The sequence below is a fragment of the Aeromonas sp. s13 genome, assembly GCF_040907905.1.
GTDB classification, from domain to species: Bacteria; Pseudomonadota; Gammaproteobacteria; order Enterobacterales; family Aeromonadaceae; genus Aeromonas; species Aeromonas veronii.
The window spans coordinates 56847-114154 of sequence record NZ_JBFOCS010000082.1 but is presented as its reverse complement, the minus strand read 5'-3'; the positions used below and the strand labels follow the sequence as shown (position 1 = coordinate 114154).

The following is a 57308-nucleotide window of genomic DNA, read 5'->3' as shown; positions in this document are numbered from 1 at the left end:
AGTTTGCCGAATTCAAACGGGTCGAGATGAAGGTGGGCAAGGTGCTGGAGGTGGTGCGTCACCCCGGGGCCGACAAACTCTACATCGTCCAGATCGACGTGGGTGGCGAGCGGCCGCTGCAGACCGTCACCAGTCTGGTGCCTTACTACAGCGAAGAGGAGCTGATGGGCAGTGAGGTGGTGGTGCTGACCAACCTCAAGCCCACCAAGATGCGCGGCGAGCGATCCGAGTGCATGTTGCTCTGCGCCGAGACCCCGGACGAGAGCCAGAGCGTGCTGCTGCAGCCGCGGGTGCCGATGGCGCCGGGCACTCCGATCGTCTGACTGGTATGGCGAGCCGGTGCGGGAGACGGCACCGGTTCACCAACGAGGCCGTCCACGCGGCCCGCTCATAACAAGAGAGTAAAGTGCGGGGCCGACAGACCCTTGCCGAACACATCACAGAGTCACAGCGTTACCCGCAGGGAGCGCAAGTCCACTGGAGGACACCATGTCTGAATCCGTACGCGGCACCATAGGCAAGTTTGCCTTGTTGTCGATGACCTTTGCCGCCGTGTTCAACGTGCGAAACATCGTCAACAACAACATCGAGCTGGGGCTCAGCTCCGCCCCCATCTTCCTGCTGGCGACCATCGTCTACTTCATCCCGTTTGTTTTCATCATCGCCGAGTTCGTCTCGGCCAATAAAAACTCCGAGTCGGGGATGTACGACTGGCTTAAAAAACCGCTCGGCACCCGGATGGCCTATCTGGGTTCGTTTCTCTACTGGTTCGTGAACCTGTTCTGGTTCGTCTCTCTGCTACCCAACGTCATCGCCTACGCCTCCTACGCCATGCTGGGCTATGAGTACAGCTTCTCGCCCATGGTCACTTCGATCATCTCCATCGTGCTGTTTGCGGCGGCGACCCATATCTCCACCAAGGGGGCGAGCTGGCTTGGCAAGATTGCCGAAATAGTGGCCTACGGTGTGTTTGCCCTGTTCGCCATCTATGTGCTGGGTGCCCTGATGGCTTTGAGTGGCGATCATGTGCCGGCCCAGCCCATCACCCTGGAGGCGATGACTCCCACCGTCAACTGGGCGACCCTCGGCATCATGTGCTGGATCTTCCAGGCGGCGGGCGGTGCCGAGACGGCGGCGGCCTACCTCAATGACGTGAAGGGCGGCCAGAAGTCCTTCATCAAGGTGATCATTAGTGCGGGTATCGTCATCGGCGCCATGTATGCGGTCGGTTCCCTGCTGGTGAACGTGTTCGTGCCGCGCGAGAGCCTCACCTATGCCGGCGGCATGGTGGAGATCTTCACCGGCATGGCGCAGTATTTCGGGCTTTCCGAGGCGCTGGTGGGCCGCTTCGTCGGCGTGGTGCTGTTTATCGCCATGTTTGGCTCCATGATGATGTGGACCTCGGCGCCGGTGAAGATCCACTTCTCCGAGATCCCGCAGGGGGTTTACGGCGAGAAGACCACCCAGCTCAACGAGCACGGCGTGCCGGTGCGCGCCGCCTGGTGGCAGTTTGTCTTCGTGTTCGCGATGCTGGTGGTCAACGGCTTCGGCTCCGAGTCGGTGCAGCAGATGATGAACACCGCCATCAACCTCACCGCCGGCACCGCCATGCTGCCGCCGATCTTCATCATGGTGGCCTACTTCGTGTTCCGCTGGAAACATGACGACACCCCGCGCGACTTCCGCATGGGGTCGCGCACCTTCGGGATGGGCGTGGTGTCTGTATTGATCGCTATCTTCGTGGTGAGCATGAGCGCCTCCGCCTTCCCGGCCGGGGTTGATCTGGTGCGCGCCTTCTTCATCAACGTCTTTATGACCGCGGTATTCTCGGCGCTGGCCTACTGGTGGATCTCCCGCTTCGAGAAGCGGCAGGCCCGCAAGCTCGCCAGCAATGAGAAGAAAAGCGGCAACGGCAAGCTGGCCAGCCAGCGCTGATCGGCAGAACGAAAAAGCGAGACGGGCGGCCTTGGTCGCCTGTTTTTTTATCCATTTCGCGCCGGTTTGGCGCTATCTGGCCGCGGCTCATCAACTTCCGCTATTCGACAAAGCAAAGGCGTTAAGCATTGATGAACAATTAACCGCTGCACAACGTTGCGCCTCTCCGTTATCGGGGTAAGCTGGAGGTTCGTTTTAGCGGGAGGTGCCAGACATCTCCCGCTCTGTTTCTTGTCCTCCCCAATCCTGACTGCCGTCACGGCAGCAGGATGCCCTTCTGATGGAGACCTTTCGTGCGTCTGGATCCCTTTACTGTTGTGCTGATTGCGGTGGTCACCCTGGCCTCCCTCTTTCCCTGCGAGGGGCAGGCAGCCGTCTGGTTCGGTCTGCTGACCAAGCTGGCGGTGGCGCTTCTGTTCTTCATGCATGGCGCCAAGCTGTCGCGCCAGAACCTGTTGGCGGGCCTCGGTCACTGGCGGCTTCATCTGGTGGTGATGCTCAGCACCTTCGTGCTGTTTCCGCTGCTCGGGCTGCTGCTCACCCCGCTGGTGCCCAGCTGGCTGAGTCCGGCCATCTACCTCGGCTTCCTCTATCTCTGCGCTTTGCCAGCCACCGTGCAGTCGGCAATCGCCTTTACCTCGATGGCGGGGGGCAATGTGTCGGCGGCGGTGTGCAGCGCCTCGGCCTCCAGCATCCTCGGCATCTTCCTCTCGCCGGTGCTGGTGGGGATGATGATCCACGTGCAGGGGGAGGGGATCGACACCTGGCACTCCATCCAGTCCATCATGATGCAGCTGATGCTGCCGTTTGTGGTGGGCCACCTGTCGCGCCCGCTGATCGGTCGCTGGGTCGATAGCCATCGGCCGCTCATCGGCAAGCTGGATCAGAGCTCCATCCTGCTGGTGGTCTATGTGGCCTTCAGCGAGGCGGTGGTGCAGGGGATTTGGCGTCAAGTAAGTTGGTACGATCTGGCCAGTATCGTGTTGCTGAGCTGCATCTTGCTGGCGCTGGTGCTCTGCTGGAACGTCTGGATCAGCCGTCGCCTCGGGTTCGACAAGGCGGACGAGATCACCATCGTCTTTTGCGGTTCGAAGAAGAGTCTCGCCAACGGGGTGCCGATGGCCAACGTCATGTTCCCGGCCGCCAGCGTCGGGGTGATGGTGCTGCCGCTGATGATCTTCCACCAGATCCAGCTGATGGTCTGCGCCGTGCTGGCGCGCCGCTATCACGAGCAGGGAGAGTGATACTCGCGCCGTTTTTATTGCCATAACAAGAGGGAGGCTCGTTGGCCTCCCTCTTCTCATCTGCATGTCGACCGGCGTGCTAGCGTTTGCGCCAGACGGTGAGCTGCGCCACCGTGTGCTGGTATTTGCGGGCGGTCTCGCGGATGACGAAGGGCACATCCCGCGGCGGGCAGTGCTCCTCGAATTCGGCCGCAAGCAGCCGTTGCAGCGCCTGATAGGTGGTGAGCGCCTCGCCGTTTTCGCGAATGCCGCCGAGCCAGTTGGCGGGCGGGGTATATTCCGCCAGCCAGGTATAGGGGCTGGTGAGCACCAGCAGGCCACCGCTGCGCAGCCGGGGGGCAATATCCCGCAGGAAGCGAGCGGGCTCCCGCAACCGATCGATCAGGTTGGAGGCGAGCACCAGATCGTAGTGGTCATATTTGGGCTTGAGGTTGCAGGCATCCCCCTGACTGAAGTGGATGCGCTCAGCCTGACTCGCCCCCAGCCCGTGGCTCGACAGGCGCGCCTCGCAATACTCCACCAGTTCACCCTCCAGCGGAATGGCGTAGCGGAAACTGTCCTGACTGGCGAGGGCCAGCGCCACATCGATGAAGCGGGCCGAGTAGTCCACCCCGTCCACATGCTGGAAGTAGCGAGCCAGTTCGAAACTGGCGCGGCCGGTGGCACAGCCGATATCCAGCGCCCGCTGGTGGTTGCTGCAGAGCTCGCCAGCAAGATCAGCAAGCGTCTTGGCGTAGTTGGCTACCCCGAAGTGGCTCGGGCCGTACTGGAAGTCGAGGTACTGAGCGACCAGCGTGTCGGTTTCATAGGGATTCACGATAACGGGTTCCTGATAACGGGAGACCAGATAGCGGAAACCCGCATGCTGGAAGAAGTGACGCCGGAAGGCGTAACGGGATGATTTGAGCGCTTCGTTACCCGTGCTGATCCAGCTGCCGCCCTTGATCAGGGTGTGCTTGCCATCAAAGGTGGGGGTGGAGAAGTCGTCGTAGAGCGGGTGGATTTTAAAGCCGTCGAAACCGTCGATGGCGGTGCTGGTCCACTGCCAGACATTGCCCACCAGATCGAAGAACTCCCCTTGCGGGCAGGCATCCACCGGGCAGGAGGAGGCGAAACGGGCCAGATTGATATTGCCGGGGGCTTCCGTCCAGTTCGGCTGATCGCCGGGTAGCTGCTCGCGCAGCAGCATCCATTCCGCCTCGCTCGGCAGCTGGATGGGGAGTCCGGTCTGTGCCGCCTTCCAGCGGCAGAAGGCGGCCGCCTCCAGCTGGTTGACCTCGACCGGCCAGTCCCATGGCATGGCGACCTGCTCGGTCATCAGCCGCAGTTGCAATTGTTCGGGCTCGGTGGGATCACCCACCCAGAAGGTAGGCATCTGCGCCCTGGCGTACTGGCACCAGCCCCACCCCTCCTCATCCCACCACTGTTGTTGGCCGTAGCCGCCCACCTGGACGAAGGCGAGGTACTCGGCATTGCTCACCAGCATGCGGCTGGCCTGAAACGGGGCCAGCTCGATATGGCGCTCGCCATATTCGTTGTCCCAGCCGTAGGTAGCGTCCTGCTTGCCCAGGCGCACCTTGCCGCCAGCCACCGGCAGCAGGCTGTTGGCGGGCACCTGGTCAATGCGGTGGAGGGCTTCGGTGCAGGCGGGCCAATAAGGCTGCGGCCGCACCCAGGCGAGCGGCAACTGGCGGATCAGCACGCTGGAGGTCTCGAGGTGGATGCGCTCGTGCTCTATCCCCATCAGGATCACCCAGGCCGGGCTCTGCCAGTCGATGGGCAGGGTGAGCGGCATCTGGCGGATGAAGTCGCACACCAGCGAACGGACTTTGGCCCGATAGCTGCGCAGCTCGGTGACCTTGGGCCAGTCGTAGTGGGTTTCGTCCAGATCGTCCCAGCTCATCTCGTCCACCCCGATGGCGACCATGGCCTCGATGCGGGCATCCAGCCGCTGGTCGATCAGGCGTGCCGCCAGCAGCTTGTTGATAAAGAAGGCGGCGGTGTGGCCGTAGTAGAAGATGAGCGGGTGGCGCAGCGGGATCGCCTTGTTGAACCAGGCCCGCTCATCGGCCAGACAGTCGAACAGCGAGTCGTAGAGATCGAAGGTCTGGCAGAAGTAGGTGAGCAGCTCGCGCCGTTTCTGCTCGGGATCGCTGCCGGTCAGCAGCGGGGTGCGAGTCGGTTCCGGCAGACCGGTGGCGGTGGCATAGAGAGGGCTTGCTTGGGTCACGCTCTGGCTCCTTGTTGGCAGTGAAGACTGACAAGACAGTGGTAATGACATTACCGCAATGGAGAGCTTGGTACGCACGAAGTACCACTATTGGCTCAACAGACCGGCAGGGCAATTAAAAACTTCCACGGGCTGTCAGCATAGTGACCGGCAGGACGACCCGCCAATCAGCCACAATCATATCCGTTCGAGAATGGTTATTTTCACCAAAATATGGTCTAAATGGCTCTCTGAATTCTTCGGTTTGTTCTGGGTGAAATAGTTATTTCCTTTTGAATCATTATGTTAATTTTTGGCTCACGCTTTGCAGAGCATGAAAACCAATTGGCCCTGGATGGCCAACACATAAGGAGGAGAGTAGCGATGAAATGGATGATGGTTGTCATGTTGATGGCGGGGCTCAGTGGTTGTCACTGGCTGGATCAGACCAGAGTGACCGGAACGGGGGCTGTGGTCGAGCGCCAGCAGGTGCTCGGTGACGGGGTGACCCGGGTGCTGGCGGGGGTGCCTGCCACCCTCCATCTGGTAGCGGGGGAGCCGCGCGGTATCCTGATCAAGGGGCAGGAGAACCTGCTGCCCTATCTGGAGCTGACCGAGAGCGGCGACAAGCTGGAGATCGAGGTGAAGGAGGGTTACCGGCTCGATCCTACCGAGCCGCTGGAGCTGACCATCACCTTGCCGGTGTTGAACGAACTGGCATTGGCCGGGACCGGCAACGGCGATCTGAGCGGCTTCAAGGGCGATGAGCTGGTGCTGTCGGTGGCCGGTACCGGTGACATCGTCGCCAGTCAGCTGGAGCTGAAACGGCTGGAAGGGAATATCGCTGGCACCGGCAGTCTGGAGCTGGGCAGCGGTTCGGCGCAGGCCATCGAGCTGAACATTGCCGGATCTGGCGACGTGCTCGGGAGCGAGATGCGCGGCAACGAGGTAGAGGTCAATATCGCCGGTAGTGGTGATGTGGCGGTACGGGCGCAGGAGACGCTGAAAGTCGGCATCGCCGGCTCAGGCAACATCGCCTACTGGGGCGATCCCAAGGTGGAGCAGCAGATCGCAGGCTCCGGCGGGGTGACCCGAGCGGGCAGCTGATATCAACCGATCACCACAACTGGAACAGGCCCGCAACGGGCCTGTTTTGATCAGAGGTGGCGGGCGTGAAAGCGCAGGTGCGCCTCGATAAAGCTCGCCACGAAGTAGTAGCTGTGGTCATAGCCCTCGTGGCGGTTGAGCTCCAGCGGCCACTCCTTGCTGGCGGCCACTTCGGCCAGCGAATCGATATGCAGCTGCTCGGCGAGGAAGGGATCATCCAGCCCCACATCCACCAAGGTTGGCAGCGGTGTGACCGGCTGGTGGCGCAGCAGCTGGCAGGCATCCCACTCCTGCCACAACAGCGGATTGCTGCCGAGGTAGGCGCCGAGCGCCTTCTGGCCCCAGGGGCAGCGGCTCGGGTGGCAGATCGGGCTGAACGCCGAGACCGAGCGGTAGCGACCCGGCTCCCGCAGCGCGGCGATCAGCGCCCCGTGACCCCCCATGGAGTGGCCGCTGATGGCGCGGCGGGTCGAGACCGGGAAGTGGGTCTCTATCACATCGGGCAGCTCGCGGGTGACGTAGTCATACATCTGGTAGTGCGCCTGCCAGGGGCTCTGGCTGGCATTGACGTAAAAGCCTGCCCCCATGCCGAGGTCATAACCGGGATCGTCTGCCACGCCGTCGCCGCGGGGGCTGGTATCCGGCGCCACCAGGGCTATGCCGAGCTCGGCGGCGATGCGGTGTGCCCCCGCCTTCTGCATGAAGTTCTCATCGGTGCAGGTGAGGCCGCTGAGCCAGTAGAGCACCGGTACCTTCTGGCCGGTGAGGGCCTGAGGCGGCAGATAGATGGCAAAATTCATCTCGCAGCCGAGCACGCTGGCGTGGTGGCGATAGCGCTTGTGCCAGCCGCCGAAGCTCTTGTTGCTGCTGATAATCTCCAGATTCATCGAAGGACTCCTGCACCCCGCCCACGAAGGCGGGCGGGGCGATCATGCTCAGTAGTGGATGACGGTGCGGATGCTCTTGCCTTGGTGCATCAACTCGAACGCCTCGTTGATCTGTTCCAGCGGCATGGTGTGGGTGATGAAGTCATCGAGGCGGAACTCACCCTGCATATAGCGCTGCACATAGCTCGGTAGCTCGCTGCGACCACGTACCCCGCCGAAGGCGCTGCCGCGCCAGACCCGACCGGTCACCAGCTGGAACGGACGGGTACTGATCTCCTGACCCGCTCCGGCGACGCCGATGATGACCGACTCGCCCCACCCCTTGTGGCAGCACTCCAGCGCCGCACGCATCACCTTGACGTTGCCGATGCACTCGAAGGAGAAGTCGACGCCGCCGTCGGTCAGCTCGACGATCACCTCCTGAATCGGTTTGTCGTAATCGTTCGGGTTGATGCAGTCGGTGGCGCCCAGCTTGCGGGCCAGCTCGAACTTGCTCTCGTTGATGTCGATGGCGATGATGCGACCGGCCTTGGCCAGGCGTGCCCCGATCACCGCCGAGAGGCCGATGCCGCCCAGCCCGAAGATGGCGACGCTCTCACCCTCTTTCACCTTGGCGGTGTTCATCACGGCGCCGATGCCGGTGGTGACGCCGCAGCCGAGCAGGCAGACCTCTTCCAGCGGGGCGGCCGGGTCTACCTTGGCGATGGAGATCTCGGGCAGCACCGTGTATTCGCTGAAGGTGGAGGTGCCCATGTAGTGATAGATGGGCTGGCCATCTTTCGAGAAGCGGGTGGTACCGTCCGGCATCAGCCCCTTGCCCTGAGTGGCGCGGATCTTCTGGCAGAGGTTGGTCTTGCCGGATTTGCAGAACTTGCACTCGCCGCACTCGGGGGTGTAGAGCGGGATCACGTGATCCCCCACCTTGACGCTGGTGACCCCTTCGCCGACGGATTCGACGATGCCGCCCCCCTCGTGACCGAGGATGCAGGGGAAGACCCCTTCCGGATCTTCACCGGAGAGGGTGAAGGCATCGGTGTGGCAGACGCCGGTGGCGACGATGCGCACCCGCACCTCGCCCGCTTGCGGCGGCATGACTTCCACTTCTTCGATGGAGAGGGGCTGACCCGGGCCCCAGGCGATGGCGGCCTTACACTTGATGCTTTGAACCTGTGCCATGAATGACATCCTTCTTGTTGAGCAGGGTGAACAGAGATGAGTTCGGGCATTCAGTGTAGTTTCCCGCCGATTTGGTGATAATGAGGGCAAATCTCAAATCACTTTTACACACAGGTAATAATGTTCGGCTGGGAAGGGATCTGTGAATTTGTCAGCGTGGCAGAGCAGGGGGGCTTTACCCCGGCGGCGCGCAAGCTGGGAGTGTCGGTGGCGCAAGTGAGCCGTCAGGTGGCACAGCTGGAGGATCGGCTGCAGGCCAAGCTGCTGCTGCGCACCACCCGTCAGGTGCGGCTCACCGAGCTTGGTGAGATCTACTATCGCCACTGCCGTCAGCTGCTGGACAACCTCTACGAGGCGGAGCTGGCGGTGGGGCGCCATCAGGCGGTGCCGCAAGGCACCCTGCGCATCACGGCCCCCGTCTCCTACGGCGAGAGCCGCATCGCCCCGCTGGTGAATGACTTCATGGTGCGCTTCCCCCAGCTGGAGGTGACCCTCAACCTCACCAATCAGCTGCTGGATCTGGTGCACGAGGGCTACGATCTGGCGCTGCGGCTCGGCCACCTCAAGGATTCGACGCTGGTGGCGCGCAAGCTGGCGCAGCGGGTGCCCTATGTCTGCGCCTCACCGGCCTACACCGCTCGCCACGGCATGCCCAACAGCCTCTCCGAGCTGACCCGCCACACCTGTCTGGTGGGCAACAGCGACGAGTGGCACTTCACTCTGGATGGCCGCCCCCACAGCGTGCGGGTGCGCGGCTTGCTGCAGTGCAACAGTGGCCACGCCCTGCTGGATGCGGCGCTCAAGGGGATCGGCATCATCCAGCTGCCGGACTACTACGTGAGCGACCATCTGGCCCGTGGCGAACTGATCGAACTGCTGCCCGAACTGCGGGCCCCGGCCGAGGGGATCTGGGCCCTCTATCCCCACAATCGCCACCTCTCCCCCAAGGTGCGACTGCTGGTGGACTACCTCGCCGAGCGGCTGAGCGACCCTCACCAACCGGCGCTGGTGATGCCGATAGGCTAGGGCTTCTCTCGCTCGTTGGCTCACTGGTGGAAATCTCATGGCCTGAAAATAAAAGAGCCCTTGAGGAATCAAGGGCTCTTTTGCAGGCAACAACCGGATAGTCAGCGACCCATCATTCGATATTTTGAATTTGCTCGCGCATCTGCTCGATAAGGACCTTCAGCTCGACGGCAGACTGGGTCACTTCGGCGTTGATGGACTTGGAGCCAAGCGTGTTCGACTCGCGGTTGAACTCCTGCATCATGAAGTCGAGACGGCGACCGCAGGCGCCACCCTTCTTCATGATCTTGTTGGTCTCGCTGATGTGCATCTCCAGACGATCCAGCTCTTCGGCCACGTCGATCTTCTGGGCCAGCAGCACGATCTCCTGCTCGATGCGGGCCGGATCCAGCTCGACTTTGGCTTCGGCCAGACGGTCGGTGAGCTTCTGGCGCTGCCACTCGATGATCTGCGGCAGGTGGACGCGCACCTTCTTCACTTCCACCTGAATACCGGCCAGACGCTGCTCGATCAGGGCCTTGAGGTTGGCCCCTTCGCTGGCGCGGGAGGCGAGGAAATCTTCCATGGTCTGGTCAAAACCGCCGAGCAGCTCGGTGGCGACCGCGTCCATGTCCTGTTCGGCGGCGGCCATGACACCCGGCCAGCGCAGCACGTCGACCGGGTTGAGCTGGCCCTGGCCCGCCTCTTTCATTACCCAGCTGGCGCTGTCAATGATGAGCTTGGCCAGCTCTTCATTGATATGGAGTTGGCTGGCGGCGGCCTGAGCGGCTTCAAAACGCAGGTTGCACTCCACCTTGCCGCGCTGCAGCTTGGCGCGGAAACGCTCACGCAGAACCGGCTCCAGGCTGCGCAGTTGCTCCGGCAGGCGAATGTAGGTTTCCAGATAGCGCTGGTTGACCGAACGAATTTCCCAAACGGCTGTGCCCCAGTCGCCCTTGAATTCCTTGCGGGCGTAGGCGGTCATGCTGTGAATCATTGATTGTTCCGGGCTTGATGAAGTGTGCGGCCAGTATACTCAGCCCGGCCCTGCTCGTCAGCCGATGCCGTGGTTTTAGCGGCTGATATTTGGGGCGGGATCACTTATAATCCCCCGCCAATTTGAGCCAGCCCAGAGGTCCGTTCCATGTCACGTCCAAGCGATCGCAGTGCCGCGCAACTTCGCCCGGTTACCATTACCCGCAATTTCACCAAACATGCAGAAGGCTCAGTGCTGGTGGAGTTCGGTAACACTCGCGTGCTCTGCACCGCCAGCGTCGACACCAGCGTGCCTCGCTTCCTGAAAGGGAAGAACCAGGGCTGGGTGACTGCAGAATACGGCATGCTGCCGCGCTCCACCCACTCCCGGATGAACCGCGAAGCGGCCTCCGGCAAGCAGAGTGGCCGCACTCTGGAGATCTCCCGGCTGATCGCCCGCTCCCTGCGCGCAGCGGTAGACCTGACTGCGCTGGGCGAGCACTCCATCACAGTTGACTGTGACGTGCTGCAAGCCGATGGCGGCACCCGCACCGCCTCCATTACCGGTGCCTGCGTGGCGCTGGTGGATGCGCTGAACTGGATGGTCGAGAAGGGCATGATCAAGCAGAGCCCGCTCAAGCAGATGATCGCCGCCGTCTCCGTCGGCATGTATCAGGGAGAAGCCATCTGCGATCTGGAGTACATCGAAGACTCCGCCGCCGAGACCGACATGAACGTGGTGATGACCGAAGATGGTCGCATCATCGAAGTGCAGGGCACTGCGGAGGCCGAGCCCTTCACCCATGAAGAGCTGCTGGAGATGCTGGCGCTCGCCAAGGGCGGCATCGCCGACATCATTGCGCTGCAGAAGCAGTCGCTCTCCTGATTTTAAAAACGCGGCATTGACCGCGTTTTTTTATACCCCCACACAAGACAACGACAAGCCAAGCAAGGAGCCAGAATGAAAGCCTACCAGCGTCAATTTATCGAGTTCGCCCTGGAGAAACAGGTCCTCAAATTCGGTGAATTTACCCTGAAATCCGGTCGTAAAAGCCCCTACTTCTTCAACGCCGGTCTGTTCAACAGCGGCCGCGATCTGGCCCGTCTCGGCCGCTTCTATGCCGCCGCCCTGATGGATGCCGGTATCGAGTTCGATGTGCTGTTTGGCCCGGCCTACAAGGGGATCCCCATCGCCTCCGCCACCGCCGTGCAGCTGGTGGAGCAGCACGATGTGGACGTGCCCTGGTGCTTCAACCGCAAGGAGGCCAAGGATCACGGCGAGGGCGGCAATCTGGTGGGCAGCCCGCTCAAGGGTCGCATCATGCTGGTGGACGACGTCATCACCGCCGGCACCGCCATCCGCGAATCCATGGATCTGATCCAGGCCAACGGCGCCTCGCTGGCGGGCGTGCTGATCGCGCTGGATCGTCAGGAGAAGGGCAAGGGCGAGCTCTCCGCCATTCAGGAAGTGGAGCGTGACTACGGCGCCCACATCATCGCCATCATCCAGATGAGCGACCTGATCGCTTATTTGGAAGAAAAGCTGGAAGAGAAGCAGGCCGAACAGCCGGAGCTGGCAGCGCAACTGGCGGCCATGAAGGCTTACCGCGCCCAGTACGGTATCTGAGCTCCGCTCACACCGCGCAATAGCTGAATGCGGCGCCCGTTTGTTCTCTGGCAGCAAACGGCGCCGTTTTTTTCATCTGCAAAAAGTGGATCATGTGGCTTGAGCTTGCCCTTGCAGTAAAGGTTAGGGTTTGCCAGTCGGCGTTTTGTGGTGCCGACGGGTTCCGGGGAGGAACAACATGACCACTCATCTTCAATCACCCATTCATCTGCAGTTGCCGCTCAGCGGCATGAGCTGCGCCAACTGCGCAGGCCGCATCACGACCGCCCTCAACAAGCTTGAAGGGGTCGATGCCACCGTCAACTTCACGCTGGAGCAGGCGGCCATCGAGCTGGCCAGCCCCGATCGCCTGCCTGCGGTGCTCGACAGCATCAAGAGTCAGGGTTACGACTACGGTAGCGAGACCTTTTTGTTTCAAATTACCGGCATGACCTGTGCCGGTTGTTCAGCTCGGTTGAACAAGGTGCTGGCCGCGCTGCCCGGCGTTATCTCGGCCGAGGTCAACTTTTCCATCGAACAGGCCCGGATCGTGCTGGTCCCCGGGATGCAGACGCCCGCCTCTTTGCGCGAGCAGATCGAGGCGCTCGGCTTTGGCGCCCAGCTGGCACAAGGCTCGGCCAGCGGCCGTCGCCAGCAGTTGCTGGAGCGGGAAGCGCAGGAGGCCGCCACAGCCCGTCAGGCTCAAACCCGGGTCATCATCTCGGCTTTGCTCACCCTACCGCTGCTGGTGGGGATGCTGGCCATGGCCGGACTGTTCCCCTGGCATCTACCCGCCTGGCTGGAGCTGGTGCTCGCCACCCCGGTGCAGTTCTGGATCGGCGCCCGCTTCTATCGCGGTGCCTGGCTCGCCATCAAGAACCGCGCAGCCAATATGGATGTGCTGGTAGCAACCGGCACCAGCGCCGCCTACTTCTACAGCCTCTATCTGTTGTTGACGCTGGGGATGGCTGCCAGCGGCAAGCTCTATTTCGAGGCGAGCGCCATCATCATTACCCTGATCTCCCTCGGCAAGTTGCTGGAGGCAAGGGCCAGACGCAGCACCCAGTCCGCCATTCGCGAACTGATGGCGCTGCGGCCGGAAACCGCCACCGTCTGGCGTGGCGAGAGCTGGCAGAGCGTCGCCATCGACGAGGTGCTGCGCGGTGATCGGCTGCGGGTGCTGGTGGGTGAGCGGGTGCCGGTGGATGGCAAAATCGTGAGCGGCGCCAGCGAACTGGACGAGTCGATCCTCACCGGCGAGAGCCTGCCGGTGCCGCGCAGTGTGGGCGGCAAGGTGCTGGGCGGCGCCATCAACCGCTCCGGTGTGCTGGAGATCGAAGCCACTACCGTGGGGGAGGACTCCAGCCTCAACAAGATCATCGCGCTGGTGGAGAGCGCCCAGATGGGCAAGGCGCCGCTGCAACAGCTGGTGGACAAGGTCTCTGCCGTGTTCGTGCCGGTGGTGATGGCCATCGCCCTGTTCACCCTGCTGGTGTGGTACGCCATCAGTAACGACTTCGCTCAGGCGCTGCTGGCCGCGGTGGCGGTGCTGGTGATCGCCTGCCCTTGTGCGCTGGGGCTGGCAACGCCGGCGGCCATCGTCACCGGTACCGGAGTCGCGGCGCGCCACGGCATTCTGATCAAGGATGTGGATACCCTGCAGAAGGCCCACGCCATCAAGGCGCTCATCTTCGACAAAACCGGCACACTCACTCAAGGCAAGCCGGTGTTGGCGAGCTGGAGCGGCAACGATAAGCAGCTGCGCCTCGCCGCCGCCCTGCAGCAGGCGAGCGAACACCCGCTGGCGCTGGCGATGCGCGAGGCTGTCGGCACAGAAGTGGCGCTGCCCCAGCCGGAGGCGGTGGAAGTGCGGGTCGGTGCCGGCATAGTCGGTCAGGTGGCGGGCCACAGTGTCGCCATCGGCAATGGTTCCCTGCTGGCCCAGCTCGGCATTGAACCGCCGCAACAGGATGAACAAGCCGCCGATGGGGCGACCCGGGTTTGGGTTGCCATCGACGGTGCTGTGGTTGGTATCGCTGCTTTGGCCGATACCCTGCGCCCCGAGAGTCCGGAAGCCATCGCCACCCTGCGCCAGCGCGGCATCGCCAGCTGGCTGGTGAGCGGCGATGCACCGGCGCCGGTGGCCCATATTGCCGCCAAGCTGGGGCTGGACGGGGCCTTCGACTCCGTGCTGCCAGCGGGCAAGGTGGAGAAAGTGGAGGCGCTGCGGGCGCAAACCCGCGGGCTGGTGGCTATGGTGGGGGACGGGGTGAACGATGCCCCGGCACTGGCCGCGGCGGACGTCGGCATCGCCATGGGCTCCGGCTCCGATGTGGCGATGGAGACAGCTTCCATCACCCTGATGCGCTCCGACCCGCGGCTGGTGGCTGATGCCATCGATATCTCGGCGGCGACCTGGCGCACCATACAGCAGAATCTGTTCTGGGCCTTCGTGTTCAACATCATCGGCATTCCGCTGGCGGCGCTGGGCTACCTGAGCCCCGAGCTGGCGGGGGCGGCCATGGCCCTGAGCAGCATCACCGTTTTGAGCAATTCCCTGTTATTGAAACGCTGGCAGCCCAGGGCGGCGCACGGGCCAGCATCCAACCCGATCAGTAAGGAGGCATAAATGAACATCAGCAAGGTTGCCAAGGCCACTGGGCTGACCGCCAAGACCATCCGTTATTACGAGAGCATTGGCCTCATCACAGCCCCGGTACGCAGTGACAACGGCTATCGCAGTTACACCGAGGGGGCGTTGCGCGAGTTGCGTTTCGTCAAGCGGGCGCGGGAGACCGGCTTCAATCTGGAGGAGTGTCAGGAGCTGCTGGCACTCTACCGTGACGAGCACAGAACCAGCGCCCAGGTGAAGAAGCTGGCGCAGGAGAAGATCGTCGATCTGCGGGCCCGCATCGCTGGACTTCAGGCGATGCTTACCTCCCTGGAAGGGTTGGTCTGCTGCTGCCATGGGGATGAAAATCCCGAGTGCCCGATCCTCGACGAATTGGAGAAGGGGTGAGCAAGGACTCACCTGCCAGCGCAGAAGAAATCGTTATTGATTGATTAACTTCTTAATAAGCGGCGCTTTATTGTTGCGGGTCAGGGGGTAATGGTAGACTGCTCGGCTCTTGTACAGGAGTACTCAGTTGACCCAGAGTGTGACACGCCAGGTTAAGCAGGCCATTATGGCCCAGCTCTATACCCATGCATCGTTCAGTCTCCCCTGTTTGGGCGTGTTGGCATTTGGCTGGAGTCTGCTGTTTCACGACTATCTACCCGCCATCGAAGCGCTCGGTTGGCTGGCAGGCACTTTCCTGTGGCTGCTGGGTCGGGGCTGGCACCTGCGCTGGCGTCGAGCCCGCCTGCACCAGACTCCGCTGCCGGTGTTGGAGCGGGAGCTCTTTATCGGAGCCACCATCACCTCCATCATCTGGGCCCTCGGGGTACTGCTCTACATGGACAAGCTGCCCGATACCTACCGGGCCGCCATGATGATGCTCTCCAGCCTCATTCTTACCGGCAGCGCCATCATGCTGTTTGGCAGCCGCCGTACCCTCTATGGTTCCGCCCTGCCGCTGGGCATGGCGATGCTGTTCGAGCTGGGCAATGGCAACGAGCAGGAGCGGATCGTCTCCTGCATGCTGGCGGGCTATCTGTTTGTCTTTCTGCCGACCCTGCTGCGCCGGATGCGGCGGGATCAGATCGCCTCGCTCCACCACCGTTTCTCCAACGCCGAGCTGGTTGCCGAACTGAAGGCTGTCTCCGAGCATTTGCGCCTCACCTCCCGCCTCGACGGACTGACCGGCATCGCCAACCGCGCCCATCTCGACGACTCTCTGGAGCGGGCCTGGCGGCGCTGTCACCGCGCCCGGGCGCCGTTGTCGCTGGTGCTGGTGGATGTGGATTACTTCAAGCAGTTCAACGATCTCTACGGCCATCAGCTGGGGGATGACTGCCTGCAACAGGTGGCGGGGCTGCTGGCCGAGGTGGAGCGGCGCGAGGACGATCTGGCGGCCCGTTACGGTGGCGAAGAGTTTGCATTGCTGCTGCCCTGCACCGGCATGCAGGGGGCACTGCAGGTGGCGGACAATGTGCGGCAGGCGCTCAAGGAGCTGGCCATCCCGCACCAGAAGTCACTGGTCTCCGGTCGGGTCACATGTAGTTTTGGTGTTGCGACACTGATACCGGACAACAGCATGAAAATCGCCGATTTGATCCAAAAAGCGGATGCGGCACTCTATCAGGCCAAGCATAATGGGCGGGATCGAATCGAAGTAGCCTTGATGGGTAAGGTTGCCTGAATTTAACGTGACAGATTAAAGAGGTTGTCTATGCAATGTCATCGTATCGAAGAGCTGCTGGAGTTGTTGCAGCCTGCCTGGATCAAGGAACAGGATCTCAGCCTGGTGCAGTTTGTTGCCAAACTGGCCCAAGAAGCGGGATTTGAAGGGCCTCTGTCCGAGCTGACCGACGACATGCTGATCTATCACCTCAAGATGCGGGAATCCGACAAGCAGGCGATGATCCCCGGTCTGGCCAAGGATCACGTGCCCGATTTCAAAGAGGCACTGCTCAAGGCCCGCGGAATCAAGTGAATCTTTAGCGGAAGCGCATCACCCCGGGGTGATGCGCTTTTTTGTTGCAGAAAATTGCGATCCAACCCCAATATTAGATACATCTAATCCACACAATTAGCATGCTGTTTAAGATATAATCCGCTCCATAACAAATAAGGGAGCGATGTCTTGCAATGGCCGACCACGATAAAATCGATATCAAGGACGTCACCGACAAGGGCGTAACCGGGACCTTCAACCCCAATACGTTCAAAGCCAGCGACGACAGATTCAACCCGGGTAACCGCATCTATGTGCGTGCCCAGAAAGGGTATTGGCAGCGGATGCGCAAGGCCATGGGCTGGTTCTTTGTGGCGCTGTTCGTGCTGCTGCCCTGGCTGCGTTACGACGGGCGACAGGCGGTGCTGTTCGACCTCGGTCACCAGCAGTTCCATATCTTTGGCGCCACCATCTGGCCGCAGGATCTGACCCTGCTCGCCTGGCTCTTCATGATCGCCGCCTTCGGACTCTTCTTTATTACCACCTTCCTCGGTCGGGTCTGGTGTGGCTATCTCTGCCCGCAGACAGTCTGGACCTTCATGTTCATCTGGTTTGAAGAGAAGCTGGAAGGGCCCGCCAACAAGCGGCGCAAGCTGGACGAGGCGCCCTGGAGCGGCGAGAAGCTGGCCCGCAAGGGGGCCAAGCATCTGGCCTGGCTGGCGATCTCGCTGGTGACCGGCCTGACCTTCGTCGCCTACTTCCAGGATGTAACTGAACTGGTGCCGGACCTCTTCACTCTGCAGGCCAGCGGATGGGTGCTGTTCTGGGTGCTCTTCTTCACCATCATTACCTACGGCAACGCTGGCTGGATGCGTGCCATCATGTGTATCCACATGTGCCCCTATGCCCGCTTCCAGTCCGCCATGTTCGACAAGGACACCTTCATCGTCGGCTATGACACCAAGCGTGGCGAGACCCGTGGCGCCCGTTCTCGCAAGGCGGATCCCAAGGCGATGGGGCTGGGTGACTGTATCGACTGCGATCTTTGCGTGCAGGTCTGCCCGACCGGTATCGATATCCGCGACGGCCTGCAGTACGAGTGCATCAACTGCGGCGCCTGCGTCGATGCCTGCGACCAGACCATGGAGCGGATGGGCTACCCGAAAGGGCTCATCAGCTACACCACAGAGCACAAGCTGGCCAACGACTCCACCCATGTGGCTCGGCCCAAGCTGATTGGTTACGGGCTGGTGATGGCGGTGATGCTGGGGGTATTTGTCTACAACGCCATGTCCATCATGCCGATGGGGCTCGATATCCTGCGGGATCGCAACCAGCTGTTCCGCGAAAACAGCGAGGGGCTGATTGAGAACACCTACACCCTCAAGATCCTCAACAAGACCCTGCAGTCCCAGACCTACCAGCTGGATGTGGAGGGCTTGCCCGAGTATCAGTGGTTCGGCCCCCGTGAAGTGACCCTGAAGGCGGGCGAGATCTACACCCTGCCGGTCAGTCTGGCGGTCGATCCCTACAACCTGAAACGACCGGCGCTGGATATCCAGTTCGTGCTGAAACGGGAGGGAGCGGCGCCCGATGACCGCAAGGGCAACCTGCGCCAGGGCAGCAAGTTTATCAGCCGGTTGTAACTGCGTGTGGCTGCGGGCCGGGCGTGACACCAGTCCGGTCACCAGCGAGCACGGCAATGCCGGTCAGTAGTGATAGAATGGGGCGCAACGGCGCCCCTTTCTTATGGTGGATGACATGCGTTTCAACTATTCCGACCTCAATCCCGACCTCATCATGGATGCGCTCGATCTCAGTGGCCTGCGGCTCGACTCCGGCCTTATCGAGCTCAACAGCTACGAAAACCGGGTCTACCAGTTTCAGGATGAGGATCGTCGCCGCTATGTGGTGAAGTTCTACCGTCCCGGCCGCTGGAGCCGGGCCCAGATCCTCGAGGAGCACGAGTTTGCCACCCGTCTCGCGGAGGCTGAGATCCCGGTCGCCGCGCCGCTCGCCTTCGCGGGCGAGACCCTGCTGGAGCACGAGGGTTACCCCTTTGCCATCTGGCAGAGCGTCGGTGGCCGCCAGTTCGAGGTGGATAATCTCGACCAGCTTGAGTGGGTGGGGCGTTTCCTCGGTCGCATTCATCAGATCGGCGCCAGCAAGCCGTTTCACCATCGGGTGCGGCTCGATGTGGAGAGCATGCTGCATGAACCGCGTCAGCTGCTGGCGTCTGGCGAGTGGCTGCCAAGCGGGCTAGCGAAGCAATTCTTCGGGGTACTCGACGAGCTGATCAAGCATGTCAGCGACGCCATGACCCTGGATGTGGCGCAGATCTCCCTGCATGGCGATTGCCACCCGGGCAACATCCTGTGGCGCGATGGCCCCATGTTTGTCGACCTCGATGATTGCCGCACCGGCCCCGCGATTCAGGATCTCTGGATGATGCTCAGCGGCGAGCGCCACGAGCAGCAGATCCAGCTCGATACCCTGCTGGCGGGCTACGAGGAGTTTATGGAGTTCGACTCGCGGGAGCTGGCGCTGATCGAGCCGCTGCGGGCGATGCGCATCGTTCATTACATGGCCTGGCTGGCACGGCGCTGGGAAGATCCCGCCTTCCCCCGTCACTTCCCCTGGTTCAATACCGATCACTACTGGCGTCAACAGATTGCGACCCTGCACGATCAGCTGGAAACGCTGAAGGCACCGCCGTTGAGTCTGATGCCAAACTGGTGAAATAGAAGGGATCTTGTGCGGCAAGGGGGACTCGATCTCCGGCCCTGGCCATTGACGTCAGCATGGCGAAACAATAGGCTTGGCACTGCTTCGGTTCGCCGGGCGTGCCTCACAGTGATCCCTTAACAGGAAACATCATGAAAAAAGTTCTATTTTTCCTTGCTGCCATGCTGATGATCCCCATGGTTCACGCCGCCCCCGAGTTCAAGGAAGGCGTCAACTACGATGTGGTCAAACAGACTGGCAGTGCCCAGCCGGAAGTGATGGAGTTTTTCTCCTACTACTGCCCGCACTGCGCTACCTTCGAACCGATCGTTGAACAGTTGAAGGCCGGGTTGCCAGAGGGTGTGCCCCTCAAGAAGAACCCGGTTGCCTTCCTCGGCCGCGAGATGGGCCCCGAGATGCAGCGTGCCTATGCCGTTGCCAGCCTGCTCAACGCCGAAGCCAAGCTGACCCCGGCCATCTTCACCAAGATCCACACCCAGCGTCAGCCGCCGATGAGCCGTGACGACGTGAAGAAGATCTTCGTGGACAACGGCGTACCGGCTGAAGAGTTCGACGGTGCCGTCGACAGTTTCGCCGTCTCCGGCATGGTCTCCCAGTTCGATCGCAACACCGAGAGCTACAACATTCGCGGTGTACCGGCCTTCCTGGTGAACGGCAAGTACATGGTGAAGATTGAATCCATCACCTCTCAAGAGCAGTTCAACAAGCTGGTGCAGTTCCTGCTGGCCAAGAAAGACTGATACTTTTTGAGTTGATTAAAAAAGCCCGCCGGTGTGAACCGGCGGGCTTTTTGTTTTCTGGTTGTCGGGAAGATCAGACCCCGACGTGGAACGCCTGTTTGAGGTTGCGGATAAACTCCGCATCCCGACAGAGGGTCTTGCCCGGGCTGTCGGAGATCTTGGCTACCGGGCCTCCATTGCACTCGATCAGCTTGAAGACGATGTTCATCGGGCTGACACCGGGCAGATCGCAGGTGAGCTTGGTGCCGATGCCGAAGCTGGTGTTGATGCGGCCGCGGAAGTGGCGGAACAGCTGCACCGCTTTGTCGAGGTTGAGCCCGTCGGAGAAGACCAGGGTCTTGTCGGTAGGGTCGATGCCGAGGCGCTGATAGTGGCTGATCGCCTTCTCGCCCCACACCACCGGATCGCCGGAGTCGTGGCGCAAGCCCTGATAGCTGCTGGCCAGCTCGAAGTCGAAGTCACGCAGGAAGGCATCCATGGTAATGCAGTCGGTCAGGGCGATGCCGAGATGGTCGGTGAACTCGTCCAGCCAGCTGGTGAGGGCAGCGCGCTGGCTGTGCTCCAGCGGGAAGCCGAGCTGCTGGTGCGCCTGGAACCACTCATGGGCCTGGGTGCCGACCGCGGGCAGCTTGTACTTCTGGGCCAGCATGTAGTTGCTGGTGCCGCGAAACGCCGGCAGCCGCTCCTTGAGGCGACCCACTACCGCATCCTGTACCGCGTGGGAGAAGCGGCGGCGGGTGCCGAAGTCGATGAGGTTGAACTCGCTCATCTCGTCGCTGCTCAGCTCCTTCTCCAGCTTGTCGATCTTCTGATCGAGCCGCTCCAGCGCGTGGCTGACGCCGAACTGGGGGTAGCGGAAGCGGTTGCGCATCTCGCTGATGATGGCGAGCACCGGGATCTCCCACAGGATCACATCCTGCCAGGGGCCCTCGACCCGCACATTGATGCGGCCATCCTGCTCGAACACCTTGAGCAGGGAGGCATCGAGCGGCTTGCGGCGCAGGTGGTCGAGATAGTCAGGGGTGAAGAAGGGACGCTCGGCCAGAAAATCGAGCTCTGGCCTGGTCAGTCGCAGGGATCCGGCGAGGCGCAGTTGCTCCTCGATCTGCCCCATCATGGGCAGCAGATCCTCTTCATTGCGGCTGTGAAACTCGGCCACCACCTCGGCATCCGGATAGCGATGGAACACCGCCTGCTGCATATGCAGCTTGTAGGCGTCGGTGTCGAGCAGGCTGGTGAGGATTGGGGGCATATCAGGCTCCTCGCAGACTGGTGAGCACGATGGTGCTCCCCTGCCGCATATGTAACGTGCAGGCATCGGTGTCGAGCAGGCTGGTAAGAATCGGTGGCATATCAGGCGTCCAGCAGGCGTTGTACATCGATCAGGGTCTGGGCCAGTTCGGCACCAGCCTCGATCATCTGGGTGTGGGCGCTGGCAACCGTCGCGGGGGCGATGCCACGGCAGGCATCGAGATGGACGATCACCCGGAAACCGGCGCGACGCAGTTGCAGCACGCTGGTTTTGACACAGTAGTCGGTGGCGAGGCCGCCGACCAGTACGGTATCGACCTTGCGGGCTTGCAGGAATTCGATGAGTCCGGTGCTGCGCCGTTCTGCCAGGTCGTGGAAGCAGGTGCCGTAGGGATGCAGATCAGGCTCGACCCCCTTCCAGACGAAGAAGTCATAGTCGATGGGAGCGGGCAGGCCGTCGAGCAGCTCGAAGCCTTTGCTGCCCGGTACGCAGTGCACCGGCCAGGTGAGGTCGGCGTTGGGCAGATCCAGCGGCAGCAGCATGCCGGCGGGGTCAGAAACGGCCCAGTCGGCATTGGCGGGGTGAGAGTCTTTGCTGCCGATCCGCAGCGTGGCGAGGGTGGCCTGAGCGTTGAGCGCAGCCACAATATCATCACCGCCCGCGACGGGCAGTTCGTTCGGGCAGAGGGGGGTAAAGCCCTTCTGCGCATCAATATCCAGGCTGGCGACGGTTCCCATGATTGGCTCCTGCACATACTATTCATGTGATATTATCTACCAAACATTAATGGAAGGCGAGCAGGGCGATCGGCATGCTGAGAATGAGTCTGGATATGGTGGTGCTGCGGTTGCATGAGGAGCGGCTCGAGCTGCTCCTCGAGACCCGCGATCGCCCCCCCTTTGCCCACTGCTGGCAACTGCCTGCGCTGCGCATCGATGAGACCCGGGATCGGGATCTGGATGCCGCCCAGCGCCGTCTGCTAGCGGAGTGGGGGCTCGGTCACTGCTACAGCGAGCAGGTCTGCACCCTCGGCAATCTGGAGCGGGATCCCCGCGGCTGGTCCACGACCCTGGTCTATCTCTGTCTGGTGGATCCGGAAGTGGAAGCGATCCACGGCTGCTGGCATCCACTCGCCAACCTGCCGGGGCTGAGCCTCGCCTTCGACCATGTCCAGCTCATCGCCAAGGGGCTGGAGCGGCTGCGGATCAAGAGCCGCTACAGCACCCTGCCGCTGCAACTGCTGGGGCCCGAGTTCACCCTCTCCGAGGTGCAGCGCGCCTTCGAAATCATCCTGCAAACACCCATGAATACGGCGGCATTTCGCAAGCGGATTCATCGCGCCGACATTCTGGTGGATACCGGCCGCAAGCGCACCGGCAAACAGCGCCCCGCCATTCTCTACCGGTTGGAAACCCCCTGCTGCGTGATGTTCGATCAGGTGATGCACGGAGCGGAAGCATGAGTGAGACCGGTGTGCACAAGGTGCTGGTGAGTGCCTGCCTGCTGGGTCAGCCGGTGCGCTACGATGGTCAATGCAAGGGGATCGTCAGCGACTGGCTGAGTGAGCTGGGTGCCGAGGGGCGGGCGCTGGCCTTCTGCCCCGAAGTGGCTGGCGGTTTGCCGACCCCACGCCCCCCTGCCGAGCGGCAGGGCGAGCGTGTAGTGACGGCGAGCGGGCTGGATGTGACTGAAGAGTTTGATCGCGGCGCCGAGTTGGCGTTGGAAATCTGTCAGACGCAGGGCATTCGCTTCGCGCTGCTGAAAGAGGGGAGCCCCTCATGTGGCAGCGGCCGTATCTATAACGGCCGCTTTGAGGGCATTTCTGTGGCGGGCGAGGGCAAGACCACCGCCCTGCTACGCCGCCACGGTATTGCAGTCTTTTCCGAAGATCAGTTGGTCGAGTTGGCTTCTGCGCTCTCTTTGGATTCCTCCCCGGATTTGGCGGCAACTGGCAGCGGTGACTGACCGCTCTGCCACCCCTCCAGCACCTCGTCCTTCTCCTGCCAGCGCTGGTTTAGCCACTCCTGAAAACCGCGCTTGAACTGCTTGTCGTTGAAGTAATCTCCTATCAGCTGCTCATTCACCGGCAGCTCCTCAATCCGCACCTGAATGCGTTTTACCCGCCCCATCAGGAAGTCCTTGAACGGGGTCTCGGCGTTGTCCGGATAGCGGATGGTGACGTTTATCAGGCTGTCGAACTGTTCGCCCATGGCTGCCAGCGTAAAGGCCAGCCCCGCCGCCTTGGGCGGCATCAGATGGCGATAGCGGGAGCGTGATGCGTCCCGTTTCTGCTCGGTGAAGCGGGTCCCTTCCACGAAGTTGATGACAGTGGTGGGGATGTGGCGAAACTTCTCGCAGGCGTTGCGGGTGGTCTCGATATCCTTGCCGCGCAGGTGCGGATTTCTTAACAGAAATTCTCGCGAATAGCGGCGCATAAAGGGCATATCGAGCCCCCAGCAGGCGAGCCCCAGCAGCGGGATGTAGATGAGCTCGTGCTTCATAAAGAACTTGGGCACCGGCAGCCTGTCGCGGAACAGGTGGCCGAGCACCACGATATCGGTCCAGCTCATATGGTTGCTGATGATGAGATACCAGCCATCCTTGCGCAGCTTGGTATTGTCCTCCACCTGCCAGTCAATGCGGGTGGTGAGGCGGATCACCAGCGCATTGCAGGCCAGCCACAGGCGCATGAAGCGGTTGTTGAGCCGGCTGCAGGCGCGGCTAAAGGCCGGGATCGGCAGCAGCAGTTTGGCCAGCGACACCAGCAGGATCAGACTGGCGCACAAGGCGGTGAAAAGGATGGTCAGGCCCGCGCTGATGATCAGCACCAGCGGGCCGGGAAGCAGGGATAGCATGAATGTTTACTGCGCCTTGGTTGCCAGCAGTTGGCTCAGGGTCTGGTCCTTTTCGTGCCAGATCCCGTTCAACCACTGTTGAAACTCTTGTTGGAACTCGGGGTCATTGAAGTAATCCCCCACCAGCTTGCGGTCGATCGGCAAATAGCGGATCTGAACCTTGATTTGCCCGACCCGGCCACACATGAAGTCCCAGTAGCTGGGAATGCCGTCCGGATAGGCGATGGTGACATCCACCAGTTGATGCAACTGATCACCCATGGCTGCCAGGGTAAAGGCGATGCCGCCTGCTTTCGGGTGGAGCAGGTGACGATAGGGCGAACCCTGCTTCTGATGTTTGCCCTTGGTGAAGCGGGTGCCTTCGACGAAGTTCATCACACTCACCGGAATGTGGCGGAACCTGGCACAGGCTTTACGGGTTGTCTCTATGTCTTTTCCCTTCATATGGGGATGCTTTTCCAGAAATTTCCTGGAATATCGGCGCATGAAGGGGAAGTCGAGCGCCCACCATGCCAGGCCGAGAAAAGGTACCCAAATCAGCTCTTTCTTGAGGAAAAACTTCAGGAAGGGGATTTTTTGGTTAAAAACCCGCTGCAGTACCAGTATGTCGACCCAGGATTGATGGTTGGCAATCACCATATACCACTCATTCCGGCGCCCTTTGTCCACTCCGACCACCTCGAAAGGGGTTTTGATGATGGTTTTCTGGATCAGATTGTTGAAACCGATCCAGCAGCTGGCACAGCCATCGAGCAGCCAGTTGCAGAGGGTGCGCCACCCCTTGAGGGGGAGCAGGAGCTTGAGCAGACCCAGCGAGAAGATGGGGACAAACCAGAAGAGGGTGTTGAAAAAATAGAGCAGGGTGGAGAGGCTGCCGCGCAGTCGCTCTGTCAGCTTGTTGGGCATGAGTCGGGTCCGTCTTGCTGTCGATAAAGGGCCATCAAGTGGTCAGATCTGTGGCCATAATATCAGCCGATTGCCCGTGAGACCATTCAGAGCCGTTACGGAGTCGGACTCACCCTTTCCCTTCTGTCAGCTGCTGCGCAATCGCGACAGCAGCCTGTCCATGGCGCGATAACCGAGCGCCTCGATAAGATGCTCCTTGCCGATGGCGGATTGCCCGGCCAGATCGGCGATGGTGCGTGACACCCGCAGGATGCGATGCCAGGCCCGGATGCTGAGCCCCAGCTTCTGGATAGCATTTTCCAAAAATTCGGCATCTTGCGCTGATAGTCGGCAAATATCCTCTATCTCGCGGCTATCAAGCAGGTTGTTGAGCTTGCCGTTGCGGCTCAGCATACGCTCCCGTGCTGCCAGCACCCGATCGCGGATCTGCTGGCTCGACTCCCCCCGCTCCGCCTTGCCGGTCAGGCTCCCCTTGGGCAGCAGCGGCACCTCCACCGTCAGGTCGAAGCGGTCGAGAAAGGGGCCGGAGAGCTTGCCGAGGTAGCGCAAGATCTGATCCGGGCTGGAGCGGGTCTGGCCGTCACCATAGTGGCCGCAGGGGCTGGGGTTCATGGCGCCGACCAGCTGGAAGCGAGCGGGAAAATCCACCTGACGGGCGGCCCGACTGATGGTGATGTGGCCCGTCTCCAGTGGTTCGCGCAGGGAGTCGAGCACCTTGCGCTCGAACTCGGGCAATTCATCCAGAAACAGCACCCCGTTGTGGGCCAACGATATTTCGCCGGGCCGCGGGTGGCTGCCACCGCCCACCAGCGCCACTGCCGAGGCACTGTGGTGCGGCGTGCGGTATGGCCTGTGGTGCCAGTGACCGGCGCGCGGGGTGAGGCCACCGATGGAGTGGATGGCGGCGGTCTGCTGCGCTTCCTGCTCGCTCAGCGGCGGCAAGATGCCGGGCAGTCGGCTGGCCAGCATGCTCTTGCCGGTGCCGGGCGGGCCGATGAACAGCAGGTTGTGGCTGCCGGCGGCGGCGATCTCCAGTGCCCGCTTGGCCTGTGACTGGCCGATCACATCCTGCAGGTCTGGCACATCGGGCAGGCTCTCCGCGCTTTGGGGATTCGGCAGTGGCAGTTCGTATTGTCCTGCCAGCCAGGCGGTGACTGCCAGCAGCTGGTGGGCGGTGCGCACCTCGGCATCCTGAATGAGGGAGGCTTCCGGGCCGTTCTCTCGCGGTACCAGCAGGGTGCGCCCCGCATCCCGGCAGGCGAGCACGGCGGGCAGCACCCCGAGCACGGGGCGGATCTCTCCGGTCAGGGCCAATTCCCCTAAAAATTCGTGATCGAGCAGATATTTTGCAGGTATCTGCTTGGAAGCGGCAAGAATGCCGATGGCGATGGCCAGATCGAAACGGCCTCCCTCCTTGGGTAGGTCGGCGGGGGCCAGATTGACTGTGATGTGTTTGCTCGGGAACTCGAAATTGCCGTTGAGCAGGGCGCTGCGCACCCGATCTCGCGACTCCTTCACCGAGGTTTCCGGCAGGCCGACCATGTTGAAGGCGGGCAGGCCGTTGGAGAGGTGAACTTCCACTGTAACTTGCGGGGCCGCGATCCCGAGGCTGGCACGGCTATAAACCACAGCTAATGACATAAATCCCGTCCTTGAGTTGATATATGTTCTGACTAACTGCTTGTTGTTGGTTTTTTATTCCAGAGTTCCGGCTGAGGAATAGCCAAAATCAGTGGGTTGTCACAGAAAAAAGGCTTGCCCAATAAAAATCACCGTGCTAGTTCTAATAGCCATTCGCGGTAGAAACCGCCCCAATTTCACAGGATTTCCGGTTGTAACTATGAACATGGCCTCCCGTTTCGTCAGCATTATTGTGGTTCTAGTGGTGATTATTATCTCACCGCTCGGGGCTCGTTTAGCTGCACGGAACAAGGGATAGACCCACCACCGGACAGAACGAAGCAAGCGACCCCCGAGCCTCACAGCTCGGGGGTTTTTTTTCGACCAAAGGACAGGATTTTCCACATGAACGGCGCGCAGTTTTTGGTACAGGCTCTCAAGAAACAGGGTGTGACCCAGGTGTTTGGTTACCCGGGCGGGGCCATCATGCCGGTCTACGATGCCTTGTATGACGGTGGTCTGGCCCATCAGCTCTGTCGCCACGAGCAGGGCGCCGCCATGGCGGCTGTGGGTTATGCCCGCGCCTCCGGTCAGGTGGGGGTCTGCATCGCCACCTCCGGCCCCGGCGCCACCAATCTGGTGACCGGTCTGGCGGAGGCGCTGCTCGATTCGGTGCCGCTGGTGGCCATCAGCGGTCAGGTGCCCTGTTCAGCCATCGGTACCGATGCATTTCAGGAGGTCGACGTGCTCGGCATGTCTCTCTCCTGCACCAAGCACTCCTTCATGGTGACCGATGCCGCCGATCTGGGGCGGGTGTTGGCAGAGGCTTTCGCTATCGCCACCGAAGGTCGACCCGGCCCTGTGCTGATCGATCTCCCCAAGGATGTGCAACTGGCCGCAGTGCCTGCCCAGAGCCCGCTGTTTGCAGTGGAAGAGCCGGAGGTGCTCAACCCCTCGGATCTGGCCGCGGCCCGCACCCTGCTGGCCGCCGCCGAGCGTCCAGTGCTCTACGTCGGTGGCGGAGTGGGCATGGCCAATGCCGAGCAACAGTTGCGTGACTTTGCCGCCGCCACCGGCATGCCTGCGGTCACCACTCTTAAGGGGATTGGCGCGCTCGACCCCGATAGCCCCGTTTACCTCGGCATGCTCGGCATGCACGGCACCAAGGCCGCCAACTATGCGGTGCAGCAGTGCGATCTGTTGCTGGTGGTGGGCGCCCGTTTCGATGACAGGGTGACCGGCAAGCTGGAAGAGTTCGCCCCCGAGGCCAAGGTGATCCATCTCGATGTGGATGCTGCCGAGTTCGGCAAGCGCCGCGCTGCCGAGGTGGGTATCACCACGGATCTCAAACAGGTGCTGCCGCGCCTCGCCATGACTCTCGACATCGCCCCCTGGCGTGAACACTGCGCCGCCATGGCCCGCGAATATGCATTTCGCTACGATCACCCGGGTCAGGCCATCTACGCCCCGGCCCTGCTCAAGCAGCTTTCTGCCAAGTTGCCGGAGAGCAGCGTGGTGGCTTGCGACGTGGGTCAGCATCAGATGTGGGTGGCCCAGCACATGCGCTTCACCAGCCCGCGCAACCACCTCTCCAGCGCCGGTCTCGGCACCATGGGCTTTGGTCTGCCTGCCGCCATCGGCGCCAAGATGTCGCGCCCGGAGGATGAAGTGGTGCTGGTGAGCGGTGATGGCTCCTTCATGATGAACGTGCAGGAGCTCGGCACCATCCGCCGCGCTCAGCTCAAGGTGAAGATGGTGCTGCTGGATAACCAGCGCCTCGGCATGGTGCGCCAGTGGCAGGAGCTGTTCTTCGACGGCCGCTACAGCGAGACCATCCTCTCCGACAACCCCGATTTCGTCGTCCTGGCTGCCGCCTTCGGCATTCCGGGCGAGACCATCACATGCAAGGAGCAGATAGCCGGAGCCCTCGATCGCCTGCTGACAAGCGAGAGTGCCTACCTGCTGCATGTGGCTATTTCAGAGGAAGAAAACGTCTGGCCCCTGGTTCCGCCGGGAGTCGCCAACCACCAGATGATGGAGCAACGCCCATGAACCCGCACACCCTTGCCCAGCCCGCATTTGCACAACACACCCTGCATATCCACGCCCAGCCCAGACCCGAAGTGATGGAGCGGGTGCTGCGGGTGGTGCGTCACCGCGGTTTCAATCTCTGCGCCCTTAATATGGAGCAGGATTGCCAACAGCTGCGGATCACGGTTACTGTCGAGTCGGTGCGTCCCATCCAGCAGTTGTGGAGCCAGCTGGTGAAGCTGGTGGACGTTTCCCGGGTCGATGCACTGGAACAGCAACCCCGGATCAGAGCTTAAGGAGCCAAGCCAATGTCACAGCCTTCCCAATCCGCCACTCACCCGCAATACATCTGGTTCAACGGCAAACTGGTGCCCTGGCAGGATGCCCAGGTGCACGTGATGAGCCACGCCCTGCACTACGGCTCCTCGGTGTTCGAGGGGGTGCGTGCCTACGATACCCCCAAAGGCACCTGCATCTTCCGTCTGCAGGAGCACACCCGCCGCCTGTTCGACTCCGCCAAGATCTACTGGATGGACGTCCCCTACAGCGAGTCCGAAGTGAATGAAGCCTGCCGCACCGTGGTGCGCGAGAACGGCCTGAAGAGCGGCTACCTGCGCCCGCTGGCCTTTGTCGGCAACGTGGGGCTGGGGCTGCATCCGCCGCTGGATGCCAAGGCCGACCTGATGGTGGCCGCCCTGCCGTGGGGCGCCTATCTGGGCGAAGAGGGACTGAAAAACGGGGTGGATGTCTGCGTCACCTCCTGGAATCGGCTCGCTCCCAACACCATCCCCACCGGCGCCAAGGCGGGCGGTAACTACCTCTCTTCCCAGCTGATTAGCCGCGAGGCCAAGCGCAACGGCTTTGCCGAGGGGCTGGCGCTGGATGTGAACGGCTATCTGAGCGAAGGGGCGGGGGAGAACCTGTTCCTGGTGAAGAATGGCGTACTGTTCACACCGCCCGCTACCGCCGCCATCCTGCCCGGAATCACCCGCGACACCATCATGACGCTGGCGCGCGACTTGGGTTACGAGGTGCGCGAGCAGGCGCTGCCCCGTGAGGCGCTCTATGTGGCAGACGAAATCTTCATGACCGGCACCGCCGCCGAGGTGACCCCGGTGCGTTCCGTCGATCGGATGAAGGTGGGCGCTGGCAGCCGTGGTCCGGTGACAGAGCAGTTGCAGAACGCCTTCTTCGGCCTGTTCAATGGCCAGACCGAAGACAAGTGGGGCTGGCTGACGCCCGTCAACGACTGATGAGAGAGGGGGGGCGCTGTGTCTCCCCGAATCGCTTCCGGTGAGCGCTTCCCAGAGGAGTCTTCACCAGGGTCGATTCAGATCCACTCGTATCATCACCGCATAACGCATCGAGCCCATATGGGCATTCAGGGAGTAGAGACAATGCCGAAGTTGAGATCCGCCACCACCACCCACGGACGTAACATGGCCGGGGCCCGCGCCCTGTGGCGTGCCACCGGAATGACCGATCAGGATTTCGGCAAGCCCATCATCGCCGTGGTCAACTCCTTCACCCAGTTCGTGCCGGGCCACGTCCACCTCAAGGACCTGGGCCAGCTGGTGGCGCGCGAGATCGAGGCCGCAGGCGGCGTTGCCAAGGAGTTCAACACCATAGCAGTGGATGACGGTATCGCCATGGGCCACGGCGGCATGCTCTACTCCCTGCCATCGCGGGAGCTGATTGCCGACTCGGTGGAGTACATGGTCAACGCCCACTGCGCCGACGCCATGGTCTGCATCTCCAACTGCGACAAGATCACCCCGGGGATGCTGATGGCGGCCCTGCGTATCAATATCCCGGTCATTTTTGTCTCCGGCGGCCCGATGGAAGCGGGCAAGACCAAGCTCTCCGACCAGATCATCAAGCTGGATCTGGTGGACGCCATGATCCAGGGCGCCGACCCCAAGGTGTCGGACGCCCAGAGCGAACAGGTGGAGCGCAGTGCCTGCCCTACTTGCGGCTCCTGCTCCGGCATGTTTACCGCCAACTCCATGAACTGCCTGACCGAGGCGCTGGGCCTCTCCCAGCCGGGCAACGGCTCCATGCTGGCAACCCACGCCGATCGCGAGCAGCTGTTCAAGTTGGCGGGTCAGCGCATCGTGACTTTGGCCAAGCGCTGGTATGAACAGGATGACGAGACCGCCCTGCCGCGCAATATCGCTACCAAGGCGGCGTTCGAGAACGCCATGGCGCTCGATATCGCCATGGGCGGCTCTACCAATACCGTGCTGCACCTGCTGGCGGCGGCGCAGGAGGCCGGGGTGGACTTCACCATGGCTGATATCGACCGCATGTCCCGCAAAGTGCCTCAACTGTGCAAGGTGGCGCCCTCCACCCAGAAATATCACATGGAAGATGTACACCGTGCCGGTGGCGTGGTCGCCATTCTGGGCCAGCTGGAAAAAGCGGGTCTGGTGCATGGCGATACCCGTACCGTGCTGGGTTGCTCCCTCGTCGAACAGCTCAATGAATATGACGTCAGCCGCCAGCCGAGTCAGGAGGTGGTGGACTTCTACCGCGCTGGCCCGGCCGGGATCCGCACCACCAAGGCGTTCAGTCAGGATTGCCGCTGGCCGGAGCTGGATCTGGACCGCGCCGAGGGCTGCATCCGCTCGCTGGATAACGCCTACAGCCAGGAGGGGGGCCTTGCCGTGCTTTCCGGCAACCTCGCGGTCAACGGTGCCATCGTCAAGACTGCCGGGGTGGATGAGGAGAACCTCACCTTCCGTGGCCCGGCCCGGGTATTCGAGAGTCAGGAGAGCGCGGTGAACGGCATTCTGGATGGCACAGTGAAAGCGGGCGAGGTGGTGGTGATCCGCTACGAAGGGCCGAAAGGGGGCCCCGGCATGCAGGAGATGCTCTACCCCACCACCTATCTGAAATCCATGGGCCTCGGCAAGAAGTGTGCGCTGATCACCGATGGCCGCTTCTCCGGCGGCACCTCGGGTCTCTCCATTGGCCACGTCTCGCCGGAGGCCGCTTCTGGCGGCACCATAGGTCTGGTGGAGGATGGCGACATCATCAGCATCAACATCCCGGCCCGCAGCATGGTGCTGGAAGTGGCCGACAGCGTGCTGGCTGCCCGCCGTGTCGCCGTAGAGGCTCGGGGCTGGAGGCCGCTCGATCGTCAGCGTCAGGTCTCCTTTGCCCTGCGCGCCTACGCCATGTTCGCCACCAGCGCCGATAAAGGCGCGGTGCGCGATCGCTCAATGCTGGGGGAATAAATCATGGTCTCTGCGGCGGATTATCTACGCAAGGTGTTGCTCTCCCCCGTCTATGAGGCGGCGCGGGTGACCCCCTTGCAAACCCTGAAGAAACTTTCCGAGCGGCTCGGTAACCATGTCAGCCTGAAGCGGGAGGATCTGCAACCGGTCCACTCCTTCAAGCTGCGCGGCGCCTACCACAAGATCGCTACCCTGACCGAGGAGCAGAAGGCGCGCGGCGTTATCGCCGCCTCCGCCGGCAACCACGCGCAGGGGGTCGCCCTGTCGGCCGCCAAGCTCGGCATCAAGGCGATCATCGTGATGCCCAAGACCACGCCGGACATCAAGATCGATGCGGTACGCCGGCAGGGCGGCAACGTCATGCTGTTTGGCAACAGCTTCGACGAGGCTTATGGCGAGAGCCGCCGCCTCGCCACGCTGGAGGGCTACACCCTGATCCCGCCGTTTGACGACGTTGAGGTGATCGCCGGGCAGGGCACCATCGGCAAGGAGCTGCTGGAGCAGGATACCCACCTCACTCACGTATTCGTGCCGGTGGGCGGTGGCGGGTTGGCCGCCGGGGTGGCGGTCTATATCAAGCAGCTGCTGCCGGATGTGAAGGTGATCGGGGTGGAGGCGGAGGGCTCCGCCTGTCTCAAGGCTGCCATGGCGGCCGGTGAACCTGTCAATCTGGAGCGGGTCTCGCTGTTTGCGGACGGGGTAGCGGTCAAGCGCATCGGCGAGGAGACCTTCCGCCTGTGCAACCAGTATCTGGACGAGGTGGTGACCGTCTCCAACGATCAGATCTGCGCCGCACTGAAAGACATCTTCGACGACTGCCGCGCCATTGCCGAGCCTTCGGGCGCCCTGTCGTTGGCAGGCCTCAAGGCCTACAGCGAGCGGGAGCAGGTCAGGGGTGGCCGGATGGCTGCCATTCTGTCCGGCGCCAACGTCAACTTCCACAGCCTGCGCTACGTCTCCGAGCGCTGCGAGATTGGCGAGAAGCGCGAGGGCATGCTGGCGGTGACCATACCCGAGCGCAAGGGGGCCTTCCTCGACTTCTGCCGTCAGCTCGGGCCGCGCATGGTGACCGAGTTCAACTATCGCTACGCCGATGCCGAGCAGGCCTCGCTGTTCGTCTCGGTGCGCCTCACCGGCGGTGACGAGGAGCTGGGCCAGATCATCGATCAGCTCGGTGGCAACGGCTATCCGGTGGTCAACATGACCGAGAGCGAGCTGGCCAAGAATCATGTGCGCTATATGATTGGCGGCCGCCCGGCCCGGCCCCTCGGCGAACGTCTCTACAGCTTCAAGTTTCCGGAGCAGCCGGGGGCCCTGATGCGCTTCCTCGAGACCCTCGGCTGTCGCTGGAACATCAGCCTGTTCCACTACCGTAACCACGGTGCTGACTACGGCCGGGTGCTCTGCGCCTTCGAGCTGCCGGACGAGGACGTGGCCGCCTTCCACGACTACCTGCGCGAGATTGGCTACGGCTGGAAAGAGGTGAGCGACGACCCCGCCTACCGGTTGTTTCTGGCCAGTTGAGCAAGGGGGCTGCAACAACTCATCGGGAGGGAGGCGTTATGCCTCCCTTTTCTATTGCTGCGTGTGGATAGGGCCACTCCGTACGACGCAAGGTCATGGTTTAACTGGTAAAACCATGTGAACCAGTATGCTGGTGATTTTTACGCCGGATATTGCTGGCAAGCTCACACTCCTGATGGCTTGGTCATTTGAGGCTGCGTTCGGATGGGATACCCTGAATAGCGGAGAGGCCGCCTGACGGCTTCACACAGGGAAAGTGCGCACTCAGGCGCCCATAACGACTTATTGCAGAGGCGAAAATATGAATAAATCCATGCTTGCCGTATTGGTCAGTGGTTTGCTGGCGGCCGGAGCCGTGCAGGCCGCCGCTCAGGACAATACCTGGTATGTCGGTGGCAAGGCCGGTTGGTCCAATTACTATGGCGTTGACCACAACCAGTATGCCGAGTCGATTGCCCAGACGTTGGGTAATACCAGCGAGAACACGGATGATCTGGGTCTGGGCCTGTTCGCCGGTTACCAGCTCAACCCCAACCTGGGTTTCGAGCTGGGTTATGACTGGCTTGGCAAATACGACACCACTTCGGGCACTGGCGCCAATACCCTCAAGACCGAAGCCAAGAGCCAGATGATTCAGGCCACCATGAAGATCAGCTTCCCGGCAACAAATGTGCTCGATCTTTATGGTCGACTGGGCGGCGCCTATGCCTGGACGGATAGCGAGATCAGCTTCGCCAATACCAGCGAGACCGGTAAAAAGCATGGCGCCGCCTTCGTTGGTGCGCTGGGTGCCGAATATGCCATCGATCGTGACTGGGCCGCCCGTCTGGAGTACCAGTACACCACGCCTCTGGGAGATGCGTCTCTCGATCGCTCCGGTATCGAGATGGATAACGGCCTGATCTCGTTCGGGATGCTCTATCGCTTCGGTCAGCAAGGTGGCGAGGTCGCTGCACCGGCGCCCGCTCCGGCCGCCGAACCGGCACCTGTAGCCGTGGTTGAGCCCAAGACCTTCAGTCTGAGTTCCGATGTGCTGTTCGAGTTCAACAAAGCGACCCTGAAGCCGGCTGCCAATCAGGCGCTCGATGCCCTGTTCAGCCAGATTGTGGCGGCCAATCCGAAAGATGGCGTCGCAACTGTCATCGGTTATACCGACCGCATCGGCTCCGACAACTACAACCTGGCACTATCCGAGAAGCGGGCCCAGAGTGTGGCCAGCTATCTGGTATCCAAAGGCTTGTATGCCGACAAGGTACGAGTCGAGGGGCGTGGCAAGGCCAATCCGGTCACTGGCAGCAGCTGTGCCAGCCGCTCCAAACAGGAGCTGATCGCCTGTCTGGCACCGGATCGCCGGGTAGAAATCCATCTGGAAGGGGTCTCCCAGCCTGTCCAATAAGCAGAGCGACGGGAGCAATAAATGTAAAAACGGGAGGCTTGGCCTCCCGTTTCTTATGGGGTGTTTACGATGTCGTGCCTCAGAGCCCGAACAGCGGGCGCAGGCGGATGCCGATGAGGCTGCCAGCGAGGGCCATCAGCATCCAGACCCAGCCGTGCAGGCTGCCAGAGGCGGTGCCATCGAAGAAGCCGCCGAGGTTGCAGGCGGCGTACATGGCGCCCATCCCCATCAGCAGGCCGCCGATGATGGAGGCCAGACTGTTGCCGAGTCGCATCGGGGCGAAGGTGCCGCCACCGCTCAAACAGCGCGCCAGCATGGCCCCCAGAATACCGAGCCAGAACATGCCGACCATGGGGTTGATAAAGAGTGGCTGGGCCAGCTTGGGGTTGCCCTCGAACAGGCCGAACAGGGAGGCACCGCGCAGCGCCATGTCATAGACGGCGCCGGTGATGGTCCAGGCCGAGCCGTGCAGAGCGACCACGGACGAGTTGAGCAGGGCGATGATGATGCCGCCGGTCAGCACGGTGAAGCGGCCATCGCGCCAGAACAGATTGCCGCCGCTGAAGAGGGGCTTGAGCTCGCCGGTGCGCTTGAGTTCGCTCTTGCGAAACAGCAGGAACAGCGCAGCGACCAGCGCCAGGTTGAGCAGCATGCCGCTCCAGATATTGCCGGTCAGATCCCGGGCCAGCACCACATGGCTGGAGAAGGTGGCCTCCAGTTCGGGGCGGAACTGGTTGCTGATGAGGGTGCCGATGCCGTAGCAGATCAGCACCAGCCAGAAGCGGGGTTGTCCCTCGCCGCAGCAATAAAGAGTGCCGGTGGCACAGACGCCTGCCAGCTGCATGCCGATGCCGAACAGGAAGGCACCGACGATGAAGGGAATGCCGATAGCCATCACGTTGCCCACCATGGCATCGCCAAACAGGGCGTGGCTAAAAGAGAGGAAGGTGGTGAACAGCAGAATTTCGATGGCGATGGTGAGCAGGTGAACCCGCACGTAGTAGCTGTTGCGCTTGGTCAGCATTTCGCGCCAACCGAAGACGATGCCGAAGCGGCTGAAGGAGAGGGTGAAGCCGAAGCCGAATCCGATCAGGGCCATCAGAGCCCATTTCATACCAAAGGTGTTGCCAAGCCAGAGTAACGCTCCCCCCGCGATTGCCACGATGGGGAGCGACCATTTTCGATTCATGTCTGTTGATCCTTGCAGTTGGTTTTCAGAGGGGCGGATCCTATTCCCTCGTGGAGTCCAATGCTACCCATTTAGTCAATGCAGAGAAAAAGGGGGGCGCTGACTCCCGTCAGCGCCGGGGATCAATGGCGGGTGGTGTCGAGATGGAAGTGATGAGTCTGCCTGGTCAGGATGCGGGCGTGCTGGGCGACCATGGTCGCCTCTTCGGCGGCCTGACTGGCGCTCTGGTTGGCCTCGGCCGCCAACCGCGACATCTCGCCGACCTGATGGTGGATCCCCTGCACCAGCCGGGTCTCATCGCTCATCAACTGATCGACCTGAGCGATGCGCTGGTTGATCTCCTCGCAGCTCTGCGCGATCCGGGCGACGCTCTGGCGCGCTGTCATCGTGTGAGTGACCGCCTGTTCGACCCGGGCCAGCTCGGTATCCATCTCGCTGGCGGCGCGCAGACTGACATCCTGGATCTTGCCGATGATGGTGTTGATCTCGGTGGTGGCGCTGCCGGTGCGGGTCGCTAGCGAGCGCACTTCATCAGCTACCACGGCAAAACCGCGTCCCTGTTCACCTGCCCGCGCCGCTTCAATGGCAGCGTTCAGCGCCAGCAGATTGGTCTGCTCCGCAATATCGTGAATGGCGCCCGCCAGCCCGGCAATCTGCTGCGAGAGGCCTGCCAGATCCGAAATGGTATGGGAGACCTGCTTCACTCCCGTGACTTGTTCCCCGATCACCTGTTCCACGGTGTGGATGGCAATCGTCGCCTCTTGTGCCCGCTCTGCTGACTGCAGGGTTTGCTCCCCTACCTGATGCAGCTGGCTACCCGCCTGTTCAATGGAGTGGGTGAGCTGTTCGATGGCCTGTTCGATATGGTGGGCCGCCCCGACCTGAGCCTGACTGTCATCGGTGTGCCGTTGTGCCATGGCGGTCAGGCTGGTGGCGCGATCATCCAGCGTACTGGCGCTGCGCTGCAGGGACTCCACCAAGGTAGCGAGTTGGTCACGCATGGCCCCGATCTGGCGGATCAGCTCGCCGATGGCATCAAGGCCCGGCTCCGGCATGGGGCGGTTCAACTCCCCTTCGGCGATGGCGGCGGTGGCCTTGCCTGCGGCCAGCAGTCGCTGTTGGGTGGGGCGTCCCAGCCAGAAGATGAGCCCGGCCCCCAGCAGTGCGGCGCACAACAGCAGGCCGTAGCAGAGTCGGGTTGTGTTGGCGAGATGGGCCATCTGCTCGGCGGCATACTCGTTGCCGCGGATGACGGTAGCGTCCACCCCTAGCCGGTGGGCGTTATAGAGGGTGTGCAGGCGCGCCGCAATCGCACCCGCCTGCGCCAGGTCCCCCACCTTGATGGCGGGGACAAACTTGTCGTTGAGCAACTGCCAGAACAGCTCCCCCTGCACTTTTTGCTCCCCCAGCAGCAGCTCCCTGAGGGGCTCGTTCAGGTTGCTCTCTTGCCAGAAGCGGTTACGGCTCTCGAACTCTTGCTGCAGTCGGGCGAGGGTTTGCAGCAGGGCCTCCCGCTCCTCCGGTTTGGCATGGAGCAGGGTGTAGACCTGCAACTGGGATTCGATGAGGTAAAGGGGCGGCGGCAGAATATCGGCTACCACATCCTTCCCCTGTCCCATCTGATCGGCTGCGCTCCGAACCGAATAAAGCCCGAAAAAGCTGATGGAGATCAGCGTGATAATGACCATGATCCCCAGAACCTGACCAAAAAGCAGGGATCTGTCGTGAATGTGCTTGAGCATGTTGCCTCCATTCGGCTCCGTTCATGGATAGCATAGCTCTCTGGCGGGATGGTGCGACTCGGGTATGGTCTGTTGATGGTCAGTCGGCTCTGGAGAAGGGGGATTAGCAGTCTGAAAACCGCTGGTGGCACGAAAAAGAACCCCGGCTGATGAGCCGGGGTCGATGGTGGTGAGGCGGTTTCAGGTCCGGCTTGGCGCGGCTTTGCCGCTGCGCAGCCCATCCAGACTGAACAGCACCAGCGCGCTCCAGATACAGGCAAAGGTGAGCAGTTTGTCCATCGCCAGCGCTTCCCCATAGAGGGTGACCGCGAGGATGAACATCAGGCTGGGGCCTATGTACTGGAAGAAGCCCAGGGTGGAGAGTTTGAGCCGGGTTGCGGCGGCGGTGAAGCAAAGCAGGGGGGCCGTGGTGACGGCGCCTGCGGCGATCAGCAGCAGGTTGAGGTGCCAGTCGTTCTGGGTGAGATGGCTGGTGGGGCTGTCGGCAAAGCCCCACAGATAGATGGCCGCTGGCGGCAGCATGATCATGGTTTCGATCAGCAGACCGGTGAGGGCATCGAGGGCCAGTTTTTTGCGCACCAGCCCATAGATGGCAAAGCTCGATGCCAGCACCAGCGCAATCCAGGGCAAGGAGCCAAAGGCGATAAGCTGGATGGCCACGCCGGCAAAGGCCAGCGCCACCGCCCACCACTGCAGGCGGCGCAGCTTCTCGCTCAGAAACACCATTCCCAACAGTACGTTGAACAGCGGGTTGATGTAGTAGCCGAGGCTGGCATCCAGCATATGGCCGTTGTTGATGGCCCAGATGAACAGCAGCCAGTTGCCGCCGACGGTAATCGAGGTAAACGCCAGGGTGAGCAGCACTTTTGGCTGGCGCAGCACCGCCTGCACCTTGTGCCACTGACGGCCTGCCAGGGTCAGGACCATCAGCAGCACGCAGGACCAGATCATCCGGTGGGTCAGGATCTCGGCGGCCGGGACGGCAGAGATGGTCTTGAAATAGATGGGGGCTATGCCCCAAAGGGTATAGGCGCACAGGGCGTAGATGACGCCCTGACGCTGGATCTGTTGCGGCATGCAGATGACCTTTACTGAAGCGTTGGATGCGGGAAAACATCGCAAAAAATCAGTGTAGCGATCCTTTTGCGGGGAAAGAAGCGAATAAACGAAGTTTGAGGGATAAGAGGAGTGTGGCTGGCCGGTCAGCCTTTACCGCGGCGGATCTTGTCGACGTCCATCAACAGCCACAACATCAGGGCGATGGCGGAGATCCAGGGGCCCCAGGTCACGTAGGCCTCGCCGTGCCCCAGCACGAAGAACAGTAGGGGCAAACCGATCACCAGAAAAAGTACGCTTCCCAGAAAAAATAGCATTTTTGTCTTTATATTTAACATGTTGGCTTTTTTATCATTATAAGGATTGAGCCCGGTGATGGAAGGCCAAAAATGCAAAAGGGGGATTTCTCCCCCTTTTTGATCCGATAGTGCTGCTTTGTCGTGTTATTCCAGCTGAATCCAGGTGCTTTTCAGCTCGGTGTACTTCTCCAGTGCGTGAAGTGACTTGTCGCGGCCGTTGCCGGACTGTTTGAAGCCGCCAAACGGCATGGTCATGTCGCCACCGTCCCAGTTGTTGACGAACACGGTGCCAGCGCGCAGGGCACGGGAGCCCTTCACCGCCTTGTTGAGATCCGCCGTCCAGATCGCCGCCGCCAGCCCGTAGTCGGTGTCGTTGCCCAGCGCAATGGCCTCTTCCAGGGTATCGAAGCCGGTCACCGCCAGCACAGGGCCGAAGATCTCCTCGCGGAAGATGCGCATCTGCGGGGTCACGTCGTCAAAGATGGTGGGTTCGATATAGAAGCCGCCACTCTCCATATTGGTGCGGTTGCCGCCCAGCAGCAGTTTGGCCCCCTCCTGTTTGCCAATTTCGATATAGCGCAGCACCTGTTCCATCTGGATGTGATCCACCATGGCGCCGATACGGGTCGCAGGGTCGAGCGGGTTGCTCGAGATCCACTCGCGGGCATGGGCCAGCAGTCGCTCCATAAATTGTGGCTTGATGCTGTTTTGCACCAGCAGGCGAGAGGCGGCGGTACACACCTCGCCCTGGTTATAGAAGATGGCGCCAGCTGCGCTCTTGGCCGCTGCGTCCAGATCCGGTGCGTCGGCCAGTATGATGTTGGGGCTCTTGCCGCCGCACTCCATAAAGGCGCGCTTGAGGTTGGACTTGCCGGAGCACTCCACCAGATGTTTACCGATCTTGGTGGAGCCGGTGAAAGTGATGCAATCCACGTCCATGTGCATGGCCAGCGCCTCGCCTACTGTGTGGCCAAAGCCCGGCAGCACGTTGAACACGCCGTCCGGAATGCCAGCTTCCTTGGCCAGACCTGCGATACGCAGGGCGGTCAGCGGAGATTTTTCGGAAGGCTTGAGAATGACCGAGTTGCCGGTAGCGAGCGCCGGGCCCAGCTTCCAGCAGGCCATCACCAGCGGGAAGTTCCAGGGCACTATGGCGGCGACCACCCCGAGCGCTTCGCGGGTCACCAGCGCCAGTGCGGACTCCTCCACCGGGGCGACCTGATCGTAGATCTTGTCGATCGCTTCGGCGTTCCAGGCGATACAGTTGGCGGCGGCGGGGGCGTCATAGCCCATGGCATCGCCGATGGGTTTGCCCATATCCAGCGACTCCAGCAGCGCCAGCTCAACCTTGTTGAGGCGCATCAGCTCGGCGAAGCGCTGCATGATCTGCTTGCGCTGTTTCGGCGGCAGGCCGCTCCAACGCTTGTCGTTGAAGGCGTCACGCGCAGCCTGTATCGCCAGTTCGGCATCGGCGGCATCGCAGGCCGCCACCTTGGTCAGCAGTTTGCCATTGGCCGGGTTGATGCAATCGAAGGTGGCGCCATTGACGGCATCCCGATAGCTGCCGTTGATAAAGGCTTGCGAGGGCAGGGTCAGATGGGCGGCCTTGTGTTGCCACTGGGCCAGGGTCAGGTCACTCATGTTCACTCCTTGAACCGGCAAAAGTCAGTTTCCGCGTATCAATATGCTAAACATCCTGCCGCTTGTAAATCCATCTTGTAACAATTCATTAAACATTGCTCTCCTGCCGATGCGCGTCTGAATGTCAGAAACTGGCGGGGGTGTTGGCCGAGATCAGCACGCACTCATGCTCGCCGCTATTGCGAAAACGGTGGGGGGTGCGGCTGTCGAAGTAGTAGCCATCCCCTGCGCCCAGCAGGTAGATCTGCTCGCCCACGGTCACTTCAACCTCGCCCTTGATGACGATACCGCACTCTTCACCCTCGTGGCTCAGCATGTCGTCGCCGGTGTCGGCTCCCGGTGGCAGCACCTCCTGCAACATGCCGATGGCGCGGTTGGCGCGGCTGTGCCCGACCAGCCGGTAGCTGATGGGATGCGTGCCGAGATCCGGCATATCTGCGGCGCGGAAGATCACTTCGGTGCCCATTTCGGTCTCTTCGGTGAAGAAGCTGGCCAGCGACATGGGGATGCCTTCCAGCACCTTGCGCAGGGAGGCGACAGAGGGGCTCACCTGATTTTTCTCGATCTGGGAGATAAATCCGTTGGTCACACCGGAGCGCTTGGCCAGCTCGCGCTGGGAGAGGGCTGCCTTGGTGCGAACCGCCTTGAGGCGGTGACCGATATCCATCTATAGACACTCCTTGACTGTTTACTATTATTAAAATTGTGTTAAATATCTTATACCACCCTGCTGATGCGTCTAGCTAGGGGTGGCACCAGACAGGGCGATAACGGGCCCTTTTTTATGGATTCAGGTGTTTAATTTAATAGGCATTGGCCGACAGTTGCTAAACACCTTAAGGATGAGGTGACCATGAAACCGATCAGCGACATCAATACGCCCTCCGACATGTCCGCCTTCTGGATGCCGTTCACCGCCAACCAGCAGTTCAAGGCGGCGCCGCGCATCCTGAAGTCGGCAGAGGGGATGTATTATCACTCAGAGGATGGCCGCAAGATACTGGATGGCACAGCCGGACTCTGGTGTTGCAACGCGGGCCATGGTCGGCGTGAGATTGCCGAGGCGGTCTCCCAGCAGATTTCCCATCTCGATTTCGCCCCCACTTTCCAGATGGGCCACCCCCTGCCGTTCGAGCTGGCCAACAAGCTGGTGGAGATCGCCCCCAAGGGGTTCGGTCACGTCTTCTATACCAACTCCGGCTCCGAGTCGGTCGATACCGCGCTGAAAATCGCGCTGGCCTGGCAGCGGGCTCGCGGTCAGGGCACTCGCACCCGGCTGATTGGCCGCGAGCGTGGCTATCACGGGGTCGGCTTTGGCGGCATCTCGGTGGGGGGCATTCCCGGCAACCGCAAGTGGTTCGGCTCCCTGCTGACCGGGGTGGATCATCTGCCCCATACCCTCAACATCGCCAAAAACGCCTTCACCAAAGGGCTGCCCGAGGAGGATGTGGCGCTGGCCGACGAGCTGGAGAAGATCGTCTTCCTGCACGATGCCAGCAATATCGCGGCGGTGATCGTCGAGCCCATCGCCGGCAGTACCGGCGTGCTGATGCCCCCCAAAGGCTACCTCAAGCGGTTGCGGGAGATCTGTACCAAGCACGGCATCCTGCTGATTTTTGACGAGGTGATCACCGGTTTCGGCCGCCTCGGTTCCCCCTTCGCCGCGCAGGAGTTCGATGTCATTCCCGACATGATCACCTGCGCCAAGGGGCTCACCAACGGCGCCATTCCCATGGGGGCGGTGCTGGTGCAGAAGCACATTTATGACGACATGATGGCGGCAGGCAAGGGGGCCATCGAGCTGTTCCACGGCTACACCTACTCCGGCCATCCGGTGGCTGCGGCTGCGGGGCTCGCGACCCTCGAGATCTATCGCAACGAGAACCTGCTCAGCCGCGCCGCCGATCTGGCGGGCTACTGGGAGGAGGCGGCCCATTCGCTGAAGGGCTGCAAGCATGTGAAGGATGTACGCAACTACGGGCTGGTGGCGGGTATCGAGCTGGAATCGATGCCGGATGCACCGGGCAAACGCGCCTACGAGGTGTTTGTCCGCTGCTTCGAGAAGGGGGCATTGATCCGGGTGACCGGCGATATCATCGCCCTGTCGCCACCCCTCATCATCGAGCGCAGCCAGATCGACGATCTCTTCACCCTGCTGCAGGATGTGTTGCAGGCACAACCCTAATCCATTTGATGGCCCCGCACTGGCGGGGCCTTGCGTTGCTTTGCTCAGCGCAATTACCACATCAGTTATCACGGAGGATACATGACATACAGGGTCAGCAACTTCATCAACGGCCAGCCGCAGGAGAGTCGCAGCGAGCGTCAGGGTGCCATCTTCAATCCTGCCTGCGGCAAACAGCAGGGGAGTGTCGGGCTGTCCAGCGCCGCCGAGTGTCAGGAGGCGATCGCCATCGCCGAGCGCGCCTTTGCCGACTGGTCGCAAACCCCGCCGCTGGTGCGGGCCCGGGTTTTTTTCCGCTTCAAGGAGTTGATGGAGCAGCACAGGGACGAGCTTGCCCAGCTCATCAGCCGCGAACACGGCAAGGTCTTCTCCGATGCGCAGGGTGAGCTGACCCGCGGGCTGGAGGTGGTAGAGTTTGCCTGCGGTATTCCCCATCTGCTCAAGGGGGAGCACTCCCTCAACGTCGGCCGCGGTGTGGACAGCTACTCCATGATGCAGCCGGTGGGGGTTTGCGCCGGTATCACCCCGTTCAACTTCCCGGCCATGGTGCCGCTCTGGATGTTCCCGGTCGCCATCGCCTGCGGCAACACCTTCATTCTTAAGCCCTCCGAGAAGGATCCCTCCCTCTCGTTGCGGATGGCCGAACTGCTCAAGGAGGCCGGTCTGCCGGACGGCGTGCTCAACGTGGTGAACGGTGACAAGGAGGTGGTGGATGTGCTGCTGACCGACCCGCGAGTGGGTGCCGTGTCGTTTGTCGGTTCCACCCCCATCGCCCAGTATATCTATGCCACCGCCTCGGCCCACGGCAAACGGGTACAGGCGCTGGGCGGCGCCAAGAACCACATGGTGGTGATGCCGGATGCGGATCTCGATCAGGCGGTCTCTGCCTTGATGGGGGCCGCTTATGGGGCAGCGGGCGAGCGCTGCATGGCCATTTCGGTGGCCGTGGTGGTGGGTGACGAGACCGCCGATGCGCTGGTGGCCAAGCTGACGCCGCTGGTGGAAAAACTGCGGGTGGGCCCGGGGTTGGGCCAGAGCCCGGAAAACGAGATGGGGCCGCTCATCAGCAAAGAACATCTGGCCAAGGTGCGCGGCTACGTGGATCAGGGGGTGACCGAGGGTGCCGCGCTGCGGGTCGATGGCCGCACGCTGAGCCACGATGAGGGTTACTTTATCGGGGGCTGCCTGTTTGACGAGGTGACCCCCGAGATGCGCATCTACCGCGAGGAGATCTTCGGCCCTGTGCTCTCCATCGTACGGGTGCCGGACTACGAGACGGCGCTGCGCCTCATCAACGAGCACGAGTACGGCAACGGCACCGCCATCTTTACCTGTGACGGCGACACCGCGCGGGACTTCACGGCGCGGGTGCAGGTCGGTATGGTAGGGGTGAACGTTCCCATTCCGGTGCCGATGGCGTTTCATAGCTTTGGCGGCTGGAAGCGCTCCATCTTCGGACCGCTCAACATGCACGGGCCGGACGGGGTTCGCTTTTATACCCGGATGAAGACGGTGACGGCGCGCTGGCCCCAGAGCCTGCGCAGTGGTGCCGAGTTCTCCATGCCGACCATGAAGTGACGCGCTGGCGCGTGCTCATGGCCTAACCTCTTGCCCCCGCCGGTCAATGATTGGCGGGGGCGAACTCTGTAAAGGAACAACAGATGCGATTGGGAATTCTCGATTGTGACCGGCTCGATCCCGATCTGGCGGATTGTTTTGGCCCCGTTTACTCCGAGATGTTTATCAGGGGCTTTGCGGCCCTGGCCCCCGAACTGGAATTTCGGGTCTGGTCGGCTCTCGATGGGGAGCTGCCGGAGGATCTGCACGAGTGCGATGCCTGGCTTATCACAGGTTCGCGCCACGATGCTTACAGCGATATCCCCTGGATTCAGGCACTGCGGGCGTGGATCCGTCAGGCGCACGATGCCGACGTCAAGCTGGCCGGTGTCTGCTTCGGTCATCAGGTGATCGCCCAAGCGCTGGGCGGAGAGGTGGTGAAGTCCACCAAGGGATGGGGGCTGGGAGTGTCGGTGCATCCCATGCTGGCAGATGAGCCCTGGATGGCGCCAGCGCGGGATCAGATCCGCATTCTGGCCAGCCATCAGGATCAGGTGGCCCTGCTGCCGCCGGGGGCGACCCGACTGGCGGGCAACGATTTTTGTCCCAACTTCATGTTTTTGCAGGGTGATCACATCGTCGCCATTCAGGGGCATCCGGAGTTCTCGGTGGAGTACAACCGGGCGCTGATCGAGCGGCGCCGCGGCCTGTTGCCCGACGAGCGCTACCAGAGCAGCCTCTCCTCGCTGGAGGGGGAGGTGGATTCGGCGACCATGATGCAGTGGCTGCTGCAGTTTCTGGGGATCCTGCCGCTGCGGGCTGGCGCGGCCTGAACCCGGTTTGTCAGCCACCCCTTCGGATGCTAGATTTTGTAGCAAAATGAAGGATCAAGCGCTGAGATGTCGGGATCGGATGGTACACTGGCCGCCCATGTGGCGGCCTGTTTGTCTGGCTTGATTGCCGTCCCGGCCTGAGCCAAACCTGTCTGAGCCAAACCAGTGTGAGAGTGTGACGCCTTGAAACTACAGCAATTGAAGTATTTGATCGCGATCCGGGACCACAACCTCAATGTGTCCGTGGCTTCCGATGCGCTCTTCACCAGTCAGCCGGGGGTCAGCAAACAGATTGGCCTGCTGGAGAGCGAGCTGGGGGTGCGGATCTTCGAGCGTCGTGGCAAGCATTTGCACCGCATCACCCCGGTGGGGGAGGAGATCATCAAGTGTGCAGAGGCGATGCTCAATATCGAGAGCAAGATCAAGGCGATCTCCCGCGAGTATCTGGACCCGACCGTGGGCACCCTAAATATTCACACCACTCATACCATCGCCCGCTATCTGCTGCCCAAATCGGTTACCTACTTCACCAAGAAGTACCCCAAGATCTCGTTCCACCTCCATCCAGTGATGTCGGCGAGCAAGGAGCAGATCAGCAAGGGTTACTCCGATTTTTCCATCGTTGCCCACGAAATTGGCTTCGACAAGGAGCTGATCGCGCTGCCCGCCTACCTCTGGACCCTCTCGCTGGTGGTGCCGCAGGATCACCCGCTGGCCAAGGTGAAGAAGCCGACCCTGGAGCAGCTCTGCCACTACCCGATCCTCAGCTACGAGAGTGGCGCCACCGGTCGTCAGGTGCAGGACGAGGTATTCCATGCCGCCGGTCTCACCCCGAGCTACTACATGACGGTGATGGACGCCGGGGTGATCAAACGCTACGTGGAGCTGGGCTTTGGCATCGGCATCATCTCCTCGCTGGTGGCCAACGACACCGACAGCCCCGGGCTGGTCTCCATCAATCTGGAGCACCTGTTCAAGCCCTGCCCGGCGCAGATCTGTTTCAGCAAGAGCATCCTGCTGCAGAACTACATGTATGACTTCATCAGCTCCTTCTCGCCCCACCTCACCAAGGAGGTGATCCAGAGCGTGATGCAGCAGCCGAGTCAGGCGCGCATCGACGAGCTGCTGGCCGGGGTGGAGCTGCCCATCTATTGATCCCGATCGGATTCCCGATCGCTGCCGGTTGTCTCTTCTGTCAGGCTGGGCTCTACTCGGGGTTCAGCCTGTCTCTTTTGGGCTATCTCCATCGTCCGAGGTCTCTATGTCCCGCATTCTGCTGCTTGCCAATCTCAACTGTGATCATGTGCTCTCCCTCTCCGAACCGCTGGTGGCGGGGGCCCGGTTGCAATATGTGGATCAGGGGCGCAGGCTCGGCGGTGGCGCTGCCAATACCGGCATCGGGCTGGTGTGGGCAGGTCACGAAGTGACCATTGCCTCCCGCATCGGGCTGGACGAGACCGGCGACTGGCTGCTGGAGCAGGCGGCCGGTTACGGGCTGGATTGCAGCCATGTGGAGCGCTTTGGCGGCGAGACCGGCGAGCTGCTGATCCTGGTGGACTCCACCGGCGAGCGCACCATACTGCGCCGCCCACGGCGTCCCGACCTGCCCGGCGATCTGCCGCTGGATGGGGTGGATTGCCTCTATGTGAACTATCCCGGCACCGCCATCATCAGTTACATGCGCCAGATGCTCGGCAAGAGCTTCGTGGTAGCCCAGTATCCCAAGGGCGGCCAAGCGCGCCGCCCCTGTCATGTACTGGTGGCCTCCCGCTCCGATCTCGGCGAGGTGAGCGACCCTTGGCAACATGCCCGCCAGCTGGCGGGGGAGCAGCTCGAATGGCTGGTGCTGACCGAAGGAAAGGCGGGGGCGGTGGCCATCCACGGCGATGAGCAGATCAGGGTCGCCGCCCGGCCAGTATCTGTGGTTGATACCACGGGGGCGGGGGATGCTTTCGCCGGCGGATTGATCCACGGTCTGGCGCGGGGCATGGCGATCAAGGATGCGTTGCAGTGCGCGGTGGACTGGGGCGCATTTGCTGTCGCCTCCGAGAGCTCCATTCCCTCGGTCGCGCTGAAAAACTGGCTGAAACAGCCCCACTGAACCACCTTGCTGGCGGTCGATTCAGGGGCGGCTCGCGGGCCGTCTGGCTGCTGGTCGAAGGGGCTTGGTAAGGGGAACTATTCGGGAGATTTACCCGCCATAAAGCGGGTAAACGCCGGGCTAACCCGGCAAGTTTGCGATCAATCAAAGAAAGTGTCGATTTATGTGCATCTTCATCGACACCCGGTTGTGCTGCTCTTAACCTGTCACTCCGCAACTCAGATTAAGAGACAGGCCCCCCTCTGGCGAACCAATTGGCAAACAGAGGCAAACCGGTTGTCTCCTGCCTCTTAGCTCAATGTTGTCGTCCTGATTCCTGGCTTGTAGTAAGAGGCAAGTGCGACCATGCAACTGACACGATTTACCGACTACGCCCTGCGTACCCTGACCTTCCTGGCGGTTCAGCCGGGGGATCGTCTGTCGACCATTACCGAAGTGGCCGATACCTTCGGCATCTCTCGCAACCACGTGGTCAAAATTGTGCACCAGCTTGGCATCAAGGGGTACATTGAGACGGTACGCGGCAAGCACGGTGGCATCCGCCTCGGTCGCTCTGCAGTCTCTATCAACCTGCGGGATGTGGTGATGGACATGGAGCATGTGCTCTGTCCGGTCGACTGCAAGCGCGAAAACTGCCGTCTCTCCGGCGGCTGCCGCATTCAGGGCATTCTGCGCCGCGCCATGAACGCCTTCCTCGAAGTGCTGGGTGAATACACCCTGGCCGATGCGGTGCGCGATCCCAACCGTCTCTGCCACCTGCTGGGTATCGAGCAAGAGACTATTGTGACCATGGCCTGACGGGGCGTGGAATATCGAACAAGATGTGACAGGGGCCTGATGGCCCCTTTTGCTTTTGTACGCAGGTGGTTTTTAGCGACTGCCCGGCTGGCGGATCAGGGTGATGGCGCCGTGCAGGCAGGCGAGGCCGCAGGCACCACAGCCATTGCAGGCATCCATATTGACGTTGATGCCGTCGGCTGTGGCCTTGATCGCCTGTTGTGGGCAGGCATCTTCACAGAGCAGGCAGTAGAAGCCCTGCCGTGCCTGACAGCTCTCTTCAATCTGCACCCGGGTCTGCACCTGCCGACCCAGTTGCAGGTCGAGGGCGCCGGTGGGACAGGCTCTGGCGCAGCTGCCGCAGTAGCTGCACTGGCCACAGGCGAGATCGAGCACCGGGGTCCCGGCAATCGGGCTCCCCTCGTACTCTTCCTGGGTGGCCGGTTTGAGCAGACCGCGCGGGCAGGCTTTGAAACACTCGCCACAGCGGGTGCAGAGGGAGAGGTACTGGGACTCCTCGATGGCCCACGGCGGGCGCGCTTCATGGCAAACCACGGCGGGCTTGCGCGAAGCTTGCCAACCTTGTGTCAGCCAACGGAGGAAATAGTGAGTCATGCTCGCCCCTGATACCTATTAGGGGTTAATTTTATCGAAGTTTCGGGAAGCAGGCCAGAGAATAGCGGCCGTCAGGATCGCAAGCGCAGTTGCCCTTGTGTAAGCTAGGCGGGTCTTTTTACGTGGTTGAATGAAAACATATGTGGCTATTTCTCTGGCGTGCGTCCCTGCTCTATGTCTTTCCCCTGCTGATGTGGGCCTACTGCCGCATCAAGCATATCGAGTTTGCCGAGCTCGATACCGGCGTCAACACCCACAAGTGGGTGGTGCTGGCCGCCTACCTCATCTACGTGGTGATCTGGATCCTGGTTAACCGCTATCTCGAACTCTTCCTGCGCCAGCGGAGCCGTAAATGATCGACCCCGTGCTCTGGGGGATCTTGCTGCCCGCCGCCGTGCTGGCCCTCGGGCTTGGCTGGCTGATCGGGCGGCGTACCGCCACGGCGCAGGCTCAGGAGCTGATGCTGGCGCAGGAGCGTTATCAGGCGCTGCAGGATCGCTTCGACGAGTTGCAGGATGAGCGGATGCAGGGCCAGCAGAAGCTGGATCAGCAGCAGACCCTGCTCATCAAGCTCACCGCCCGCCTCAAGGATGCGGAAGCGACCCTGCGCAGCGAACGGCTGGCCGCTGCAGAGAAGCTGCAACTGCAACAGGAGGCGGAGCAGCGCCTCAGCCAGCAGTTCGAGAATCTCGCCAACCGGATCTTCGAGCAAAACTCCGGCAACTTCCGCGAATTGAACCAGAACAGCCTCGATCTGCTGCTCACTCCACTCAAAGAGCAGCTGGAGGGCTTTCGCCGTCAGGTGGGCGAGACCCACGCTCAGGAGACGGCCCAACGCCACAGCCTCAAGTTCGAGCTGGAGCGCCTCGCCGAGCTCAATGCCCGCATGACCGAAGAGGCTGCGGCGCTGACCCGCGCCCTCAAGGGCGACAGCAAGCAGCAGGGCAACTGGGGTGAAGTGGTGTTGGCGCGGATTCTCAGCGAATGCGGCCTACGCGAGGGCCACGAGTACCACACCCAGGTCAATATCGAGGTGGAGAAGGGCAAGCGCTACCAGCCCGATGTCATCGTCCACCTGCCGCAGGAGAAGGACATCATCATCGACGCCAAGGTGTCGCTGACCGCCTACGAGCGCTGGTACAACGCCGATGACGAGCTGGAGAAGTCTGTTGCGCTGAAAGAGCATGTCGCCTCGGTGCGCAATCATATCCGCGAGCTGGGTCGCAAGGATTACCAGCAGTTGCCCGGGGTGCGTACCCTCGACTATGTGCTGATGTTCGTGGCGGTAGAGCCCGCCTTCCTTACCGCGATGGAGGCCGATCCCTCGCTGGTGCGTTACGGTCTCGACAACAACATCCTGCTGGTGAGCCCCACCAACCTGATGGTGGCGCTGCGCACCATCGAAAACCTGTGGCGCTACGAGCGGCAGAACCAGAACGCCCGCCAGATTGCCGAGCGGGCCGGTCGTCTCTACGAAAAGCTGCGGCTGTTTGTCGAGGAGATGCAGCAGATGGGCGGCAGCCTGCACAAGGCGCAGGAGAGCTACGACAAGGCGATGGGACGGCTGGTCAATGGCCGTGGCAACCTGATTGCCCAGGTCGAGCGTTTCCGCGAGCTGGGGGTGGAGGTGACCAAGAGCCTGCCCGAGCCGCTGGTGGAGCGGGCGCTGGAGCGTGACAAGGAGCGGGAGTAGTGAGCCAGACACTTGGTTAGCAGGACATAGCCCACATCAAGCGATATATTGCCCGTTTCTTGATGAATGACGACATCCGACCCCGCTGCTCAACCACCCAAGTTGTTCCGCGAACAGAGCAAAATGGCGCCAATAGCATTCAAGGTACAGGCAGGCGTCATCACGATGTTGGTCGCTGGCAGCGGCAAGTTCGCCACGATGATTAACATGCTGGCATGTCAGCCATCTACGCATTCATTTTTATCCATTTTCAACCAAATTCAGGCAGTAATCATGAACTCACAAGACAAAGAGCAGAGCGCCAAACTTTCCAGTGCCATTTGGCGTATTGCGGATGATTTATGGGGAGATTTCAAACATACCGATTTTGCGCGAATAATCTTGCCCTTCCTGTTACTGCGCCGTATGGAGTGTGTGCTGGAACCAACCCGTGAAGCGGTGCGCAAGTTCTATTTGGCAGAGAAACAGTCCGGCATCGATCTTAGTTTGGTGCTGCCAGAAGTGGCGAAATTTGCCTTTTACAATACCAGCGAATACAGCCTGGAAACGCTCGGTGCATCAGATACTGGCGACAATCTGGATCTCTACATCAGCCACTTCAGCAAAAACGTACGCACCATCTTTGATGAGTTCAAATTCGCGCAAACCATCGAGGATTTGGAGAAAGCCAGGCTGCTTTATCGCATGGTGAGTCACTTTGCCAACCTCGACCTGCATCCCAATGTGGTATCAGACCGCGTGTTGTCTGATGCCTATGAAGAGTTGATTTTCAAGTTTGCCAGCTCGGTCAATGAAAAGGCGGGGGAGTTTATGACCCCGCGCGATGCCGTGCGCCTTGCCACCAAGCTGGTGCTGGCTGCAGATGAAGAGATCTTCAGCGAAAAGGGCATGATCCGCACCATCTACGATCCGACCTGCGGAACGGGTGGCTTCCTGTCCGATGCGATCAACCAGATTGAAGAGATGGGCAGCAGTGCCAAAGTGGTGCCATACGGACAGGAGCTCGACCCGGCGACCCACGCCATGGCGTTGACCAACATGATGATCCGCGGTTTTGATGCCAACAACATCAAGCAAGGTAACACCTTGTCAGACGATCAGTTACGTGCAGACAAGTTCCACTATGGCCTTGCCAACCCGCCATTCGGTATCAAGTGGGAAAAAGCCAAAAAAGAAGTCGAGCGCGAGCATCAGCAGTTGAAATATGCGGGTCGCTTTGGCCCGGGTCTGCCGAGTATCTCTGATGGCTCCATGCTCTTTTTGCTGCACTTGGTGTCAAAAATGGAAACGCCGGAAAAAGGCGGTGGCCGTGTCGGCATCGTGCTCTCTGGCTCGCCGCTGTTTAACGGCGATGCGGGCTCTGGCCCTTCAGAGATCCGGCGCTGGTTGTTGGAACAAGACCTGGTGGAGGCTATCGTCGCGCTGCCGACCGATATGTTCTTTAACACCGGTATTGGCACCTACATCTGGATCTTGTCCAACCACAAGGAGCCAAGGCGCAAAGATCAGGTGCAGCTGATCAACCTGGCCGATATCTGGACGCCCATGCGCAAATCGCAGGGCAGCAAGCGCAAATACCTGAGTGACGAACAGATTGACGATATTGTACGGGCTTATGATGCTTATTCTGCCAGCGACAACTGCAAGATCTTCAATACCCGCGCGTTTGCCTATCGCAAAGTCACTATTCAGCGTCCACTACGGGCCAAGCTTGATATCACGGCCACCGGGATTGCAGCCCTCAAGCAGCAAGAGGCGTTTAAAAAACTGAAACCGGAGCAGCAAGCCGCCTGGGTAGCGCACCTGACGGCCAATAGCGGCCTCCAGCCTTATGAGTGGGCACGTTTGGCGGTCAAGCAACTCCACAATCAAGGTGACTTTGGTAAATGTACCAAGGCCTTGGCCACGCTCTTAACGGCGCACTTTATGCTGGTTGACCCGCAATTTGAGCCGGTGCTAGATGAAAAAGGGCAGGCAGTTGCCGACCCGCGACTGAAAGACAGCGAAAGCATCCCGTTTGATCGCGAGGTCGAAAGCTACTTCAAGGATGAAGTGTTGCCTCATGTGCCGGATGCCTTTATCGATTATTCGGTGCGTGACGAGAAAGATGGCGAAGTGGGCATTGTCGGTTATGAAATCAACTTTAACCGTTACTTCTACCAGTATCAGCCGCCACGCGAGCTGGATGTGATTAATCGCGAATTAAAGGCATGTGAAGCGCGCATTCAGGCATTGCTCAATGAGGTGGCGGAATGATGCGTCCATACATGGAGTATCAGCCAACTGACATTAGTTGGTTAGGTCAAGTCCCCGCACATTGGGTAAAGAACAAATTCAAGTTCTTGCTCAATGAGAAAACGAAGGTACAAAACTTAGCACTACCTTGTGGTTCCATTAGTTTTGGACGCGTTGTATTTAAAGATTCAGAGCGTTTAAGCGAGGAGACAAAGGCTGCATACCAAGAGGTATTGTCTGGTGAATTTCTCATCAACCCTCTGAATCTGAATTACGACTTGAAGAGCTTGCGAACAGCGTTAGCTGATATCGATGTTATCGTCAGCTCCGGTTATATCGTTCTCAAGTCATTAGATGTTGTTGATAAAGCTTATCTCAGATGGTTGCTTTATCTGTTTGATGTGCGTCATATGAAAACGTTGGGTGCGGGGATCAGACAAACCATCTCTTTCAAGGACATCGCAGATTGTGCCGTTTACATCCCAAGCGATACGGAACAACAAGCCATTGCTATATTCCTAGATCGCGAAACCCAGCGCATCGACAGTCTGATCGAAGAAAAGCAGACCTTTATCCAGTTGCTGCAAGAAAAACGCCAGACGTTGATCAACCATGTGGTGACTAAAGGGCTTAACCCTAATGTGGAGATGCAGGATTCTGGCATTGAGTGGATTGGGCAAGTGCCGAAGCATTGGGATGTTGTGGAACTAAAGCGCCTTATTTACTCAATAGATCAAGGTTGGAGCCCTGAGTGTTTAGCTAGCCCAGCAAAAGAAGAAAGTTGGGGGGTGCTAAAAGCTGGTGCTGTTAATGGTGGTATTTATTGTCAAAACGAAAACAAAGAGCTTCCAGAAAATCTATTGCCAAGACCAGAGATAGAGGTAAAAACAGGTGACCTCATAATGTCTCGAGCCAGTGGATCCAGAGAACTAATCGGATCTGTGGCTTACGTTTACGAGACAAGAATGAAATTAATGCTTTCAGATAAGTTGTTTCGATTGAATTGCAAAGAAAGTGTCGATCCTGAATTCATGGCAATTACTTTAGGGTCGTTTCCGTTACGGTGTCAAATCGAGTTGGCTATTGGTGGTGCGGAAGGCTTGGCAAATAATCTGTCGCAGGTGAACATCAAAAAATTGACTATTCCTAAGCCACCAAAAAGCGAACAGAAACTCATAGTCTCTCATATAAAATCAGTAAGCTCGAAAATTGAAGACTTGGTTGTTGAAACAAATGACTCTATTGCTCTTTTAAAAGAGCGGAAAATTTCCCTCATTAGCGCGGCAGTGACCGGGAAAATCGATGTCAGGGAGACGATATAATGGCACCGCATCATGAAGTGCATTTTGAGCAATATATCACCGAGCAGTTGGTGAACAATGGCTGGAAAGAGGGGCATTCGAGCCACTACGACCAGCAGCGTGCTCTTTATCCTGAGGATGTGATCGCTTGGGTGCAGGCCACCCAACCCGATACCTGGTTCAAGCTGAACAAGCAGCATGGGGCCAATGCCGAAACCGTGTTGCTGGAGCGATTGGAAAAGGCGCTTGCTGCTCATAAAACCGGTAGTAAAACCGGCGGCACCATCAATGTGTTGCGTAAAGGGTTTGCCATTGCCGGTTGCGGCCCCATTGCCATGGGGCAACGTAAGCCCGAAGACGAGCGCAATGAGGCGCATATCGCCCGCTACCAACACAACATCTTGCGTGTGGTGCGTCAGCTGAAATATTGCCCGACCCGCGAGTGGGCGATTGATCTGGTGTTCTTTATCAACGGCTTGCCCGTTGCCACCGCAGAGCTGAAAACCGATTTTACCCAGTCGATTGAAACGGCCATTGCGCAATACAAAGAAGACCGCTTGCCGGTTGATCCACAGACCAAACGCAAAGAGCCGCTGTTGACCTTCAAGCGCGGTGCCGTGGTGCACTTTGCTATCTCCGATACCGAGATAGCCATGGCGACCAAACTGGCTGGGGAGAACACCTATTTTCTGCCCTTTAACAAGGGCCATGATGGGTCAACCTCTGACTTGCCCGTGCATTTCAACCTGCCCGGTGAGAATGGGGAGTATCCGGTCAGCTATTTCTGGCAGGAGATCTGTCAGAAAGATAATTGGCTGCGCATTTTCTACAGCTTTGTCTACGTCGAAACCAAAGAAGTGGCCGACAGCAGTGGCAAGGTTCAGCGCAAGGAAACGCAAATTTTCCCCCGTTACCATCAGCTTGATGCCGTAAGCAAGATGATTGACGATGCCCGTCAGAACGGCGCAGGCATGCAGTATCTGTGTGAACACAGTGCCGGTTCAGGCAAAACCTCCACTATCGCCTGGACTGCCCATGATTTGATCCGCCTGCGTAGCCCAGCAGGTAAGGCGGTATTTAAGTCGGTGATTATTGTTACCGACCGCACTGTACTCGACTCCCAACTGCAAGATGCAGTGCAGCAGCTTGATCACCAATATGGGGTGATCAAAGCCATCGACCGTGAAAAGAGCAGTGAGTCGAAATCAAAACAGCTCACAGAAGCGCTGTTGACCGGTACGCCGATCATTGTGGTGACCATTCAAACCTTCCCCTATGCCCTTGAAGCGATTTTGACCAACCAATCTTTGGCGCAAAGTCACTTTGCCGTGATCATCGATGAGGCGCACACCTCACAAACCGGGTCTACGGCCAAAGGTTTACGCGCCGCCCTTACTCTCAATATCAGCCCTCAAGAGCTGGAACAGATGAGCATTGAGGAGATCCTGACCAAGGTACAAGAGGCACGGGCCATGCCGAAGAACGTGTCGCACTTCGCCTTCACAGCCACACCCAAACACAGCACCAAGATGTTGTTTGGTCGTCCGAAAGACCCAAGCCAGCCTGTTTCGGATGAGAATAAGCCGGAATCGTTTCACCTTTACACTCAACGTCAGGCCATTGATGAGGGCTTTATTCTCGATGTGCTGGAGAACTACACCCACTACGATACGGCTTACAAGATTGGCGAGCATAACCTTGATGAGAAGCGAGTCGACAGCAAACAAGCCCGTCGCGCATTAGCTCGCTGGATGTCGCTCCACCCGACGACAGTGAGCCAGAAGGTTGAGTTCATCATTGAGCACTTCAAGGCCAATATCGCGCACCTGCTGGAAGGCGAAGCCAAAGCCATGGTGGTCACAGCTGGCCGACCACAGGCGGTGAAGTACAAGTTAGCTTTTGATAAGTACATAAAAAAACACGGCATTAAGGGTATCCAGGCCTTGGTTGCATTCTCGGGCAAAGTGCCCGGTAAAGATGTAGGTGATGAAGATAGCCAAGAGCCGTTAGGGATCGATTTCGACAAAGAGTACACCGAGTACAACTTGAACCCGCAGACGCACGGTGCCGACCTGCGCCATGAATTTGAGAAAACCGAGTACCGCGTAATGTTGGTGGCCAACAAGTTTCAGACCGGTTTTAATCAGCCAAAATTGGTGGCCATGTATCTGGACAAGAAAATCTCTGATGTTGAAGCGGTACAAACGCTCTCTCGCCTGAACCGAATCTACCCAGGCAAAGACACCACTTATGTAATTGATTTTACAAATGACCCGCAAACCATTCTAAATGCGTTTAAAAAGTATGACAAAGGTGCGCAGCTCAACGAAGTCCAGGATGTGAATGTTATCTATGACATCAAAGAGATCCTGGATGAGCAAAGCATCTACAACCACCAAGATTTGGCACTGTTTAAGCAAGTACGCGGTAAATCGATTCTTGGTCAGGCCCCGGATAAAACATCACAAGCGCACAAGAAATTACTGGCGGCCACTCAGCGTCCAACCGATATTTTCAATGCCAAGTTAAAAGAGCTGGTTGGTGCCGCTAACTATTGGGACAAACAATACAACAAGGCCCACTTTGCCGGTGATGAAAAAGCGGCCAATTATGCGGAGTCTCAGCGCAGTGAATTTACCAAGCAGCGTGAAGCGCTAATGCGTTTTAAATCGGATTTGGCCCGCTTTGTTAAGCACTATAGCTATATGGCGCAGTTGATTGAATTTGGTGATCCTGAGCTGGAAAACTTTGCGGCATTTGCCCATTTGTTATCACGTCGATTAAAAGGCGTAACACCGGAAAACATCGATCTCAGTGCGTTAGTGCTAGAAAGATTCAAACTCAAGTACACCAAAGATCCACTGCCAGAAGCAGTCTCTCAAGTACTTGAGCCCATCCGCCCTAATTACAACTCGCCAATGGATCGTGAGCAGGCCTTTCTGGCTGATATTATCCGCCGACTCAATGAATTGTTCGGTGATGTCGGGGATGAGCCGGGTCGTCAGAACTTTGCTAACGGTACTCTCATGCGGATTCTCCAGAACCCGACCGTGGTAGAGCAGGTTGAAAAGCATGA

General features: G+C 60.3%; 49 protein-coding genes (2 of these 49 cut by a window edge). 33 read left to right on the top strand and 16 right to left on the bottom strand.

Going from position 1 to position 57308, the window contains the following annotated elements; genetic code table 11:
- The 3 genes from AB5Y82_RS19625 to AB5Y82_RS19615 form a co-directional block, all read left to right on the top strand.
- Positions 1-323: the 3' portion of a tRNA-binding protein gene (locus AB5Y82_RS19625; RefSeq protein ID WP_005342042.1), read on the top strand. Its footprint begins 16 nt before the window's first position; the window shows 323 of its 339 coding nt (coding positions 17-339); its start codon lies beyond the left edge, outside the window; it ends in the stop codon at positions 321-323.
- Between the two features lie 166 nt (positions 324-489).
- Positions 490-1935 carry an amino acid permease gene (locus AB5Y82_RS19620; protein ID WP_179902793.1) on the top strand — a complete coding sequence of 482 codons (1446 nt, stop codon included), beginning with the start codon at positions 490-492 and terminating at the stop codon, positions 1933-1935.
- A 293-nt stretch (positions 1936-2228) separates the two neighbouring features.
- A complete protein-coding gene (locus tag AB5Y82_RS19615; RefSeq protein WP_368174417.1) occupies positions 2229-3179 on the top strand; it encodes a bile acid:sodium symporter family protein in 951 nt (316 codons plus the stop codon).
- A gap of 79 nt (positions 3180-3258) precedes the next feature.
- On the opposite strand, the gene ovoA is transcribed toward AB5Y82_RS19615, so the two are convergent.
- Positions 3259-5409 (bottom strand): 5-histidylcysteine sulfoxide synthase, encoded by a 2151-nt coding sequence (ovoA, locus tag AB5Y82_RS19610; protein WP_368174416.1) that lies wholly within the window; start codon positions 5407-5409, stop codon positions 3259-3261.
- A gap of 363 nt (positions 5410-5772) precedes the next feature.
- On the opposite strand from ovoA, the gene AB5Y82_RS19605 reads away from it, so the two are divergent.
- Positions 5773-6495 (top strand): head GIN domain-containing protein, encoded by a 723-nt coding sequence (locus AB5Y82_RS19605; RefSeq protein WP_058056264.1) that lies wholly within the window; start codon positions 5773-5775, stop codon positions 6493-6495.
- 50 nt (positions 6496-6545) lie between these two features.
- Here AB5Y82_RS19605 and fghA read toward each other — a convergent pair whose 3' ends face one another.
- Both fghA and AB5Y82_RS19595 read right to left on the bottom strand, forming a co-directional pair.
- The gene (gene fghA, locus AB5Y82_RS19600; protein ID WP_164537368.1) at positions 6546-7382 is read right to left on the bottom strand and encodes an S-formylglutathione hydrolase; all 837 of its coding nucleotides are present in this window, start codon (positions 7380-7382) and stop codon (positions 6546-6548) included.
- A gap of 48 nt (positions 7383-7430) precedes the next feature.
- Positions 7431-8558 carry an S-(hydroxymethyl)glutathione dehydrogenase/class III alcohol dehydrogenase gene (locus AB5Y82_RS19595; protein WP_167573485.1) on the bottom strand — a complete coding sequence of 376 codons (1128 nt, stop codon included), beginning with the start codon at positions 8556-8558 and terminating at the stop codon, positions 7431-7433.
- Positions 8559-8678: 120 nt separating this feature from the next.
- Between AB5Y82_RS19595 and AB5Y82_RS19590 the strand changes: the two genes are divergently transcribed.
- Positions 8679-9584, top strand: a complete 906-nt coding sequence (locus tag AB5Y82_RS19590) for a LysR substrate-binding domain-containing protein (protein WP_042055364.1) — start codon at positions 8679-8681, stop codon at positions 9582-9584.
- A 112-nt stretch (positions 9585-9696) separates the two neighbouring features.
- On the opposite strand, the gene AB5Y82_RS19585 is transcribed toward AB5Y82_RS19590, so the two are convergent.
- Positions 9697-10560, bottom strand: a complete 864-nt coding sequence (locus tag AB5Y82_RS19585) for a YicC/YloC family endoribonuclease (protein ID WP_005342032.1) — start codon at positions 10558-10560, stop codon at positions 9697-9699.
- 147 nt (positions 10561-10707) lie between these two features.
- Between AB5Y82_RS19585 and rph the strand changes: the two genes are divergently transcribed.
- The 9 genes from rph to AB5Y82_RS19540 all read left to right on the top strand — a co-directional run bounded on the left by rph (position 10708) and on the right by AB5Y82_RS19540 (position 20185).
- Positions 10708-11424: a ribonuclease PH gene (gene rph, locus AB5Y82_RS19580; RefSeq protein ID WP_005339589.1), complete on the top strand. Its 717-nt coding sequence runs from the start codon at positions 10708-10710 to the stop codon at positions 11422-11424.
- A 75-nt stretch (positions 11425-11499) separates the two neighbouring features.
- Positions 11500-12165: an orotate phosphoribosyltransferase gene (pyrE, locus tag AB5Y82_RS19575; protein ID WP_088870390.1), complete on the top strand. Its 666-nt coding sequence runs from the start codon at positions 11500-11502 to the stop codon at positions 12163-12165.
- A gap of 178 nt (positions 12166-12343) precedes the next feature.
- The gene (locus AB5Y82_RS19570) at positions 12344-14773 is read left to right on the top strand and encodes a heavy metal translocating P-type ATPase (RefSeq protein WP_368174415.1); all 2430 of its coding nucleotides are present in this window, start codon (positions 12344-12346) and stop codon (positions 14771-14773) included.
- Entirely contained in the window at positions 14774-15163 is a 390-nt protein-coding gene (gene cueR / locus AB5Y82_RS19565; RefSeq protein WP_005356117.1) for a Cu(I)-responsive transcriptional regulator, read from the top strand.
- Between the two features lie 127 nt (positions 15164-15290).
- Positions 15291-16445: a GGDEF domain-containing protein gene (locus AB5Y82_RS19560; protein ID WP_005339596.1), complete on the top strand. Its 1155-nt coding sequence runs from the start codon at positions 15291-15293 to the stop codon at positions 16443-16445.
- A gap of 30 nt (positions 16446-16475) precedes the next feature.
- A complete protein-coding gene (locus AB5Y82_RS19555; RefSeq protein WP_005339598.1) occupies positions 16476-16739 on the top strand; it encodes a YihD family protein in 264 nt (87 codons plus the stop codon).
- A 155-nt stretch (positions 16740-16894) separates the two neighbouring features.
- Positions 16895-18346: a cytochrome c oxidase accessory protein CcoG gene (gene ccoG / locus AB5Y82_RS19550; protein ID WP_111900982.1), complete on the top strand. Its 1452-nt coding sequence runs from the start codon at positions 16895-16897 to the stop codon at positions 18344-18346.
- Between the two features lie 103 nt (positions 18347-18449).
- Entirely contained in the window at positions 18450-19439 is a 990-nt protein-coding gene (locus AB5Y82_RS19545; RefSeq protein ID WP_111900981.1) for a serine/threonine protein kinase, read from the top strand.
- A 137-nt stretch (positions 19440-19576) separates the two neighbouring features.
- A complete protein-coding gene (locus AB5Y82_RS19540) occupies positions 19577-20185 on the top strand; it encodes a thiol:disulfide interchange protein DsbA/DsbL (protein WP_005339604.1) in 609 nt (202 codons plus the stop codon).
- A 73-nt stretch (positions 20186-20258) separates the two neighbouring features.
- Here the strand turns inward: AB5Y82_RS19540 and pncB are convergent, their stop codons facing one another.
- Together pncB and AB5Y82_RS19530 are read right to left on the bottom strand one after the other, a co-directional pair.
- A complete protein-coding gene (pncB, locus tag AB5Y82_RS19535; protein ID WP_005342020.1) occupies positions 20259-21437 on the bottom strand; it encodes a nicotinate phosphoribosyltransferase in 1179 nt (392 codons plus the stop codon).
- A gap of 101 nt (positions 21438-21538) precedes the next feature.
- On the bottom strand, positions 21539-22174 hold the full coding sequence (locus tag AB5Y82_RS19530; RefSeq protein WP_005357452.1) for a nicotinamidase: 636 nt from the start codon (positions 22172-22174) through the stop codon (positions 21539-21541).
- Between the two features lie 74 nt (positions 22175-22248).
- On the opposite strand from AB5Y82_RS19530, the gene AB5Y82_RS19525 reads away from it, so the two are divergent.
- Entirely contained in the window at positions 22249-22899 is a 651-nt protein-coding gene (locus tag AB5Y82_RS19525) for a DNA mismatch repair protein MutT (protein WP_111900980.1), read from the top strand.
- Entirely contained in the window at positions 22896-23402 is a 507-nt protein-coding gene (locus AB5Y82_RS19520) for a DUF523 domain-containing protein (RefSeq protein ID WP_201902695.1), read from the top strand. The genes AB5Y82_RS19525 and AB5Y82_RS19520 overlap by 4 nt, the downstream gene beginning before the upstream one ends.
- Here the strand turns inward: AB5Y82_RS19520 and AB5Y82_RS19515 are convergent.
- The 3 genes from AB5Y82_RS19515 to AB5Y82_RS19505 form a co-directional block, all read right to left on the bottom strand.
- Complete coding sequence (locus AB5Y82_RS19515) at positions 23327-24292, bottom strand: acyltransferase (protein WP_100647102.1); 966 nt, start codon at positions 24290-24292, stop codon at positions 23327-23329. The two genes, AB5Y82_RS19520 and AB5Y82_RS19515, sit on opposite strands and share 76 nt — an antisense overlap.
- 6 nt (positions 24293-24298) lie before the next feature.
- Complete coding sequence (locus AB5Y82_RS19510) at positions 24299-25198, bottom strand: acyltransferase (RefSeq protein ID WP_111900978.1); 900 nt, start codon at positions 25196-25198, stop codon at positions 24299-24301.
- Positions 25199-25324: 126 nt separating this feature from the next.
- Positions 25325-26839 carry a YifB family Mg chelatase-like AAA ATPase gene (locus tag AB5Y82_RS19505; protein WP_368174414.1) on the bottom strand — a complete coding sequence of 505 codons (1515 nt, stop codon included), beginning with the start codon at positions 26837-26839 and terminating at the stop codon, positions 25325-25327.
- Positions 26840-27223: 384 nt separating this feature from the next.
- Here AB5Y82_RS19505 and ilvG point away from each other — a divergent pair, with 384 nt between their 5' ends.
- The 6 genes from ilvG (at position 27224) to ompA (ending at position 35008) form a co-directional block, all read left to right on the top strand.
- Entirely contained in the window at positions 27224-28870 is a 1647-nt protein-coding gene (ilvG, locus tag AB5Y82_RS19500) for an acetolactate synthase 2 catalytic subunit (RefSeq protein ID WP_368174413.1), read from the top strand.
- Positions 28867-29145 (top strand): acetolactate synthase 2 small subunit, encoded by a 279-nt coding sequence (ilvM, locus tag AB5Y82_RS19495; RefSeq protein ID WP_005342011.1) that lies wholly within the window; start codon positions 28867-28869, stop codon positions 29143-29145. The genes ilvG and ilvM overlap by 4 nt, the downstream gene beginning before the upstream one ends.
- Positions 29146-29157: 12 nt before the next feature.
- Positions 29158-30102 carry a branched-chain amino acid transaminase gene (locus AB5Y82_RS19490; RefSeq protein ID WP_005342010.1) on the top strand — a complete coding sequence of 315 codons (945 nt, stop codon included), beginning with the start codon at positions 29158-29160 and terminating at the stop codon, positions 30100-30102.
- A gap of 144 nt (positions 30103-30246) precedes the next feature.
- Positions 30247-32088, top strand: a complete 1842-nt coding sequence (ilvD, locus tag AB5Y82_RS19485; RefSeq protein WP_368174412.1) for a dihydroxy-acid dehydratase — start codon at positions 30247-30249, stop codon at positions 32086-32088.
- A gap of 3 nt (positions 32089-32091) precedes the next feature.
- Complete coding sequence (gene ilvA / locus AB5Y82_RS19480; protein WP_042079768.1) at positions 32092-33612, top strand: threonine ammonia-lyase, biosynthetic; 1521 nt, start codon at positions 32092-32094, stop codon at positions 33610-33612.
- Positions 33613-33913: 301 nt separating this feature from the next.
- Positions 33914-35008, top strand: a complete 1095-nt coding sequence (gene ompA, locus AB5Y82_RS19475; protein ID WP_111900973.1) for a porin OmpA — start codon at positions 33914-33916, stop codon at positions 35006-35008.
- A 79-nt stretch (positions 35009-35087) separates the two neighbouring features.
- Here the strand turns inward: ompA and AB5Y82_RS19470 are convergent, their stop codons facing one another.
- From AB5Y82_RS19470 to AB5Y82_RS19445, 6 genes are all read right to left on the bottom strand, one after another.
- On the bottom strand, positions 35088-36197 hold the full coding sequence (locus tag AB5Y82_RS19470) for a YeeE/YedE thiosulfate transporter family protein (protein WP_174218991.1): 1110 nt from the start codon (positions 36195-36197) through the stop codon (positions 35088-35090).
- A gap of 122 nt (positions 36198-36319) precedes the next feature.
- Positions 36320-37939: a methyl-accepting chemotaxis protein gene (locus AB5Y82_RS19465; protein ID WP_111900972.1), complete on the bottom strand. Its 1620-nt coding sequence runs from the start codon at positions 37937-37939 to the stop codon at positions 36320-36322.
- Positions 37940-38119: 180 nt separating this feature from the next.
- Positions 38120-39016: an EamA family transporter RarD gene (gene rarD / locus AB5Y82_RS19460; protein ID WP_111900971.1), complete on the bottom strand. Its 897-nt coding sequence runs from the start codon at positions 39014-39016 to the stop codon at positions 38120-38122.
- 125 nt (positions 39017-39141) lie between these two features.
- Complete coding sequence (locus tag AB5Y82_RS19455) at positions 39142-39312, bottom strand: hypothetical protein (protein ID WP_005341999.1); 171 nt, start codon at positions 39310-39312, stop codon at positions 39142-39144.
- A gap of 126 nt (positions 39313-39438) precedes the next feature.
- Positions 39439-40935: an aldehyde dehydrogenase gene (locus tag AB5Y82_RS19450; protein WP_111900970.1), complete on the bottom strand. Its 1497-nt coding sequence runs from the start codon at positions 40933-40935 to the stop codon at positions 39439-39441.
- Positions 40936-41059: 124 nt separating this feature from the next.
- The gene (locus AB5Y82_RS19445) at positions 41060-41602 is read right to left on the bottom strand and encodes a cupin domain-containing protein (protein WP_111900969.1); all 543 of its coding nucleotides are present in this window, start codon (positions 41600-41602) and stop codon (positions 41060-41062) included.
- 186 nt (positions 41603-41788) lie between these two features.
- Here AB5Y82_RS19445 and AB5Y82_RS19440 point away from each other — a divergent pair, with 186 nt between their 5' ends.
- The 6 genes from AB5Y82_RS19440 to AB5Y82_RS19415 all read left to right on the top strand — a co-directional run bounded on the left by AB5Y82_RS19440 (position 41789) and on the right by AB5Y82_RS19415 (position 48409).
- Complete coding sequence (locus AB5Y82_RS19440) at positions 41789-43120, top strand: aspartate aminotransferase family protein (RefSeq protein ID WP_111900968.1); 1332 nt, start codon at positions 41789-41791, stop codon at positions 43118-43120.
- Between the two features lie 81 nt (positions 43121-43201).
- Positions 43202-44698, top strand: coding sequence for a CoA-acylating methylmalonate-semialdehyde dehydrogenase (locus tag AB5Y82_RS19435; RefSeq protein WP_058056244.1), 1497 nt, complete (start codon positions 43202-43204; stop codon positions 44696-44698).
- A gap of 83 nt (positions 44699-44781) precedes the next feature.
- Complete coding sequence (locus AB5Y82_RS19430) at positions 44782-45510, top strand: glutamine amidotransferase (RefSeq protein ID WP_111900967.1); 729 nt, start codon at positions 44782-44784, stop codon at positions 45508-45510.
- 183 nt (positions 45511-45693) lie between these two features.
- Positions 45694-46665, top strand: coding sequence for a LysR substrate-binding domain-containing protein (locus tag AB5Y82_RS19425; RefSeq protein WP_005356189.1), 972 nt, complete (start codon positions 45694-45696; stop codon positions 46663-46665).
- 106 nt (positions 46666-46771) lie between these two features.
- Entirely contained in the window at positions 46772-47611 is an 840-nt protein-coding gene (locus AB5Y82_RS19420; RefSeq protein ID WP_100647089.1) for a PfkB family carbohydrate kinase, read from the top strand.
- Between the two features lie 345 nt (positions 47612-47956).
- Complete coding sequence (locus AB5Y82_RS19415; RefSeq protein ID WP_005339654.1) at positions 47957-48409, top strand: Rrf2 family transcriptional regulator; 453 nt, start codon at positions 47957-47959, stop codon at positions 48407-48409.
- A gap of 72 nt (positions 48410-48481) precedes the next feature.
- On the opposite strand, the gene AB5Y82_RS19410 is transcribed toward AB5Y82_RS19415, so the two are convergent.
- The gene (locus AB5Y82_RS19410; RefSeq protein ID WP_005339657.1) at positions 48482-49003 is read right to left on the bottom strand and encodes a ferredoxin-type protein NapF; all 522 of its coding nucleotides are present in this window, start codon (positions 49001-49003) and stop codon (positions 48482-48484) included.
- A 140-nt stretch (positions 49004-49143) separates the two neighbouring features.
- On the opposite strand from AB5Y82_RS19410, the gene AB5Y82_RS19405 reads away from it, so the two are divergent.
- The 5 genes from AB5Y82_RS19405 to AB5Y82_RS19385 form a co-directional block, all read left to right on the top strand.
- Positions 49144-49359 carry a hypothetical protein gene (locus AB5Y82_RS19405; protein WP_368174411.1) on the top strand — a complete coding sequence of 72 codons (216 nt, stop codon included), beginning with the start codon at positions 49144-49146 and terminating at the stop codon, positions 49357-49359.
- On the top strand, positions 49356-50696 hold the full coding sequence (rmuC, locus tag AB5Y82_RS19400; RefSeq protein ID WP_368174410.1) for a DNA recombination protein RmuC: 1341 nt from the start codon (positions 49356-49358) through the stop codon (positions 50694-50696). The genes AB5Y82_RS19405 and rmuC overlap by 4 nt, the downstream gene beginning before the upstream one ends.
- 66 nt (positions 50697-50762) lie before the next feature.
- Entirely contained in the window at positions 50763-52952 is a 2190-nt protein-coding gene (locus tag AB5Y82_RS19395) for an N-6 DNA methylase (RefSeq protein WP_368174409.1), read from the top strand.
- Complete coding sequence (locus AB5Y82_RS19390) at positions 52949-54253, top strand: restriction endonuclease subunit S (protein WP_368174408.1); 1305 nt, start codon at positions 52949-52951, stop codon at positions 54251-54253. The genes AB5Y82_RS19395 and AB5Y82_RS19390 overlap by 4 nt, the downstream gene beginning before the upstream one ends.
- Positions 54253-57308: the 5' portion of a DEAD/DEAH box helicase family protein gene (locus tag AB5Y82_RS19385; protein ID WP_368174407.1), read on the top strand. The gene runs 175 nt beyond the window's last position; 3056 of the gene's 3231 nt are visible here — the first part of the coding sequence; the start codon lies at positions 54253-54255; its stop codon lies off the right edge, out of view. Before AB5Y82_RS19390 ends, AB5Y82_RS19385 begins: the two co-directional genes overlap by 1 nt.

What these genes read in the sequence shown, in the direction of transcription:
- AB5Y82_RS19620 (WP_179902793.1), top strand. Translation starts at nt 490, where the DNA reads ATGTCTGAATCCGTACGCGGCACCATAGGCAAGTTTGCCTTGTTGTCG.
- AB5Y82_RS19605 (WP_058056264.1), top strand. Translation starts at nt 5,773, where the DNA reads ATGAAATGGATGATGGTTGTCATGTTGATGGCGGGGCTCAGTGGTTGT.
- fghA (WP_164537368.1), bottom strand. Translation starts at nt 7,382, where the DNA reads ATGAATCTGGAGATTATCAGCAGCAACAAGAGCTTCGGCGGCTGGCAC.
- AB5Y82_RS19595 (WP_167573485.1), bottom strand. Translation starts at nt 8,558, where the DNA reads ATGGCACAGGTTCAAAGCATCAAGTGTAAGGCCGCCATCGCCTGGGGC.
- AB5Y82_RS19590 (WP_042055364.1), top strand. Translation starts at nt 8,679, where the DNA reads ATGTTCGGCTGGGAAGGGATCTGTGAATTTGTCAGCGTGGCAGAGCAG.
- AB5Y82_RS19585 (WP_005342032.1), bottom strand. Translation starts at nt 10,560, where the DNA reads ATGATTCACAGCATGACCGCCTACGCCCGCAAGGAATTCAAGGGCGAC.
- rph (WP_005339589.1), top strand. Translation starts at nt 10,708, where the DNA reads ATGTCACGTCCAAGCGATCGCAGTGCCGCGCAACTTCGCCCGGTTACC.
- pyrE (WP_088870390.1), top strand. Translation starts at nt 11,500, where the DNA reads ATGAAAGCCTACCAGCGTCAATTTATCGAGTTCGCCCTGGAGAAACAG.
- AB5Y82_RS19570 (WP_368174415.1), top strand. Translation starts at nt 12,344, where the DNA reads ATGACCACTCATCTTCAATCACCCATTCATCTGCAGTTGCCGCTCAGC.
- cueR (WP_005356117.1), top strand. Translation starts at nt 14,774, where the DNA reads ATGAACATCAGCAAGGTTGCCAAGGCCACTGGGCTGACCGCCAAGACC.
- AB5Y82_RS19555 (WP_005339598.1), top strand. Translation starts at nt 16,476, where the DNA reads ATGCAATGTCATCGTATCGAAGAGCTGCTGGAGTTGTTGCAGCCTGCC.
- ccoG (WP_111900982.1), top strand. Translation starts at nt 16,895, where the DNA reads ATGGCCGACCACGATAAAATCGATATCAAGGACGTCACCGACAAGGGC.
- AB5Y82_RS19545 (WP_111900981.1), top strand. Translation starts at nt 18,450, where the DNA reads ATGGTGGATGACATGCGTTTCAACTATTCCGACCTCAATCCCGACCTC.
- AB5Y82_RS19540 (WP_005339604.1), top strand. Translation starts at nt 19,577, where the DNA reads ATGAAAAAAGTTCTATTTTTCCTTGCTGCCATGCTGATGATCCCCATG.
- pncB (WP_005342020.1), bottom strand. Translation starts at nt 21,437, where the DNA reads ATGCCCCCAATCCTCACCAGCCTGCTCGACACCGACGCCTACAAGCTG.
- AB5Y82_RS19530 (WP_005357452.1), bottom strand. Translation starts at nt 22,174, where the DNA reads ATGGGAACCGTCGCCAGCCTGGATATTGATGCGCAGAAGGGCTTTACC.
- AB5Y82_RS19525 (WP_111900980.1), top strand. Translation starts at nt 22,249, where the DNA reads ATGCTGAGAATGAGTCTGGATATGGTGGTGCTGCGGTTGCATGAGGAG.
- AB5Y82_RS19520 (WP_201902695.1), top strand. Translation starts at nt 22,896, where the DNA reads ATGAGTGAGACCGGTGTGCACAAGGTGCTGGTGAGTGCCTGCCTGCTG.
- AB5Y82_RS19515 (WP_100647102.1), bottom strand. Translation starts at nt 24,292, where the DNA reads ATGCTATCCCTGCTTCCCGGCCCGCTGGTGCTGATCATCAGCGCGGGC.
- AB5Y82_RS19510 (WP_111900978.1), bottom strand. Translation starts at nt 25,198, where the DNA reads ATGCCCAACAAGCTGACAGAGCGACTGCGCGGCAGCCTCTCCACCCTG.
- AB5Y82_RS19505 (WP_368174414.1), bottom strand. Translation starts at nt 26,839, where the DNA reads ATGTCATTAGCTGTGGTTTATAGCCGTGCCAGCCTCGGGATCGCGGCC.
- ilvG (WP_368174413.1), top strand. Translation starts at nt 27,224, where the DNA reads ATGAACGGCGCGCAGTTTTTGGTACAGGCTCTCAAGAAACAGGGTGTG.
- ilvM (WP_005342011.1), top strand. Translation starts at nt 28,867, where the DNA reads ATGAACCCGCACACCCTTGCCCAGCCCGCATTTGCACAACACACCCTG.
- AB5Y82_RS19490 (WP_005342010.1), top strand. Translation starts at nt 29,158, where the DNA reads ATGTCACAGCCTTCCCAATCCGCCACTCACCCGCAATACATCTGGTTC.
- ilvD (WP_368174412.1), top strand. Translation starts at nt 30,247, where the DNA reads ATGCCGAAGTTGAGATCCGCCACCACCACCCACGGACGTAACATGGCC.
- ilvA (WP_042079768.1), top strand. Translation starts at nt 32,092, where the DNA reads ATGGTCTCTGCGGCGGATTATCTACGCAAGGTGTTGCTCTCCCCCGTC.
- ompA (WP_111900973.1), top strand. Translation starts at nt 33,914, where the DNA reads ATGAATAAATCCATGCTTGCCGTATTGGTCAGTGGTTTGCTGGCGGCC.
- AB5Y82_RS19470 (WP_174218991.1), bottom strand. Translation starts at nt 36,197, where the DNA reads ATGAATCGAAAATGGTCGCTCCCCATCGTGGCAATCGCGGGGGGAGCG.
- AB5Y82_RS19465 (WP_111900972.1), bottom strand. Translation starts at nt 37,939, where the DNA reads ATGCTCAAGCACATTCACGACAGATCCCTGCTTTTTGGTCAGGTTCTG.
- rarD (WP_111900971.1), bottom strand. Translation starts at nt 39,016, where the DNA reads ATGCCGCAACAGATCCAGCGTCAGGGCGTCATCTACGCCCTGTGCGCC.
- AB5Y82_RS19455 (WP_005341999.1), bottom strand. Translation starts at nt 39,312, where the DNA reads ATGCTATTTTTTCTGGGAAGCGTACTTTTTCTGGTGATCGGTTTGCCC.
- AB5Y82_RS19450 (WP_111900970.1), bottom strand. Translation starts at nt 40,935, where the DNA reads ATGAGTGACCTGACCCTGGCCCAGTGGCAACACAAGGCCGCCCATCTG.
- AB5Y82_RS19445 (WP_111900969.1), bottom strand. Translation starts at nt 41,602, where the DNA reads ATGGATATCGGTCACCGCCTCAAGGCGGTTCGCACCAAGGCAGCCCTC.
- AB5Y82_RS19440 (WP_111900968.1), top strand. Translation starts at nt 41,789, where the DNA reads ATGAAACCGATCAGCGACATCAATACGCCCTCCGACATGTCCGCCTTC.
- AB5Y82_RS19435 (WP_058056244.1), top strand. Translation starts at nt 43,202, where the DNA reads ATGACATACAGGGTCAGCAACTTCATCAACGGCCAGCCGCAGGAGAGT.
- AB5Y82_RS19430 (WP_111900967.1), top strand. Translation starts at nt 44,782, where the DNA reads ATGCGATTGGGAATTCTCGATTGTGACCGGCTCGATCCCGATCTGGCG.
- AB5Y82_RS19420 (WP_100647089.1), top strand. Translation starts at nt 46,772, where the DNA reads ATGTCCCGCATTCTGCTGCTTGCCAATCTCAACTGTGATCATGTGCTC.
- AB5Y82_RS19415 (WP_005339654.1), top strand. Translation starts at nt 47,957, where the DNA reads ATGCAACTGACACGATTTACCGACTACGCCCTGCGTACCCTGACCTTC.
- AB5Y82_RS19410 (WP_005339657.1), bottom strand. Translation starts at nt 49,003, where the DNA reads ATGACTCACTATTTCCTCCGTTGGCTGACACAAGGTTGGCAAGCTTCG.
- AB5Y82_RS19405 (WP_368174411.1), top strand. Translation starts at nt 49,144, where the DNA reads ATGTGGCTATTTCTCTGGCGTGCGTCCCTGCTCTATGTCTTTCCCCTG.
- rmuC (WP_368174410.1), top strand. Translation starts at nt 49,356, where the DNA reads ATGATCGACCCCGTGCTCTGGGGGATCTTGCTGCCCGCCGCCGTGCTG.
- AB5Y82_RS19395 (WP_368174409.1), top strand. Translation starts at nt 50,763, where the DNA reads ATGACGACATCCGACCCCGCTGCTCAACCACCCAAGTTGTTCCGCGAA.
- AB5Y82_RS19390 (WP_368174408.1), top strand. Translation starts at nt 52,949, where the DNA reads ATGATGCGTCCATACATGGAGTATCAGCCAACTGACATTAGTTGGTTA.